The following is a 57,671-nucleotide window of genomic DNA, read 5'->3' as shown; positions in this document are numbered from 1 at the left end:
GGCAGAAATCCGGCAACTGAGTCAGCAGGAACATATTTCCACCCACCTGCTGCTGGTACTTAAACAGATCAGTCTGTTACTGGAAACCTTGCCTGAATTATTGTCTCTAAGACAGCAATTACTGGCAGTTGAAATCAAATAACCAAGCGGAGCACTAGGATATAAGTATTTAAAATAATTCATTTTATTCTATAAATTTCATTTTGCTTAAATCGGCAGATTGGGTACACTCAAGCCTGATTGAATAGAACATAGAAGAGTGAGTGCGCGTGAATATTAAAACTTTACGTCTGGTTGGATTGCTTGAAGGTATTTCATTTCTGCTGCTGTTATTTATTGCGATGCCGGTTAAGTACATGATGGATAACCCGATTCTGGTGAAATATATCGGTATGGGTCACGGCGTTCTTTTCGTGCTTTTTCTTGTGGTGTTATTTGCAGTCTGCGAAAAACAGAAATGGTCTCTGAGTATGTTTATACTGGGTTTGATCGCTTCGATTCTGCCGTTTGGGCCATTTATTTTTGATATGAAATTAAAGAAGTTGGAGCAGCCGGCTGAAGCTTAGCTTTTGGATTCTAATCATTATTAAATCAATCATGGACGTTCCCTCGCCTTTTAGGAGATGAGCAGCACTGCTGCGCAAGGGTGAGGTTATTTTATTAATATTTCCCTCTCTCACTCTCTCCCATAGGGAGAGAGAACATTTAATACTTGTATTTGAGGCACATAAAGTAAATAGCTTCATTCGATTAAATATTTAAGAGAAAGGAATTCTTTTAAAACTCCCCTCGCCCTTTTCTTTCCAGCATCACCTGTTTCAGCTGCATACGCGGCAAGCCAAACCACAGCGCAATTAAAATAAACGAGGCACCGCAATAAGCCCAAAGATCAAAAGCTTCATAAGCAATTCTGACTACTTCAATTACGGTAAAGAAACTCAGCATCATCAAGATAGATACCATTGCCGCAACCGTGCCTTTAGACACTTCAGATGACATCAGGGCAAAACGGTACAATACCGAGAAGCTGATCCCTTCACCCAGACTGATGCAAGTGGTACCGATAATCAGGCAATGCAGAAAATAATCCGAAATCAGCATTCCCACTAAAAGCAAAATGGTTCCAAACAACATCAATGGCACACCCAGCATCACTGTTTTACCGAGCGGCATCTTGTCGATAATTTTTAGCAGAATGATATTGCCCAGAATCAGGCCACCCAATACCGGAAACTGAGCCAGGCCATATTGCATGCTGCTCAAGCCTAGTTCTTCAACCAGAATCACGGGAGATAAGGCAATCCATAACATCAATGGCAAGCTCACCAGTGGCAATGCCATGGTCATAATCACAAAACGCTTATTTTTCAGGACCTGTTTAAAGTCATCGATAATATAGCCGAGTGGCTGTTTGGGAATACTGATATTCGGATTCGGCATCTTCGCTTTCAGTCCAAACCAGCTCAGAAATGCCAGACAGGCAATGCCGATAAAACCCCAGTGCCATGAGACATGGTCAATCATAAAGGCACCGACCACTGGCCCTAAAAGGGGTGCCAGCAAGGAGACATTGGCCATAAGTGCCATGACTTTAATGGCATCGCGTTCTTCAAAACTTTCCTGAATCGCGGCATAACCCACAGCAGCAATAAAGGACAAGCCAAAACCTTGTAAAAAGCGCAGGAACAGAAAACTTTGAATATTCGGTGTGAGTAAAATTGCCAGACAGCAGATTACAAAAAATGCCACGCCACCGAGCAGGACTTTTTTACGGCCTAAACGGTCTGATAAGGGTCCTAAAATTGCGGCAACAAATGCCCCACCTAACAGGAAAAAGGACATAGAAGATGGTGCCCAAGAGCTGCTCACACCAAAATCACGGGTAATGGCCAACATGGCCGGCTGGATCAGGTCATTACAGATATAGACGGAGAATTCAAACAGCACCAGTGCCAGAGGAAACATCAGTGTGGCACGGGTCAGTTTGTGGGTTTGGGCGTTTTGCATGGAAGAGTTAATACTCAATTACTCTTTTTAGAACTTTAAAAGAGCTTGAATTAGAAAATTCAGCGAAGTGTAGCAGAGTCTGTTTTTAAAATCTGTGTGCCTTTTTATTAAAAACTTTAAGATATTAAGAAAAATTTTCAATAAAAAAAATCACTCTGAATATTTTTTGACTGTGTCTCTTCACTTAAATTTATTCTATAAATAGGGTTAATAGGATTTCCTAAAAAATCAAAATGAGGAATATCTAATCGCCCTAAAACCTCTAAGTCCTTCCCTATTTGAAGTTCATATCTTAGTTCCATTAAAATTCTGCCAAGAACATTCACCCCAACTAGCGTTCCATCTGGTTGTCTTTTAGCACCCCAAAAAGAATCTCTTCTTGACTCTTCAACAATGATTTTATTATTTGAATCTAATAATAAAGCTTTAAATTTATCATAATTAGAAAGTAATTTAGCTCTTACACTCCATTTCATAAGTTTAATTTTGATAATGTCAAAATCCTCTCTGATAAGGCTTTTATAAGGCTTACTAACCATTTTCGCTGTCATCGGACTTTTTTCAGAAATAATCTTCCTTTGTATTTCTGGATGACCAGTAAACTTAAGAGCTTGATACAATGCTTCCGATGATCTTATAATTGTATTATTAACAATAATAGGAAAACCGGCAGCCATATTAGAATATCCCCCCCACTCTTCATGTGTTTTTTTAAATACAGCTAAATCTTCATTATTAGGGTTATAAATTCTTTCAGCTAATTTATCCATTTTTAATAAACTCTTCTTGGCATTAATGGATACCATTGTCGGCTCATAAAATGATGCGGATCATTACTTCCCCACCAAAAAATTAAAGGCGTATTATTTGGGCAGTTTCTATAATTAAATATTAATCCACCAAAGCCATAATCAAATTTAGAATTTCCTAATGGTCTTGTAGTCTTATGAACATTAGTACATCTATCAATAATTTTGAACCCATATTTAAGACAGATTTTTTCTAGAAAAATTCTATCATTATGATTATCAAAAATTTTACTCTCTATAAAACCAGTTCTATATTTAAAACCTGGGATCTTTCTAGTCATAAGCTCAGGTAAATCTAAAGTCTGTTCCATTGGCCACAGAACATCAGATCTATTATTATAAATTAATCTATTTTCAAGTCTTAAATTCTCAATAGATAGCCACTTTAACTCAATATTTAAATTATTTTCTTTATTATGTTTTTCGATTTTTTTACCAAGTGCATTTGCTTGGTAATATTGACCGGAAGTATGCCATCCAATAACTAAAACAATAATAGTTATATTTCTTTTAATTAAAGGAATATAATTAGATAAATCATTAAAGACTCGTCCTCCACTAAACATGAAGTCATCTAGATACAAATAATTTTGTGTATCGTATTCTAAACCTTTTTCTTCCACCAGCTTATTATAAAAACCGACCATAGTTTTTTGACTTTCTCCATTTCGCTGAATTGTTAATGGAGTAGCTATTAAGTTTCCTCTTCTTATTAATTCATTTTCAAATTGTTTCTCAATAAATTGCTGTTCATAATTTTTTTCAATGTAAGCTTTTTGTAGAAGATTAGCTGTAATTCTGCCTAAATTTTCTTGTTCATCAGGATCAAATTGTTTCAACCAAGTATATACGTGAACTACCATTCTCTTTTTATCAGTATTTCCGTTTTTATCCATTAGGGGCTCACTGAAGCCCTCATAGGTCAACAATTTATTTGAAATATAATCTATGAATTGATCCATAATTTCTCTTAGCAAAAAAGCGCATCCTGAAGATACGCTTTTAACGAAGTTTTGTTTAAAGATCAAACATTATTATGGACAGACTGCCTTCTGGAAAGTTTTGGTATTTGAACCGCGTACACACTGATAGAGCTTTTCAGTATTGTGCATTTTCCAGTTTTTCTCTTCTTTCCTAAAATGATAAATGGTCTGAATCGATCTGACCGAATCATCCATCAAACCTGTTTCAGTCACTTTTACCTGTCCAACCGTCGGTGACTCAACACGATTAAAGAACTGACGTATCTCGACTGTTGCCAGTTCTTCACGCAGGTCAGGCCTCATTTTAAGCACCTGATCCAAAGGTGTATCCGAAGAAGACTGCACTTTTGCAATCACTTTCTGGGTGGTTGTACAACCTGATGTCATCACACCCAGACCTAAAATTGTAACCGCCAATAACCGTAACATATTGTTTAACCCAGATTATCTTTATTATGCAGAAATTATCATGCCGGGCTTTTCAGCTTAACGCTATTTAGACTCTGTAAGCCCAGTTACAGAGCAATAAAAAAAGCGCACCTTTCGATGCGCTTTTGTAAATCTATTCCGATTAAAGATCAAATAGTTTGCCTGGGTTCATGATGCCATTTGGATCGAACACTTTTTTCAAGGCTTTCATGTATTCGATTTCTTCAGCTGAACGGGTGTATTCAAGATAAGGTTTCTTGGTCATACCTACACCATGTTCCGCAGAGATTGAACCATCGTATTTTTTCACCGTATCAAATACGTACTTGTTCACGACTTGGCATTTCGCAAAGAATTCATCTTTGGTCAGGTCAGCCGGTTTCAGGATATTCAAGTGCAGGTTACCGTCACCGATATGACCGAACCAGCAGATTTCGAAGTCTGGGTAGTTTTCATTCACGATCGCATCGATTTCTTTAATGAATGCCGGTACGTGAGTGATTAGTACAGAGATGTCATTTTTATATGGAATGAATGGAGCGATTGACTCAGAGATGTCTTCACGTAGACGCCATAAGCTGTGTACTTGCTCAAGACTTTGGCTCATCACGCCATCCAGCACCCAGCCCTGTTCCATACAGTGCTCGAAGATTTCCATCGCCTTGTCCATAATCGGCTCAAACGGCGCTTCAAACTCAAGCAATACATAGAATGGACATTCAGTTTCAAATGGACGCTGTACGTGACCATTGGCCAGTACTTTTTGCATTGCCAGCTCACCGAAGAACTCGAATGCAGTCAGGTCGATTTTCGCCTGGAAGGCATGCAATACTGGCATTATCGCATCAAAATCAGGTACGCCCAGTACCAGCACTTGCAGGTCGTGTGGCTGACGCTCAAGTTTGATTTCTGCTTCAGTGACTAACCCTAAGGTACCTTCACCACCGATAAACAGATGTTGTAACGCATAACCTGTTGCGTTCTTAATCATGCCTTTGTTTAGACGCAGTACATCACCTTTACCAGTCACCACAGTCAGGCCAAGCACCCAGTTACGGGTCATGCCGTATTTGATCACTTTAATCCCGCCAGCATTGGTGCCGATGTTCCCGCCGATCTGGCTTGAACCAGAAGAGGCAAAATCAACCGGGTAATACATGCCCTGCTCTTCAGCATAGTTTTGCAACTGTTCAGTCACCACACCTGCCTGTACGCGCACCATACGGTCTGCCGGGAAGAATTCCAGAATCTGGTTCATCTTGTCCATGCTTACCACAATCTCGCCATTCGCAGCGACAGCACCTGCAGAAAGACCAGTACGACCACCTGATGGAGTCACTGCAACATTGAACTGATTGGCAAGCTTCACAATTGCTTGAACCTGTTCAGTCGAAGATGGGAAAACGATGACCGATGGGTTTGGATCAAAGTGTTTGGTATGATCACGACCCCAATTCTGGAGGCTGTCCGCATCAGTTTTAATACGGTTTTCACCCACAATTGCAGTCAATTGGGTCAATAACTCTGGGGTTAAAGCGACTGGAGCATTCATCGTTTGCAGACCTAGCATGAATTAAACAAGAGAGACCTCGCCGGTTTATTTGTATATTTTTCAGGCATTAAAACCTGTATACAAAGCAGGCGAAACATGATGATTAAAGCACCAAAACTGGCAGCTTAAACAGCATGGCGCAATATTATAAGCTATTTTTAGGGCTTTCCCTTAAAAAATGACAATTTTGACAATATACCTTTGAAAATGATAGTTTAATTCAACCAGTTCTATCATTTTCACTACTATCACTTGCAAAAATAGCTGATATTGTAGTCATCAAGGAAATGTATAACCGCCCCATTCCTGTGCTATTATACGGCGACTAAATTTGGCCTTTGTAGCGGAGCCGTAATGAGCCAACATCTATCTCTACCTAAAGATAAAATCCGTTTTCTATTGTTAGAAGGCGTTCACCAGAACGCAATCGACACATTGAATGCAGCTGGATATACCAATATCGACTATCGCAAAACAGCGCTTGAGGGTGAAGTACTGAAAGAAGCGATTAAAGATGCACACTTCATTGGTATCCGTTCCCGTACTCAGCTCACTGAAGAAGTGTTTGAAGCTGCGAACAAACTGATCGCGGTAGGTTGTTTCTGTATCGGTACTAACCAGGTGAACCTGGATGCAGCAATGCGTCGCGGTATTCCGGTATTCAACGCACCGTATTCAAATACACGTTCGGTTGCTGAACTTGTACTTGCTGAAGCGATTCTTCTGCTTCGCCGTGTACCTGAAAAATCTACAGATACACATGCAGGCGGCTGGAACAAATCTGCTGTAGGTTCGTTCGAAACTCGTGGTAAGACTTTAGGTATCGTTGGTTACGGTTCAATTGGTTCACAACTTTCTGTCCTTGCTGAAAGCCTGGGTATGAAAGTGATCTATTTCGACACAGTGACTAAATTACCACTGGGTAATGCACGTCAGGTCGGCACAATGGGCGAACTTCTTGCAAATGCTGATGTTGTTTCTATTCACGTTCCTGATGTTCCGTCTACACGTAATTTCATGACCAAAGAACAATTCGCGCAAATGAAAGAAGGCTCAATCTTCATCAATGCGGCACGTGGTACATGTGTGGTGATCGAAGATCTGGCTGAAGCATTGAAATCTGGCCATCTTGCGGGTGCTGCGGTTGATGTATTCCCTAAAGAGCCTAAAGCGAACGGTGAAGAATTCGTTTCTCCATTACGTAACATTCCAAATGTGATCCTGACTCCACACGTGGGCGGTTCTACTATGGAAGCTCAGGCGAACATCGGTCTGGAAGTTGCTGAGAAATTTGTAGCTTATTCAGATAAAGGTATGACGCTTTCTGCAGTGAACTTCCCAGAAATCGCGCTTCCATTAACTGAAGGCAAACACCGTCTGCTTCACATCCACAAAAACATTCCGGGTGTGCTGTCTAAGATCAACAACCTGTTTGCTGAACACGGCATCAACATCTCTGGTCAGACTTTAATGACCAAAGGCGATGTGGGTTACCTGGTGATGGATGTAGACGCAACTGCATCTCAAGAAGCACTCGATACTTTACACAATCTTGAAGGTACAATCCGCGTTCGCGTATTGTTCTAATTCAGGTTTTTAAAAAGCCACAGTCTTCGGGCTGTGGTTTTTTTATTGCTTAAAGGTTTTTATTTTTAAGCCTTACTCAGCTGATGTTGCTCTTCCGCTCTTCGAGAAATCGAAACAAATTTAGTCATGCCAAATCTTAAAATTGCACCTATGGTGCAAGCGCCGCTGATTCTGCTGATCGCGATGATCAGCATGCAGAGCAGCGGCTCCTTTGCCAAATATCTGTTTGGCCAGTTCCCGATCCTGACCGTTTCTGCGATGCGCCTGCTATTGGGTGCATTGATTCTGGCGCTCATTTTTAAAGTCTGGCAGATCAATTTCCGCCAGGTCAGATGGCCAGCCATTATCAGCTATGGCTTGGCATTAGCTGGCATGAATATGCTGTTTTATCTGGCAATTGATCGATTGCCGATTGGAATCGCAGTCTCTTTTGAATTTATTGGCCCTTTAAGTGTTGCCCTGTTTTATGCCCGGCAGAAATTTGATTTTATCTGGGTAGGATTGGCCATTCTGGGACTGGTTCTGTTGTTTCCCTTTGATCAGGCTGCACAACCGCTTGATCCGATTGGCATCCTGTTTGCCTTAGGTGCAGGTTCCTGCTGGGCACTGTATATCGTGGCCGGACAAAAACCTTCGGGTGTATCAGGGAATCATACCGTGTGTCTGGGCATGTTCGTCGGCATGCTGGTGCTGATGCCGATTGCCCTATTTGCGGGAATGCCTGCTCATGTGTTTGAGCCAAGCAGCCTCATGTATTTTGTTATTTTGGCTGCACTTGCCAGTGCCTTACCCTTTACTTTGGAAATGATTGCACTGCGTAATTTAACCGCATTGAGTTTTGGCACTCTAATGAGCCTGGAACCTGCGGTTGCAGCACTCTCCGGTTTTGTATTCTTAGGCGAGACTTTATTGTGGACACAATGGCTGGCGCTGGCCACCATTATCAGTGCGTCGATTGGCTGTACGGTGATGACACAAAGAAGAAAGTATTAAATAAAAAAGGCGCTCAAGCGCCTTTTTTAAGATGATTAATTTAATTTTAGCGTGGCGTTGCATCCTTAATAGCTGTATTTAATGCTGTAGCTGCTGTCACATTATAGCCATCACATGCCGAAGCAAGATGGTCATACAGGTAATCTGTCCATTTGAGCATTAGAGGAGTTGCACCCTCTTCCCTTAAATTGTCCAAGGCAGCTTTTCTTGCTTGAGCAATATAATCGGCATGATCAATATGCTCTCCATGTTCCGAGAAAGTACTGGAATAAATTTCACCCTGATATTCGATCGCCCCAAAGTATTTATAATATTGCTGAGCATCGTCTTTATATTCGGCTTTTTTAAATTTCAGGTTAGCCATCGTGCCATCTAAAATGGTTTTCGCCATCTCTTGAACAGACTCGCCTGTCTGCCATTCAGCCAGTGTACGATAGCCAGTTTTGATATCCGGATCAAATTCAATAAATTCTTCCTCAGGATGTTCCGCCAGAATACGGAAACATTTAGATCCGTTCGGGAAAGTACGTGCCTTCTGCAAACCGACAAAATTGGTAGCAAACTGATTGTAATATTTACGTTCAGCATCCGTGGTATCAGTATCAAAGAAAACTCTGGTCTCGGTATCGTCATACATCTTCACGACAGCAATATTGGTACGTTCAGTTAATGCTTTACCTGACAGGTCGTACCACTCCAGGTGTCGATGATTGCTGATGTTATTTTCCGGAATAGTGACGGGACGACTGGTAAATTGTTCAGAAGTATTTTCCAGTACTTTTTCCAGTTTATAACCTAATGCTGTACGGGCACGATCTGCAGGGAATACGCCTTTTTCTGTGACATAAATTGGGAAGGTCATATCTTCATCAAGATCATATTCAGTATCAACAGTCCGGTTATCATCTGCATACAAGATGCCGTCAGTGATTTTATTTTTATGACTGGCCAATAGAAGCTTTTCCGACTCCATATCTGAAGCATCAATATTCGGCAGGTTGAACTGATATGTATAGAATTCAGAAATCGTATCTGATGTTCCATCACCATTATCCGGGGTTCCAGGATTGGTTGGGGTTGGTTGACCTGCGACTGGCTCGTTATTATCAGAATCAGAGCCACCACATGCAGTCAGCATAAGGCTCAAGACAGCACAAGAGAGTAATCTTAATTTCATTATTATCTACCTTATTATTTTTTCATCGTTTTATTTTTCATTGTTATTTTAAAGTTGACCCAAATCATGAGGTCTAAGCCATTTTAATAAATATAAAATTAAGATCAAATTAAAAATTGATTAATTTGTAACCACAATCTCATCAACAATTAACGTTGAATTTAATTTTTTCGGTGGGGGATAAAATCAAAAATTTAAATCCACTGATCCAAAATCTGCTTCGTATTCACAAAATATTCTTCTGCCCTACTCATCAAAAATTAACCAGTTTGATATACTTCCGCTTTCTTCTGTATCTCGATTATACCCTTCTGGTATAAGTAGTTTCTCCCATGCCAAACGTCCAACTTCTTGCTGTATTGTACATGGTTCTCTCCATGACTTCATACCAGATCAGTGCATCCTTCGCCAAGCAACTTTTCCTGGTGCTTGACCCGATCACTGTCACTATTTTAAGACTCTGCTTTGCCGCCATTATTGTCTGTATCATGTTCCGTTCCTGGAAAGTTATCCGACGTTTACAATTCCTGAAATGGCGGGATCTGCTCTGCTATAGTGCTTCTCTAGGCGTGATGAATATCCTGTTCTACATGTCGTTGGGTATACTCCCGCAAGGAATTGCGGTCGGACTGGAATTTATTGGCCCGCTAGGCTTGGCCTTAATTTCGATTCAGAACCGTAAGGACTATGTCTGGGTGCTACTGGCAATTTTAGGTATTGTGCTGATGGTGCCATGGGGGGAAGCCAATAGCAGTAACTTTGACCTGTTTGGTGCAGCCTGCGCCCTAGGGGCTGGCCTCTGCTGGGCGCTGTATATCTATTTTGGGCAACGCGTAGTACAGCAAAATATCGGGATGCATGCACTGACGATTGCCATCAGTATTTCAGCCCTGTGTTTACTACCAATCGGCCTATATAACAACACCTCTGCTTTGATTGATACTCAATATTGGGGCAAGGCCATTACTATTGCAGTGCTGGCAACAGCCATTCCTTATGCGCTGGATTTAAAAGCGCTCCAGCACTTGAATAAAACCAGTTATGGTACGCTTTCCAGTCTGTCTCCAGCTCTGGCGGCACTGGTAGGTTTTATTTTGCTGGGTGAAAAAATTACGCTACTTCAAACCGTCGCACTGGTTTGTATTATGCTGGCTTCAGTTGGCGTGACCATGCGGGAAGCACGACAGCAATATAAAACCCGGAAAATAGAAAGCTGAATAAATAAAAAAAGATGGCACTCTGGCCATCTTTTTTTGTCATGAAAATTTGAATTTAAATAAATTTAAATATTAGCTTTTAACCAGCATGTCTTTTTTCATTTCTTTATAACGCTGATATTCAGTTTTGTACTGATCCGCTAGAGCCTGCTTTTGTTCATCTCCCAGAATTTTCCCGGCCTGCTGGAAGAAAGCATGCTCTTCTTCTTTCAAATGATGATGAACCTTATCTGACAGTCTCTTGGCAATTGCAATCCAGCTTGGGCTACTAAATTCAGTTTCAGTCAGTTCCTCAATCATTTCATCCATCTCATGATGTTCTGCCAAGGCGTGACGGGTAATGTTCAGGCCGGGATCTGTCATCATCAAGGGAATATAAAAGTAACGGTCTTCTGCGGTTTCATGCGCAAACAGTTCATTCTTCAGCTGCTTGAACAACTCACGACGTTCTGGCGAATCCCCCGAAGTTTGCAGTAATTTTTCTGCCAGATCACGCTGGATTTCATGACTTTCCCTTAATGCTTCAAAAATGGTGGTCATGTAATTTTTCTCCTGTTTTTGTCATGCCTTTGCTCCAGCATAGAGTGAAACCGGCAAATGGTCAGGAATATTTATAAGGCGAATTTGTATAAAAAACTTTAATATTGAGAATAGTTTACATCTATTTTTAGGCTAAAAACATCTGATAAGCCATACGGCAAATCAGCAAACTGACCAGGATCAGAAACAGAGTTCGGATAAAACCACTGCCATATTTAAAGGCCAGCTTAACACCCAACAGCGAACCGCAAATATTGGCAGCTGCCATCATGGCACCCACCAGAAATAGCACATGACCTGTAGGAATAAAGAAACTCAGTGCCGCGAGATTAGTAGTGAAATTGGCAATTTTCGATAAAGCTGAGGCATGCAAGAAATCCACGCTCAGATAACGGATAAAGAAAAAGATAAAGAAACTGCCCGTGCCTGGGCCAAAAATTCCGTCATAGAAACCGATAGCCAGGCTACCTAATGCTGCCAGTATCAGCATCTTTTTATTCAGCTTTTGCTCGACATGTACCCGTCCGAATTGCTTTTTCATGAAGGTATAAATCGCAATCACGATCAGCATGATCAGCACAAAAGGCTTGAGAATATCCACCGGAATCAAGGTGACACTGGCTGCTCCAATAAATGAGCTAATAAAGCTGCACAGCGCAATTACACCAAGTAAAACCCATGGCAGCTTGACCTGTCTAAGATAGGAAAAGGCTGCCGAGCCTGTACCGAAAATAGAGGCTAGCTTGTTAGTGCCAAATACTGTGGCAGGTTGCAGCTGCGGCAGACTGCTCATAATCGCCGGGATCTGGATCAGACCACCCCCACCGACGGCAGCGTCAATCGCTCCGGCCATAAAGGCAAAAAGCACCAGACTGAGGATAATCTCAATGTCCATTGTTATTCAACGCGCCTAGAGATTAAGAACACGTTTGGGTACCAGACGTTTTTTATCTGTGATTTCAGCCAGGCCTAAGCATTTCTCGCCATCAAAAACCAGCACCTGTGGCTCTGCCGAATGGTCGATATTACTTTCCATACCCCGGCTAAAATATTCTGCACGGCCTTCCGGTGCCTGAATCTGCGGGAAATGCTGTACCGGTGCATAAGCTGGCAGTAATAGTGCTTCACGTTCTGCCTCAGTCAAGCTTTCCAGATATTCAATGGTATAGCTTGGAATAAGGTCAAAATGACCGGTTTGAATCCGGTGCAGATAAGTCAGATGACCATAAGTACCGAGTGCTTTGGCAATATCTTCGCCGAGTACCCGAATATAAGTACCTTTGGAACAGGTCACATCCAGCGTAATGCTATTTTCAGTAAAAGATAAAAGCTCAATTGCATAAATGGTAATTGGACGTGCTTCACGTTCGATTTCAATGCCCTTACGCGCCAGCTCGTACAGCGGACGACCTTCTTTTTTCAGAGCCGAATACATCGGTGGCACTTGCTGGATCTCACCGACAAACTTGGCAATTGTCTCCTGAATCAACTCTTCATTCAGTTCAGGGACTGGTTTTTCCAGCAGAATCTCTCCTTCGACATCACCTGTCGTAGTGCTATGTCCCAGAAAAACTGTGGTCTGGTAACGTTTGGTTGAATCCAGCAGATAATGCGAAAACTTGGTCGCCTCACCCAGACAGATCGGTAAAAGACCGGATGCCAAGGGATCTAGTGCACCAGTATGTCCAGCTTTTTGCGCACGATATAACCAGCGTACTTTTTGCAATGCAGCATTTGAGCTGATGCCTAGAGGCTTATTTAATAGAAATACACCGCTGATATGACGACGCTGAATTTTAGGAGATGAAGCTTTCATGGCAAAAAGTCAGACATTTTATAAATTGGCGCAATGGTAAAACCCCTGCCAATTATTTACAACTTTTCTACAGCATATAAGGTGCAATATCTCCTATCCTGCCGAATGCAAAATTTAAAATAATCCGATAATTAAAATAAAGGTGCATAGGATATGCAGAAATATAAACTATGGATCGTGATTGCGCTCATCGTATTGTGCTTGATTACCCTGATTCTATGGCTTGCGCCCAGGGATGAAGCACAGGCACGTGTCTCGGGCCCGCAATCCACCAATGAAAGCAGCGCTCAACAGGCAGCAGCACTGGCCAATGGCCCCGTAAATAATATATTCCCGAGTCCAAGCCAGCAGGATACGGAAATTAATTGCCAGATGCAGATGGATGCCAGTAATCGCCTGATTGTCAATGAACAGACCCGTAACTGTTTTGAATATTTTATTACCCAATATGGGGAAAAAACCCTCGAACAAATCCAGCGAGATTTTAAAGCCTATATTCAACAAAATTATCAGGATCCTGCACTCTCACAAGTTCTGGATCTTTGGGATCGTTATATCCAGTATCGTCAAGGTTTGGGAGAACTGACTCCACCTGCAGGTCTGGATCAAGAAGATCCAGCTTACTACCGCAGTATCTATGCCAGCACCCAGAACCTGCGTAAACGCTTTTTCTCTGATTATGAAATTGAAGGACTGTTTGGCACTGAAGATACCTATCATGAATATACCTTAGACCGGATGGCAGTCATGGCGGATAAAAAGCTGAGCGAAGCAGAAAAAGCCCAGAAGCTAAAAGAACTGTTTGCGCAGTTACCGCAGGACTGGCAAGAAAATCTGGAGCAACTGAATAAACTGGAAGATCTGCGTAAACTCACCGCTGATATTAAAGCCCGGGGTGGTTCTGCGGAAGAAATCCGTCAGATGCGCCTGAATCTGGTCGGTCCTGAAGCAACCCAACGTCTGGAAAAACTTGATGATGAACGTGCGAATTGGAAATCCAGTGTGACGCGTTACTTGGGCGAGCGCGATAACATCCTAAAAAGTGGCCTGAGTGAAAATGCCAAACAGCAGGCAGTTGATCAGTTGCGTCAGAAACATTTCCAGCGCCCTGAAGAACGGCTTCGTGTAGGTACATTTGAACAGGTACATGATCAGGGTGGGACCCTACCCTTTGCCAATTAATTTTCAGCTAAAATTGCTCATTGACGCCGTAGCTACACAGTACTGCTACGGCGTCGAATATCTTCTCCTATTCCCTTTCTTTTTGTCCCATCTCTTATATAAAAACAGTAACGCTGACCCTCTATTTTGAGAGTTTAACAGAGCCATTTCTCTCTGAAAGCCTTGATTTTCTTGGGCTGATTACTTTTTTTAACATTGTTATTTGTTTCTAACTATTTCAACCTAAACATTCATCAATCTTATATTTCAAGGAGTTAACAATAAAATACATACGTATATAAATTGCAAATTTATGGACTCATAAATGCTCATCGGGCATGGCCCGAAATGACATGGAATTGGCTCATCAGCATGAAAAAATGCTTCTGCTTCAAAATAATAATTTTTGCGCGTGATTGAAGATTAGGTCTGCACGATCGAGACATCCAACTTCAATATTTATCGTGCATCAATACTCCCGAGCAATGATTGCTTTTTATAACAATAAAATGAACAAAGGAACGGTTATGCGTACTTTTATTAAAACAACACAGATGCTGGCGCTTTCCTTGGCAGCAGGCCTCGGTTTTGGCTTTTCAACACAAACCTAGGCGGCAGCAAGTGCAGTTCAGGTCACTGAAAAAGCCAAATCAGACTATGCCAAAACCAAATATCCTATTCTGATGGTGCATGGCTGGCTAGGCTGGCAACGCATAGGTACTGATACCATTGGCTTAGATTACTGGTATCAGATTCTGCCGGATATGGCTCGTAATGGCTCTACCGTGTTTGCCGCCCAATTGTCGCCTGCCAATACCACGACCCACCGTGGTGAACAGCTCATTCATCAGGTCGATGAAGTGCTGGCAATTACAGGGAAGGAAAAAATCAATCTCATCGGTCACTCCCATGGTGGCCCGACTGTACTCTATGTGGCAGCGACTCGACCGCAGCAGATTGCATCCATTACGGGGGTTGCAGGCACCTATCATGGCTCTAAAGTGGCCGATGATATTCAGAACAATACTCTTACCCGCACTGCTTTTAATGTTCTCGGTGATTATATTATTGGGCCACTGATCGCACTGGGACAGTTCAAACCTGAACTGGAAATTGATTTCGATGCATCCATGAAATCCCTGACCCAAACTGGCTCCAGCTCTTTTAATGCCAGCGTGGCCAAACAGATGGTGCAGGATGGTGTCTTAGCCTCCACAGAAAACTGTAATAAGAACCTGAAATCAAAAGACCGTAACGGTATCTATTATTATTCTTGGACCGGTGTGGCTCAAGCGACCAATGCACTGGATATCGATACCATCCTGATGCAGCTTGGCCCTTTATCTTACGGCAATAAAGACAACGATGGCATGGTTGCCCGTTGTAGTGCATTCATTGGTAAGGTGATTAATGACCAGTACAAGCTGAACCATACCGATCTGGCCAATATGATGTTTGGTCTTAAAGGCCTGTTTGCTCCGGATCCGGTGGCGATGTACCGTCAACATGCCAATCGTTTAAAACTTCAGAATCTATAATTTTCATCGCCCTTCTATCTGCGGATATAAGGGCTTTTTCGTTATTTTCACTTAAAAAAATAGGGAGATAAAACACTCAAAACGCTTAATGGGTCAGCTTTTCAGCTGGCTATTCCCCACATTATGGCGAGGATCGCCTTAACACAACAACAAGAATGAGGAAATAATGATGAAATATGGAGTATTAACGACAGGTCTGCTCATGGCAGCGGCCTGCTTTACGGCTCATGCCTCTACCCAGGCCAGTCAGGTGACGGCGAAAGCCAGTTCACAATATGCCAAAACCAAATATCCGATTGTATTTTCACACGGCATGGCGGGTTTCATTCGGGTTGGCACTGACCAGTTTGGACTGGACTATTGGTATCAGATTTTACCTGATCTGGCCCGTAATGGTGCGAATGTTTGGGCAACGCGAGTCTCCCCTTTTAACTCATCTGAAATTCGCGGTGAACAACTTTTGGAGCAGGTCAAGGAAATTGCCGCAATTACCGGAGCAGATAAAGTTAATCTGATCGGACACTCACATGGTGGCCCAACAATTCGTTATGTGGCCGGTTCAGAACCTAAACTGGTGGCTTCATTAACCACAGTAGGTGCACCGCACAAAGGTTCACCGGTTGCAGACCTGATTCTAAAAGCTGAAGGGACTGCTATTGAAGCGCCACTGGTCGGCACAATAAATCTGGTTTCTAAAGCCATTACCTGGGCTCAAGGCCTGGACCCAAACTCTTATCCGCATGATTCACTTGCGGGTGGCAGCAGTTTAACGGCATTGGGCTCTGCGAACTTTAATCAGAGATATCCCATTGGTATGCCGACTACCACCTGTGGTGAAGGTGCATATCAACAAAAAGGTATCTACAACTATTCATTCACAGGTGTAGGCCAAGTTACCAACCCGCTCGATCCTGATTCAGCACTCAAAGTTACAGCCCTGCTCATTGATGGCGGCAAGGAAAATGATGGTCTGGTCTCCCGCTGTAGTGCCAAATTCGGTAAAACCATTCGGGATAACTACAACTGGAACCACCTGGACGAAGTGAACCAGTTACTCGGGTTAAAAAATGTCTTTGCTCCAGACCCAGTCGATGTTTATCGCCAGCATGCCAACCGCTTAAAACTGCAAGGTTTATAGAGCTACACAAGCCTCTATTCATCCAGAGGCTTTTTCCATCTTATTTTTCGCTAAATTTTTTCTTGAAATTTACTTGTTAATCATGATTAAACTGCATATACAATATTCATCAAATATAAAAAGAACTGTGAAATAAAATAAATGCAGATACCTTCTATAGAAATCAAAAACAGATTTAAAAGAACCTGCCCCTGTTGCAAACGAAAAGTGATTAATCCTTTTCAATTTAAAAAATATGAGCCTTATTATTGTCCCTCTTGTCATCGACATATTATCGCAAATGTATGGATCAGTATTTTACTGGCTATCACACAATGTTTTATTTGCATTCAACTTTTTAATGCAGGATTCCAGTCTTGGGGATATTTTGTATTATTCCTGATGTTTATTCATAAAATTTTCTTGGATATTTTGGATGCCATGATCTTGCCTTTGCAGGAACATTTCGAATAAATCCAGATAAAAGCAAACATAAAAAAATGCGCCCAAAGGCGCATTTTTTTGCTTAAAAGCAAGGCTAAAATTAACCTTGTTTACGAGCTGGCAATTTTTCACGAATACGTGCAGCTTTACCAGACAATTCGCGTAGGTAGTAAAGTTTAGCACGACGAACGTCACCACGACGTTTCACTTCGATTTTAGCAACGATTGGAGAGTGAGTTTGGAATACACGCTCAACGCCAACACCGCTAGAAATTTTACGTACTGTGAACGCAGAGTTCAGACCACGGTTTTTCTTAGCAATGACAACGCCTTCGAACGCTTGTAGACGTTCACGGTCGCCTTCTTTTACTTTTACTTGGACAACTACTGTGTCACCTGGTGCAAAAGCTGGGATGTCTTGTTTAAGCTGAGCATTTTCAACAGCTTGTACTAAAGGATGCTTACCGCTCATGGGGTATCTCCAATATGTGCGAGTCAGAAGAGGTCTGATTATCGCTGGGTATAGAGGCTAAATCGCATAGACCCGATTGACTTTCCCTTTATGCTTGACCGCTTCAATGCATAAAGAGCCTATTTTAAATATTTAAACAACATTGCTTAAATACAGATTTGGACAACAGGATTAGTTGTTGCCACTTTTTAAATCTTTTAGCCATTTCTTTTGCTGCTTGGTCAGTTCAACTTTTTCTACCAATTCAGGCCGGCGTTCCAAAGTGCGCTGATATCGCTGCAAAAACCGCCATTTTTCAATATTGGCATGATGTCCCGATTTCAAGATGTCCGGTACATCCATACCTTCAAAATGGTCTGGCTTGGTATATTGTGGGCAATCTAACAGACCATCCACAAATGAGTCTTGTACGTGTGATTGTTCATCTGACATTGCACCCGGAAGTCTCCGGATAATACTGTCCAATAAAACCATCGCAGGGAGCTCACCACCCGATAACACGTAATCTCCAATCGACCATTCCTGATCAACATATTTCTGGATCAAACGTTCATCGACACCTTCATAACGTCCGCACAATACAATCAGTCCGTCATATTTAACGAAGTCCTGTACCGCAGGTTCATTTAAGGTTTTTCCTTGTGGTGACATATACACCACAGGAACGTTAACTGCACCCGCTTGCGCTGCAAGCTCTTTGGCACGATGAATTGCTTTCGCTAATGGCTCAGCCATCATCACCATACCGGGACCACCACCAAATGGACGTTCATCCACCCGTTTATAGTTCCCTTCAGCAAATTCTCGTGGATTAATACAATGAATTTGCATCAAATCACGTTTTGCTGCGCGCCCGCTAATACCGTAGGCTGTAATCGCTTCAAACATTTCAGGAAAAAGCGTAATGACTGCAAAGAACACCGCAGACTCCTCATTTTCCTGCTGTGTTAACCCTTTTTAAGGATTAATAATCTACGCCCCAATTTACGTAGATACGACCAGCTTCGAGATCAACCCGCTGTACCACATCTTTATGCCATGGAATCATTCGCTCTTCGCCATCGACGCTGTCAGCAGTAGCGCGAACTACCATTACGTCATTGGCACCTGTTTCAAACATTTCATGGATTTGACCGAGATTCACTTCCTGTTCTTCTTCATCCAGACCTAACACAGTTAGACCTTTCAAATCAGACCAGTAATACTCGTCCACGCCTGGTTGAGGCAGTTGCGATTTAGAAATCCAGACATTAGCACCCACCAGGCCGTCTGCTGCGGTACGATCACTCACACCTTTTAGCGAAACAACCAAGCCCTTGCCATGTGGTTTCCAACGTTTTACATCGACAATTTGCCAACCTGCTTTGGTCTCAATGTACCAAGGAAGGTAGTCAAATATGTTGCTCATAGGTTCTGTATTGGAATAGACCCAGAGCCACCCATTTAATCCATATGCTGAACGTAACTGTCCAATCTGAATACGATCTTCGGGAACATTCTGTGTTGGTGTCATGGGCTACCTGCTACCTTAAAATTAAGCAGCAGCTGCAGCTTTCTTAGCTTGAGCAGCTAAAGAAGCAACACGTTCAGAAGGTTGAGCACCTTGAGAAACCCAGTGAGCAAAACGGTCAGCATCTAAACGAAGTTTTTCTGCTTTACCTTGAGCTGTAGGGTTGAAGAAACCGATACGTTCGATGAAACGACCGTCACGTGCATTACGGCTATCAGTCACAATGATTTGATAGAACGGACGTTTTTTAGCACCACCGCGTGCAAGACGAATAACAACCATGATAGAACCTTATAGTTTTTACGGATTATTCATGTACCGACCACCGGAACACTTCAAACCCCTTTCATAGAGGGCAATATTTTACGCGAAGTTTGCCCTGAATGAAAGATCAAAAGTTAGTTATCCACAATTTTGAATTTAGGTTATTCCCATTTGCTTGACGCTGATAAATCAGAAGACGAACAGCTTCTCCCTTTGCTCCAAAATTTATAACCCTGACTATTTAAACAAACAGACCCATTTCCATCCTGCTGTTTTAATGCAATAGGAGTAGCAATTAATAGCCATGATGAATTATCCGATGTAATATCTAAACTAATTTCGTATAAGGCTGTTCCTGAGGCAGGATAGTTTTCTTTTAGTGTACTATTACTTAACAAAGCGCCTTCATAACTACCTTTGGCCATTTTATAATTAGTTAAATTTCTTGAAATAGTCAACATTTCACTCTGAGCATCTATACGGCTAGTTTTTTTGAGATGGTCAGTATATGAAGGATAAACTATTGTCGCTAAAATCCCAATAATAGCGACAACCACCAATAGCTCTACCAGAGTAAACCCTTTATATTTCATAAATTCACCATGAGATAACTTTACTGCCTGTACAAGCTGTATAGGTTATCGAATCAATCGTTTTACAGCGCAGTCCTTTACTAGTCATTAAAAAATTATAATTTTTGGAATCATTTACTGCCACTGCTTGCATTGCCCACCCACTCCCTCGAACTGCAGAATTTGACAGCTCTTTTGAAGTATCATCTAAATCACGAAGTGTTATTTTATATTTAATTTTATCTCCAACTGATCCGACTGGAACATTAATTATTGATAGTGATGGTGCACTTGCATCATCACTATAAACAATTTTAGGATCAAAATATTTATATGTGAAATTTTTAGACTTATAACGTTCCAACTGTCCCGCAATTTTCTGCATTTCTTGCTCAGCCTGAGCTGCTGATGCTTTGCGTACATATTCACTGTAAGCGGGCATGGCAATAGCAGCCATAATTGCTAAAACCACTACCACCACCATCATTTCAATCAAAGTAAATCCTGAATGCTTCTTCCAAAATTCCAAAAGATACTCCTGTGGATCTACCATTTTAATTCGTCTTGGCTTCAACATATTTTTCGTACCAGCGAGTAGGATTCAAAATTTTACTGCATTCCCATTTACCTTTACCGCTTTGTAAGCCCACCACAGTTAGGGCCCCACAGTTAATACTTTTAGCATTACCCGTACTAGGAGTTCCTGCTTCGGTCGGACCCATCGATAAGCCTCGAATACCAGCTCCAAGTACATTCTGATTTTTAATACCGCTCATCTGAAAGCCTGTCAATTTTTCTTTTTCAGTATCAACAGTGCCAGTCGATTTTAAGCACGCACCATAAGGCAAACAGAATTGTTGAACATCTGTTTCTCCAATTACACGTGGTTGGCAAGGATTACTTCGATCTTCAATGCCTGTACCCTGCGGATCATAAACTGGAATAAGTAAACGTCCAGTAATAGCAAGGGGCTCTTCCTCAAAAGCTTTCAGCCCTCCAGGAGTTCGGGTAGTCGATATCGTTTTACCTTCTACAATTATACTTGCACTCTTGATTTCTATCCCATCTGGACCGCTAGATAAAGAACGATACCACCCTTGATAACCGCTAGAAGAGAATTTTTTGGCAATTTCTCCCGTTAAAGTTTGCGGGTTAGGTACCAATTTATCTAATTTAATTGTATTAGATGGTAAGAAATCCTTCAATACACCAGTACTGTCCTTTTGTCCAGTATATAAATACTTACTTGCAACATCGCGATCTATCAAGCCATAGACTTTATTTGTTGGACGGTCAGATAAAACATTTAATGGTTTCATCTTCTCCCGTCCATTGACAGGAGAAACATCTAGAGGCGTACTTCGGTCTCCCGATGCAATGCCTACAAGCAAGAATGTCTCTTTTCCCTCATCATGTACCGTTAGAGTCGGTGGCTGATAAAATCTAGGTTGATTTCCTGCCGTTAATGTTGTTCCATTAACATCTTTACCAGTACTTAGATCTGCAATTAATACAACCCTTTTTCCTAGTGCAGAACCGGATGTATTATTTAAATCGGCACGAAAAACTTGACCACCTAAATCCCCAAAATAAAGATTATCTACTAAGCCATCTCCATCTCGGTCTAGCGTTGCTATACGGCTAACGATACTGTGTTTCATAAATGAATTATTTGTATCACCATCTTTATTGCTTGCCCACCAAATTAGATCACCTGTATCGGCATTAACAATATATATGGCATTGCCTTGAGCTTCAGTTTTATTATCACATGCAGTATCTGGATAGTCGGTATTTGAATTTTTTTTATTTAACGCAAATGTAGGGTTTTCATAACACATATCATATCCCCCCCCGACAATCATGACGCGTGTAATTTTTTTATTATAACGAATATTAGCCAACACTGGCTTAGACCAAGTTTGCCCCATACGGCTAAAACCACCTAATCCACCAGTGATTTTAAATAAAATTTTAGGCGCCGTAGGAATAAGCATATCTAAACCATAATAATTTTTGCCTCCCATGCGCATGCCGCCATAAACATTCATCTTAGTTGCTGACACCAACGTAGAATTCTCATCTTCAGCCGTTACTTTGTATGCAGAATCAGCAACCCAAGCACCGCTTATACCTGCAGTCACCCCTGCCTTGTCTGATTGACCGCTAACAAGAGCTTTAGATGCTGTTTCATCTTGCAAAATATCATATGGGACAAAAACTGATTGTTCTCTACCACTCGAAGCATCGACAACCCGCAGTGCACCCTCCATACTGCCGTAAAGAACTGATTGATTTCTTGAAGATTTTAAATCGCCATTTGCATCCAATTCTCCTGAATATGTCATTTGAACTGGAAATGAATGAATACTTGCGCCCATAGCAATATTTCCTGCTTTATCAGGAGCAGTCAAAGTAGATGGTAGTTCCTTTAAATTCAAAGAAACTGTATATCCAAAGTAATTCAGCAGCTTTAATTTAATATCTGTTTTTAACTTAACCAGGACACTATTTTCTTTAAATTCTTTTAAAAGCTTGCTCGCATCTGTTGCAGAACGTGATACTAAAAAAAGATTTGTTTTTTTAGGCGGTGCAGTGAGGTTTCCATTTTCATCACTTGCAATATCAGTAAATACCGGACGATGGCCTGTAGTAGAAGATGTCGGCAGAATTAAATTGGATATAACACCGCCAACATCAATACCATCCCCATCTTTTTTAGCAGTTTTATTCCATATATCTTGTGTTGTCTTAGCAAATGTACCATCCGTGTTGAAGACCCAGGTTTCATCTGATTTTAATGCACCATTCTGAATTGAATATTTTTTTAAATTACCCATCCAGATCATATTTTGCGTGCCTGGTTTCGGTTCCATCGCCCTTAAATAACCATAGGGCTGAAATGTATGCGGACTTAATGCATCAACAGGAACTGAAATAGCACCAGTGGATAAAGGATCAATTGGATTTTTACCAATGTTATCAATGAATTGAATTACACTATTTGTAATTTCATCTGAATCATTCGCAATAAAAAATCCACCATTACCATAACCTGGCGCTTGTATCCCATAAGTTTCTTTTGTAGGCGAGCAATCATCTTCATGATTACGATCCGCTTGTGTTAAAGAGCTTAACTTACATGCATTCGCAACATATGTATTTGATAAATTATTCATATCACTGCCAAAGCCCACAAATGCAGTTTGGATTGAAACACCAGTTGGGTTTTTGGTTTTATCAAATAATTTCTTAGCAAATTCCCCCATACAGGTCCAAGCACCGGGGTTACTCCCTTCATAAGCTTCAGCCAACCCTCCTGAGCAGCTAAAACCGCTTCCAAAAGTGCCTAAAGCTTCAGACATCACAGATTTAGCTCTAGTTTCACTTGTTGAATTCGCAGCACCATCTGATAACAGGTAAATACCTTGTCCATCACAGCTTTGTCTTTCTTTTTCAGCAGGCAGTGGGGAAGAGTAATAAGTTAAATCAGTATCTTTAGTAGAATCAGCTGAGTCGCCAAATCCACTATCATCATTATTAATTATATACTTCCCTGTTTTTTTATAACATTTTCCATTGTACCCATCTAACCTGCAACTTGAAACTGGAAGTCCTGAAGTTAATCTACTAGGTATCTGCTCATTAACCCAATCACTCCACGTTAAGCAAAATGTACCTGTTGCGTTTACAGATGTACAGCTCCTATAATAATTTGAACCATAAGTAAAATAAACATCAGCATTATTTACTAAAACTACTTTAGAAGTATTCGTGCCCATCAAATAAGCCGCTGCTTCTGCATAAGCTTGTGCTGTTGGAGTACCATTTTTAGCTTCCAAATTAGCAATAGCGTTTTTAAGTTTTGTACGCTGATCCGCAACTAACTTGGCTGCAGGAACTAAAATTTGCCCACTCTTGCCATCGCCCTTCGTTGAATAGTTACCTAGGCCAACGCGTACTTCTTGCAGGGAGGCATTATCACTATTTAAAAAAGCAAACATGCCATCTTTCAACCGCGTCAAACGATCATAGGATGAAATTTTTCCAGAAGAGTTTTTACAATATCTCCTTGTATAAGGTACTGTCGTAGTTACACTTTCCTCACCAGTACCATGAAGTATTTCATTCCCCCTCCGATCATAGCCTTTAATACATGCAACATCATCAAAAAATGCCATTGACCCTGATGTATCCAGCATCATAACAATCGTTTTTTTCCCCGCTGTAGGCGCTGCATAAATTTGCAAATCCGAAGCCTGCGCTACAGAAGAAGTGATCATGAAATTGGAAAAGAAAGCACCTACTACCACTAAACTTATATTCAACTTACTAGGTTTGCCTTTATACTTATTAGTGGCAATATCTATTTTTGATTTCATCTTTATATTCCTCACTATTATGTCGGCTCTTTAACCATTTTTAAGAATGTCTGAAGATTAAATTCCTGCATCTGGCTATTTACGGGCACACCTAAATTTGCCAAACATTGAGCAACAGTCGTTTTACCTTTTATATCAGCATCAGTATCATCATTTAGATATGTCTTCATACATGCTTGAGCCACAGTCAAATCTTTAGCAAAAGATGGCATTACAGCTGTTGTCGTGACTCGAATACGTTTTTGTTCAGCAATACCATCAGGTATCGTTTGCCCCCCACTGACATTTGTCGCACGAGCAAGCAGCGCTAAAGGAGGAAGCTCTTCACTGATATCTACAGGAATTTTAATAGCTATTTGTGTCACGACACCTTGGCGAGCGCTACCAAAATCTTCTGACAAATCGCAATAATTATCCGTATTACCTTCTAGTAAGTCAGCCGTGCCGTCTGTTTTCAAACGCTGTACAGCCATAGACATAACGGAACCGAATCGGACAGATGACTGAGGTCTATAGCAAAATACATACTCCCGGCCAGGTTCCGTCTCATTATCTTTTAAAGCTTTGCCAATAATGCTGGACAAGTTTGTTTGCTTGATAATATCTTCAATAAATATTTGATTAATAGGAGTATCAGCTGTTTGACTAGAAAGCTGCCCAACTTGGGCGTTTGCTGCAATATTTGAAGTCGTCATAGCTGTCTGTATAGATAGAACACCCACTACCGTAATCATTAATAAGACAAGCATCACCACAATAATTGTAGCGCCCTGTTGTCTATTTATACTAATTCCCACTTTCATAGACCTTCTCCCCCAAACCATTACGCAATGCAATCGTGGTCGCATATAAACGGCGCATATATTTAGTTTTTGTATCAGTAGCTTTTATCTCGGTGTCTAAAAACTTAAATGATTCTTTCGAAGGATCAATATTATTACTGCTGGTAGAATCCTTTGACCGCACAAGCACCATGACGCGAATAGAAATAATACGGGGAATATTTGGCACTACTGCTGTTTTAACAGAGTCTTTATATTGCTGAATAGTGTAATATGCAAATTTATCCCCAACTTTAGCCCCTAAATAAAATCTCAATTGATCAACCCGCGGCATAATAACTTCACCGTTATTAGAGTCATTCAAACCCGTTATTGAAACCGAAGTGCTTCCAGGAGTATTTGCATCACATGCCAGTGATAAATTAGAACCATCAGCTCTTAAAAAATAACGCTGTATAACGTACTCATTCGCTTTTACTTTTTTACCTTCACAATTCAGCATGTCATTTGGCGCAAAAAACTGGATAGTTAACTGATCACTATTGCCTGTTGCACTAGCCTCCCCATTTGAACTCGTTAACAATCCTGCATCTACATCTTTCAGCCCTAGATTCGCATTTGTTTCACCGCTAGTTAATACAATTCCTCCCATTGGAGTTGTATTATTCAAAATAGGATTATTTATATTGCCATAATTTGCTAGCCTGATATCTCTAGCCATATATTCCAATCCAAAAACACCGCTATCCTGCAGTTCAGCGCTTGCTTCCTGCATTCTTGATGTAATAATCCCCCCTATAAACAATTGCAAAGCAGCAGCACTTACAATAAGCCCAATAACAAGAGATACCATTAATTCAATTAGTGTAAAACCGCGCTGCTTTAAAAATGTAGGTTGAATTAAACTCATAATATTAGTAAGCCTCCATCATTAAGCATTTAGCAGAATTCACATAAATACCCTTATTATTCATACAAACACTGTAATCATCTGCTTTCAGCTTACTAAATGTCTCATCCCAAGCCGCAAATAGACATTGTCTCTTAACCGATTTCACACCCGGACAATCAGTCATTGTAATTGCCATATTCATTGTGGAGGCCGCCTGTGCAGCCATATAAGCATCATATTTTGCTAAATCGGCTGGAGTACAAGTTTTATTAAAGCAAGATGGTGATGCCGAGGGTTTTTTTACTGCAAAGTAACTCTTAATTGCAGCAGGATAATTTGCCTGACCATCTGGATTGGCACGGATACTTTCAGTTAAGCCTCTTAAAATAAGTGTTGCCTGTGACTTGGTTAATGCTTCTGATGTAAAATCAACAGCTTTAAGCTGTAAAGCTGTATAACCCAATACCCCAATAGCAAGAATAACTAAAGCAACAAGCACTTCCATAAGCCCTACACCTAATTGATTATATCTATTGGTCATACACAAGCTCCCGAACTGTTTACACTGATATCACCCAACAAAGTGATCACAATTTCTACAGATTTTTTTTCTGAACATACTGTTATTTTTCTAGCTTTAGGAACACCACTCGCGATACTATCCAAAGAAGCGCCTGTTTGGCCAAAAATCAGCATTGTGTCTCCATTCACCTTTACACTATCTTTGACGTTTATAAGAATAACTCTGTTAGAATTTTTATAAGGCTCTACGCTTGTAGATGATACACCTGCAGCTATTAAACATTGATCTGCAGTCATAGCGGTTGAACCATTTATTTTTTCTGGGCACACAATAACTGGAGCACGTAATCCTGCTGCTCGACTTCGCCCCTCATTTAATGCTTGCATTATTTGTTTTTTTGTTTGATTCAACTTATAAGATTTCATTATCTCTGAAAACGATGGTGCTGCAATTGAAGCCACAATTGCTAATACCGCAATAGTGACCATCAGCTCAATTAACGTAAAACCTTTATTCTTTTGCACACTCTTCCCCAGCTCCAAAACTTTCCCCTATTAAAAATAATATCTATAAATTTTACAAAACCTACACAGAGCAGATAAAAGGCATAAAAAAACAGATAACTGTCATATTATAGCTATCTGTTTAATTTTTAATAAAAAATAAATTGTTAAATAGTTAACAATTTAAGCCTGTGTTACAGGAATACGTAACTCTTTCGGCAAACTAAAGGTGATATTCTCTTCTCGCCCATCCAGCTCTTTGGGTGCCTGTGCACCCCAATCCTGTAAACGCTGAATCACCTGCTTAATTAAAATTTCCGGGGCGGAAGCACCTGCGGTTACCCCAATTTTAGAAATATTGGTAAACCATTCCTGCTTGAGCTCATCTGCATTATCAACCAAATAGGCTGCTTTACCCATACGTTCCGCCAGTTCGCGCAAGCGATTTGAATTCGATGAATTCGGTGATCCTACAACCAACACAACATCGCAACGTGCTGCTAAATCACGTACTGCATCCTGACGGTTTTGTGTCGCATAGCAAATATCATCTTTGCGTGGACCTTGAATATTCGGAAATTTTTTGCGAAGCGCATCAATGACTTTCGCTGTATCGTCAATCGACAAAGTCGTTTGGGTCACAAAAGCGACTTTCTCAGGATTACGAACTGTTAAAGCAGCGACGTCATCTTCATCTTCGACCAGATAAATGTCACCGCCATTATTTTTATCATATTGCCCCATAGTGCCTTCAACTTCTGGGTGACCCTCATGACCAATCAGAATCGCTTCTACTCCCTCACGGGCATATTTGGTCACTTCAATATGTACTTTAGTGACCAATGGACAGGTCGCATCAAAAACTTTTAAACCTCGGCGTTCGGCTTCCTGCTGCACAGCCTTAGACACCCCATGTGCACTAAAAATCACGATATTGTCATCCGGAACTTCATCTAGCTCATCGACAAAGATCGCACCGCGCTGACGTAAATCATCTACGACAAATTTGTTATGCACCACTTCATGACGCACATAAATGGGTGGATTAAAGCATTCTAGGGCACGGTTCACGATCGCAATGGCACGATCCACACCGGCACAGAAACCACGCGGGTTAGCTAAAACAATTTCCATAGAAATCCTCAGTACTCACTCAATTTATGGCGCTACAATTGAAATAAATGTAAAACAATCGACGTACAACTATTTAGTTTAAAGCCGGTCTACTCTAAAATAGAGAAGATATTTTATCATATCAGGAAAAATATCATGTCGGGTCTCTTGTTTGTCGTTTCTGCAGCGTCTGGAACGGGCAAAACATCCCTCGTTAAAGCATTACTTGAACGCGTCAACAATCTTCATGTTTCTGTTTCTCATACGACACGCGGTCAACGACCTGGCGAACTCGATGGCGTACATTATCATTTCTCGACTAAAGAAGACTTTTTAAACCTGGTCGAAGAAGGTGGTTTTATTGAATATGCCGAAGTCTTTGGTAATTATTACGGTACAGCACAAGCGACTGTAAAAGAACAACTTGCTAAAGGTCATGATGTATTGCTTGAAATTGACTGGCAAGGTGCACAACAAGTCCGTCGACTTTTTCCTGAATCTAAACAGATTTTCATTCTTCCGCCAAGCCAGTTTGATTTACGTCAGCGTCTTTCCAACCGTGGTACAGACTCTGTTGAAGTGATTGAACACCGTCTTAGCTGTGCAGTCGAAGATATGCAGCAGTACGTCAACTTTGATTATGTCATTATCAATGATGACTTTAATAAGGCATTACATGATCTTGAATCTGTGATTATCGCCAATCGTCTGGTCCTTTTCCAGCAAGCGACCCGCCATGAAAAACTGATCCAGGCTCTAATTACTCCAAGCGAACAGTGATTAAAACTTGAGTCTCCAGACAAAGCATTTTATACTGTGCAGTCTGTTGAAATTTACTATTCAAAACGAGAATTCTTATGGCACGCGTAACCGTTGAAGATTGTTTAGACCATGTAGACAACCGCTTTGAGCTTGTACTAGTGGCAAGCAAACGCGCGCGTCAATTGGCACGTCAAGGCATTGAACCAACTGTGGAGTGGGACAATGACAAACCGACTGTAGTTGCTTTACGTGAAATCGCTGCAGGTCATGTATCAAAAGATATTTTGAAACAACGTGATCAAGATTATCAAACTTCAAGTTTAGACCTTGCTCTTTCTGCAAATAATCTAAATTTAGATGGTTTTTCTTTTCAATAAGAATAAACCATTCCAAAAAGCCTAGTTTTAAACTAGGCTTTTTTTGTTCTGTGACTTTTATATTTTGCGCAGAACGGTTATAACATAAGGGTTAGCTCTAAAGTCAGTATAAATTTTTCACTTGTTGATATGAAAAAACTGACCCACTTTATGTTATACATTTCATACGAGCTTTCTCTGTTTTATTTGTTAAAAAATCCAGTTTTAAAGGTGTTTTATGCCAGGCCCACAGGTCAGTGAAGCTAAGCAACAGTTAAAAATTATTATCGACGCGTACTTAAGTGAAAGCGATGTCGAACGTGTGCTTGCGGCCTGTGATTATGCCGATATCGCCCATGATGGCATTACCCGTAAAAGTGGTGAACCTTATATTCTGCACCCTATCGCGGTGAGCTGTATTCTGGCCCATATGCGTCTAGATACTGAAACCTTAATGGCAGCGCTGCTGCATGATGTCATTGAAGATACCGACTTCAATAAAGATGACATTACAGAAAAATTTGGTAGTACGGTTGCAGAGCTGGTTGATGGTGTCACCAAGCTCAGCCATTCCAGTGATAAAGAATATAATAAAGCGGCCTCTTTCCGAAAAATCCTGCAAGCTACTTTACAGGATCCACGTGTCATTATTGTGAAACTGGCAGATCGCTATCACAATATGACTACGCTGGAAGCATTACGCCCGGATAAACGCGCCCGTATTGCCCGTGAAACCTTTGAAATTTTCGTTCCAATGGCACGCTTGGTCGGCATGAACGAAATGGCAGATAATCTGGAACATCTCTGTTATCAGAATCTGGATCTGGATATGTATAATGATGTCCAGGCTGCCCTTTTAGAAACCAAGCCTAAACGCTGTGAATATCAGGCCAAGTGGGAACAGAAACTTAACGAATTACTACAGCAATATGCCATTGAAGGCCGGGTTAAAAAGAAAAACAATAATATCGAGCTATTACGCCATTTTGTAAAAAATGATATTGATCTGCAGGAACTTACGCATAGCCACGCATTTGAAATTATCTTACAGAGCATTGCCGACTGTGACCGTCTCGCAGATATCCTGACTGAGAGTTTTACAGTTCAAAATTATCAGGACAATATTCGTCGCCCTCTGCCAGGTGGCAACCAGTCTTTAACCATGCGCTTAAAAGGTGAAAAGACCACCCTATCGCTGACTATTCAAACTGAACTAATGCGCAAAGCTGCGCGCTTTGGTGTTGTACTGGGCGAAAATGCGCCTCAAGCCTGTCGCTCTGCTATTCAGGCATCCATGCAAAATCTGAACGTACTGGTTGATGGTGAATGCGCCAAAACTACGTTCAGCGAATTACTGGATTATCTGCATCAGGAAAAAATTTGGGTTTATACCCCTCACGGTCATCTGCATGAGTTGCCGCAAGGTGCGACTGCTGTTGATTTTGCCTATGCTGCCAGCCTGTTCTTGGGTAACCATGCTATTGGCGCCAAAATTAATGGCGAAACCAAGCCACTTTCTACGCCATTATTGAGTGGTCAGGTGGTTGAAGTCATCACCGATGTTCTTGCTACCCCAAACCCGGACTGGCTCAGTTTTATTAATACCCAAAAAGCCCGTCGTGCGATTCAGAATATCCTGCGTGATCAGGATATTGATGAACAGCGCCTTGTGGGTCAACAGGCCCTCAACCGCGCCTTAAAACTTTTCCAGTGTTCTATTCGTGATCTGACCGAAGCTGATTGGAAAAATGTACTGGAATGGCGTCATGTTCCCACTAAAGAGCAACTATTTGAACAGATTGCTGTAGGTGACTTATTACCACAACTGGTCGCCAATCATTTATTCGCACATGACCAGCATCAAAATGCGAATAGTTCAGGTCGCCTTATTCAAGGTACTGAGGGTGTAGATGTTAAATACGCACATTGCTGTAACCCGGTACTTGGTGATCCAATTCAAGGTCATCTGACTCGTCGTGGCCTAATTGTACATCGTGCCCGTTGCCATAATTTATTGCAGGAACAACATATGCATCCTGAAAATATTATGCCTCTACAATGGACGACTGAAGATCTGGATGATGTCAGCTTTACTGCCTATCTCTGTATTGATCAGGCCATGGACGATGAACAGATTTCCGATCTGATTTATCAATGTCGTAAAGGCCATACAGGTGTAGAGATGGTGCGTAATTATGATGGCAAAACTTATGTAAATATTGTGGTGCATAACCGTAAACAGATTGCCAAGATTATTCGTGATTTACGCATGCATTTTGGTTTTCCACGTATTACCCGCTTAGAACAACCGCTCAATATTGCTGAAACCTCTAAAGCCAGTTAATCATTTAAAACGATAATGCTTTTGTCAGTTGAATTGATCTAATATGATGTATGTTGATGTTGACATCCTCCAGCTAAAGCAAGCGGATTCCTACTGCTAGACGCTCATGCCCAAGCGCAAGTATGTTCTTAGCGGAATTTAAATCACGATGATTTATACTTCCACACTCACATTCCCATACTCTTATTCGCAAATCTGTTCTACCTTTGGGACTGCTAGAGGTGATTTCACCGCAGCACGAACAGATTTGGGTTGTGAATTTCTCACTGACTTCCTCAAACAATACCCCTGCGTTCTCGCATTTATACTTGAGCATTGTTTTCAGTGCTGAAAATCCTGTGTCCAAAACAGATTTCGCCATCTTGGTTTTTACAAGTTTGCTCGCACTTAAGTCACCTACAACAATCAGTGCATTTTCTTTCACAAGCAGAGTGCTTGCTTTATGCAAATGGTCTTTACGACAATTGGCAATTTTAGCGTGTAATGCACGTACACGTTTTTTATTTCTTGCTCTTTGAGCAATCCCTAATTTCTGCTCGTAATTACGGTAAAACTTAGGATTTGAAATTACAGTACCATCTGAGCAGGTGGCAACGTCTTTTAGACCAAGATCAATACCAATCGCTTTAGTTGCCGTTGGTTTGTCTTGTTTAGGTGAGTCCACAACAAGACACACATACCAGCGCCCACGACTATCCTCAACGAATGAGCCTGTTCTCACGCTGTATTTACTTATGCCGTAGCTATCCCATAGCTTAAATTTCTGCTTGCCGTATTGCACATATCCATCAGCATATTTAATCGCTACTTTTTTAAATGGTATCCAACCAAGCGAACGTCTTGCTGACTTCTTGTTACTCACACGCCATTTCAGCTTTGCTTTCTTGTGTTGTCTTCTTTTATCAACATATTCTTCTGTTATCCCTTGCACTGTTTGACTATGCAAACCACACAATTTTGAAGTTCCTTTTGTGTATTGAGTCATATCAAATGCTGAGAAAAAGTCACCTGTTCTTTTCAGGTGTTTGAAACTCAAATCATTCACATAATTCCAAACAAAGTTCACCTCAGATGCTAATTGGTCTAGCACCTTGCAATGTTTGTCTTTTATGCGTAATTTAAGTGTTTTCATGAGCTTATTTTAGATCATGTTAAATTAAAGGTGTTGATTTTAAAAAATTCAACGACATTTTATGTCGTATCGCTTATATCTCTGCCCTGAAGGACAGAGTTTTACGCTCCATTTGATAAAAGGAGAAATTAATGTTCCGCCAAGTAATCCATACTGAAAATGCCCCTGCTGCCATTGGCACCTATTCGCAAGCCATTCTTGTGGGCGATACCCTGTATCTATCTGGTCAAATAGGTTTAGATCCATACAGCATGGAACTGGTTGAAGGCATTGAAGCACAGATTCGCCGTGTATTCGATAATTTAAAAGCCGTCTGCGAAGCGGCCGGTGGCTCTCTGGCAGACATCGCCAAACTGAATATTTATCTGACTGATTTATCGCACTTCCAGCTGGTGAACCAGATTATGGGTGAATATTTTGCCCAGCCTTATCCAGCACGTGCAGCACTCGGTGTTGCCAGCCTACCGAAAGATGCTCTGGTCGAGATGGATGGCGTAGTCATCATTCAGCAATAATTTTTAAAATTTATGTAACACCTAAGCTTCTATATTTCGTTTGCAATCATGAATCACTCAAGCAAAAACCCGAGCAATAATCGGATTTTTGCTTGAGTGATATTTTTTTATCTAAATCACCAATCACAATAAAAGCTATTTCAAATGATTTTTATTGACAAACGATAACAATTATCAATAATATCTCTTATCTTATTTATTCACTGTGGTTGTATCCTATGTACGTTTGTCTATGCCGTGGCATTACAGATCAAGACATTAAAGATGCTATTGCAAATGGCGCCGAAAGTTACCGTGATGTACGCGAAATGCTTGATCTAGGGACGTGTTGTGGTCGTTGTGCTCCTGAAGCCCGTATGATCATCAGTGATGAAATTTCCCAGATTGCTGCACGGCTAGCGGTTGCTGCCTAAAGCGGATAACGATAATTATAAAATCAATGGTCTCGTATCATTACTCCTCCCCCGCCTCTGACTCTGGCGGGTTTTTATTGCTTTATATTTCACCTGAAGCTTTTTGATTGCGATTTTCATTTGCAGTTCAATAAATTACTCGCCATTGCTCGCTCGATTGATTTAAGATAAGTTAATCAAAAACCCATAGCGATAAATGGGTTAACAGGCTATATGGAGTGATACAATGAAAGGCAATCGTGATGTAATTAATCAGCTGAACCAGGTGCTGTATCACCACCTTACAGCGATTAACCAGTATTTCCTGCATTCACGCATGTTTAATGACTGGGGCATTGAAAAACTGGGTTCGGCAGAATATAAAGAATCGATTGTGCAGATGAAGCATGCCGATAAAATTATTGAACGTATTTTATTTCTGGAAGGCTTACCAAACTTGCAACATCTTGGCAAATTGTATATTGGCCAGCATACGCAAGAAGTACTGCACTGTGATGTACGCAAAGTAAAAGAAAATATTGAAGTCATTCAGCAGACTGTGGCTTTAGCAGAAACACAGATGGATTATGTGACTCGTGACTTAGTGCGAGAAATTCTGGAAAAGGAAGAGGAATATCTGGACTGGACTACGACTCAGCTAGATCTTATCAAAAGTATTGGTATCGAAAACTATATTCAAAGCCAGCTCTAAACTTAGAATGAATTAATAAAAAAGCCAGCAATTGCTGGCTTTTTTATAGGGAATTTATCTTGGTATATCCTGAATCAATTCCTCATAACTAAGTTCAGTTTTCTGAATGACTTTTAAGCGTTGCAACTGATGCTTGGCTTCATCTTCATAACCATTAAAAGCTAGCAGTTTGGCATATTTAATCAGGTTATATTTAGTTGGATAACTTAATACCATCTGCTCACCTGCTTGAATCCGTTCAGGGGAGGCTTTGCTATAAGGATTAAGACGAATCCAGTCAATACGATGATTAAACTCTGTTAACAAATAGATTGGCTGTTGATTGGTGATTTTTTCAGGCTGTTGCTCATAACGAATACTTTGGCCAAGTTTGGGTACAGCGACATCATAATCCCGATAGATCGCAATCAATAACAGCAGCCCAAATCCAAAAATGAGTTTCATCGCTATAGAAGGCAAGGTCACGGTTTTGATATTTGGATTTTGTGCTAGAACCGTACCAATAATAAACCCAACCGGTAAAAGGAAATAGGCGTAATGCTGAGGAAACTCAAACATGGCATGGGTAAGAAAAGCTCCAATCATCAATATACCAATGACCGACTCAGGGGTCTTAACCCATCGCTGCATTTGATAACCCAAATAGCCGAAATAGGCTAAGAAAGGCAGACCAATAACTAGCCCATTCCACAGCAAGAAATCAATAATTAAGTTATGTGCACTGCGAATCCAGACCGGACCCTGCACTGTATCACTGATCGAGACAAAGGCAACACTGGTCTGATACCAGCCATAACCAAACCATGGCTGTGCCTGAATGGCCGCTAGCATTTGCTGCCAGATTGAGAGGCGTGACATATCTCCAGTAGCACGAGCAACTACATCACGGCTTTGCACTATATCCGCATCTATCACCTGAGCAGCTAACTGGCTAAGTAGTGGGAAAACAGCAATACACGCAATAAAGAAAACAAACCATATAATGCTGTAATACCATTTCAGGCGAATGATCCCTTTATATTGATAGAACGCCAGATACAACAAAATCGCGATCGCAGCCACCCAAGCAGTACGGGACTGACTTAAAGCAACTCCCATAACAATAGGTAAAGCACAAGCCATGAGCCATTGGGTCGGGATTTTTTTCTTCTCATACAGATAAAGACAGCTCATCAATGCCATGACCAAAAAAGTCGCCATATTATTTGGCTGAGCGAAATTAGCATAAGGCCGCTGATTACCACTGATATTAACCATGCCCGGTAGGATTGAATCCAGATTCATCCACTGACACAAAGCAATTAAACCTGTGATTGTTCCTGAAGCTAAAAAAATATAGCTTAAGTTGGTAAAAGTTTCTTCGCGATTAAACTGTCCTGTTGAAAGGTTGTAACCTAATACAGCCGCTAGCCAAAAACTGAAGACAAAAATACAGCCTAGCATTGCCGTACTAAAGAAAAATACCTGCCCTGCTAGCAACTGGATTAAGGAAATACAAGCCAACAACAATAAAGGCAAGCTAATCGACGGTATTTTAATTTTTTCTTTTAGAAATATCACAGCTAAAGTAAATAGGGAGAAAAATGCATAAAGCTCACCTGTATAGGTAACCCATGGTCGATAATGCACGGGCATGAGCCACGCGAGGGAGATGAGGATTGCTGCGATCAGGGCAAGCGTGAATTTCATAGAAATGTCAGGCGGTAAAGGTTTGGCACATGATAAACAAAAAGCAGCCACTTTTGTAATTTGATCAGAATATCTGAAAAATTCGAACTCACTTAATTTCGACCACAAATATAAACATCAAATAGAAAAAACTGACACTTTTTGTCACTTAGTTACATAAATTTACTTATATGTTATCTAAGATTTTTAATCTCTTAAACAATATATTGATTTAAAAAGAAATAATCGAGTAATATACTTTGGCACACTTTGTGCAAAGTATAAATTAGCTTACAAAGCTTATAATTAAATTAACAACATTTGTGGAGAATGTTATGAACGCTCAAAAAGGTTTTACCCTTATTGAATTAATGATTGTTGTAGCAATTATCGGTATTCTTGCTGCAATTGCGATTCCTGCTTATCAAAACTACACTAAACGTTCTGTTGACAACCAATGTTTGGCAAATACCAAAGCATTTACTAGTCAAAAAATTATGTTCTTGAACGACCCTGAAGGCAAAACTGCAGATCCTACTCCATCTACTTTTGAAACAGGTAATTGTAAGAATATTACTTATACGGCACCTGTAGTAAATGCTGATCCTACAAAATCTACACCAGGATCGGTAACAGCGAAAATTATTAAAGGTTTAACTGGTAAAGTTACTTGTGATTTAGATAATGCTAAATGTACTACTAGTGGGACTGCTAACGATTCATAATTCAAACGTTTTAAAAAACGCATCTTTATAGATGCGTTTTTTTGTTTTAACTCAAAATTTTCTAATAACAGCGAATTACACTTTTCCAAAAGCTTTTCACAATCTTCTTTAAACTGCTTATAGTCAGTTCTCACTACCTTGATCTTACTTTTAGCCTTTTCAACCTGTCGTGTAGAAGAAAGAATTTTGCCCTGCTTCTTGCGCAGCCAACCCAATAGCCTCAATCAATGCAGTATGACGGCTCTTCTTGATCGATCCCCGTTTACGTCCTGCTTCCAGTGCCACGGTATCATTATTAATTGCAGAACCTTTCGGTAGAACCATCGGTTTATTGGCTTTTAAACGCTCTAAAGTAGTTAGCGATTTTCGTAGAGCTACCCCAGAATAATCGGTTTATTCCCCAATTCATTTTCTAAATCATCTATTTTCCGATCGTAGTACTGATCTAGTACTTCACCAATCTGCTTCACACCTTCAATGACACCTTCTTTAAACCTCTGCTGAGCCAGATTTTGAATAATGTTTTGACAGATTTCATCCCAGACCTGCTGGGTCGTTGCATTCTTAATTCCCCGATCAATCACAATTTCAACCTTGTGCTCGCACAGGTTCAAATAAAGCAAGATCCCACTATTATATTCAGTATCCCAAACCCCAATTTCAGCAAATAACTGTCGGGCACGACAAAGTGTATCCTGATAATAAGCAGAACGAGAAGGTAGAGATCCTTCAATCACGACCTGAATTTCTCCCACATGCCCATGCTCTGCTTCTTCTACAGCTAATGCAATCGCATGCTGGTCCTGCTTGGAGAAAAATCGCTTGGTTGCAGGCATATAAAAGAAGTGCTTAAGCCAACGCTTAAAACTTGGTTGAGCATGTTCTTCCAGCTTAGGTTGCGTGACAATCTCTGTCGTACCTGTCGTTGTTACCATGAGCCTGATGCTCCTCCCCCACCAAAACCACCGCCGCCTCCACCGAAGCCGCCGCCTCCAAAACCGCCACGCCCATTACTACCGCCACGACCTCCACCTGCCATGAAAGCATGCAGGATCAGCTGGGCAAGTGAGGTCACGAGCAAAAAGAAGACTCCAGCACCAATTAATAGGCTAGCAACCAATCCCATACCGTTGACTAACCCGGCTGCTGTGCCCGCTACTGCGGCAGTGGCCGCACTTAGCTTCCTGCCAAAGATCATGGAACCAATGACACCAGCGACGATAATAAAAATAACCGAACCAAAAGTCGCTTGAGATGCTTGCTGCGCTTTATAAGCCTGCTCCTGACGCTCTTTAAGCTCAGCCGCTGCTTGAGCTGCAATTTCTGGATCCAGATTTAGAATACGCTCTATTTCTGCCAGCCCAGCATCTATCCCTTGTGCATACTGACCCTGCTTAAACAAAGGTGTAATTTTGTTATTAATAATCCGTCCAGCCACAATATCCGGCAGAACGCCTTCTAACCCATATCCAGTTAAAATCTGGATACGATGATCATTTACTGCAATGGTCATTAACAGACCATTATCATGTTCTTTTGATCCCAGTTGCCAGCGATCTGCCACACGCATGGAATAGTCAAAAATATCTTCCTGGCCCGTGGTAGGTACAATTACCACGCCGATCTGAGCCTTACCCGCCTGATAAAGATTGATGATTCGTTGACTAAGTTGCTGTTTTTCTTCTGACGTTAATAAATTTGCCTGATCAATCACCGGTTCATTCATGCTGGGCAAGTTACGCTGAACCTGACCTTCAGCCATATCATTGGCAATTTGTGGCTGCGGTGCTGTATCTGCAGATTCTACATTTTGATCCGTAGTATTCGTTTTAGGCTGCAAAATTTCACGTGCAACAATCACTTCTTCTGTATCAGTTGCTGTTGCTGTTTCACTCCAGGCAGGATTCATCAGGCTCATAATGAGGCTGAGAAATAGACCTATATAAAGTTTTACAGCGCTTATATGCATCATTGCAGCCACCTTATTAGTGATTACCCAAGATCAAGCTTAGTCAAATGAAACCTTAGGTGCCTGTTGCGCACTCTGCTCTGCACTAAAGTTTGGCTTGGTATCCATGCCAATGACTTTGGCCGTCATCACCTGCGGGAACTGACGTGCATAAGAGTTAAAATCTTGTACCGTCGTAATATAACGGTTACGCGCTACCGCAATACGGTTTTCAGTACCCTCAAGTTGTACCTGTAAATCGCGGAACTGCTCATTGGCTTTCAAATCAGGATAATTCTCGGTTACGGCCAATAAACGCGATAAGGCACTGGTCATTTGTGCTTGAGCTTCCTGATAGCGCTGGAACAGTTCAGGATCTTCCAGCACTTCACGGTCGACTTTTAGGCCTGCCACATTGGCACGTGCCTGAGTCACTTCAGTTAACACCTGCTCTTCATGTGCGGCATAGCCTTTGACAACATTCACTAAATTTGGCACCAAGTCAGCACGACGCTGATACTGGTTTTGTACTTCAGACCATGCCGCAGTCACCGCCTCATCCTTAACTTGTAAGGTGTTATAGCCACAACCTGTAAGCGTCAGGGTACTGGCTAACATCAGAGCAATGAAAGATTTTTTTAATACAGGAATCATCTTTTCTCCTCAATTCTTTATTGATATTTATTTAATAAATTTGATTTTAAACATATTTTTCTCATTTTTTGTTAATTTTTATAATTTTTTATTTATACCGTTTTTATTCCTTCTGTTCTGCTTCAGAGCTACGAATTAATATTGGATATATTGATAAGTTTAAATCCATATTTATTATAACTACTTAGAACTAAGCTGAATAAATTAGTAAAATGAAGAAAAATAAAAAACCCGCCGTAGCGGGTTTTTTGAAATGCATAACTAAACTAGATTAAACATCAAGATAATCCAGAATACCTTCTGCAGCCTGACGACCTTCCCAGATCGCAGTCACGACCAGGTCAGAACCGCGAACCATATCACCACCAGCAAAGATTTTTGGATTCGAAGTCTGGAATTTGTATTGCTGCTGTTCAGCTGCAAGTACGCGACCAGAACCATCCAAGTTGATTTCTACATCAGTGAACCAGTCTGCTGGGCTGGTACGGAAACCAAATGCCAGCAATACCGCATCTGCAGGCAGAATTTCTTCTGAACCTGGAATTGGTTCCGGACTACGGCGGCCACGGCTGTCTGGTTGACCCAGTTGAGTCGTTACCACTTTTACGCCAGTCACTTTGCCATTTTCACCCACGATTTCGATAGGTTGACGGTTGAACTGGAATTCCACACCTTCTTCACGCGCATTTTTTACTTCACGACGTGAACCCGGCATGTTCGCTTCATCACGACGATAAGCACAAACCACTGACTCAGCACCTTGACGGATTGAAGTACGGTTACAGTCCATCGCGGTATCACCACCACCGAGGACAATGACTTTTTTGCCTTCAACGCTGATGTATTCTGATGGGTCTTTTTCCCACCCCTGGCAACGGTTCACGTTAGCAATCAGGAAATCGAGTGCATCATACACTCCATCCAGATCTTCACCAGCAAAGCCACCTTTCATATAAGTGTATGTTCCCATACCCATAAAGACAGCATCATAGTCAGCGAGTAACTGGTCGATAGTAACATCGGTACCAATTTCAGTATTCAGACGGAATTCAACACCCATACCCGTGAAGATTTCACGACGGCGTTTCATCACGTCTTTTTCCATCTTGAATTCTGGGATACCGAAAGTCAGCAGACCACCAATTTCAGGACGTTTATCAAATACAACAGGTTTAACACCATTACGTACCAGAATATCAGCACAGCCTAGACCGGCAGGACCTGCTCCAATGATAGCAACCTTCTTATCAGTCCATTTCACATGAGACATGTCTGGACGCCAGCCTAAAGCGAAAGCGGTGTCATTAATATATTTCTCGGCATTACCAATGGTGACTGCACCAAAACCATCATTCAAGGTACAAGCACCTTCACACAGACGGTCTTGAGGACAAACACGACCACAGACTTCTGGCAAAGTATTGGTTTGGTGACACAGTTCTGCTGCCTGGAAAATACGGCCTTCTGCCAGTAACTTCAACCAGTTTGGAATGTAGTTATGAACCGGACATTTCCATTCACAGTACGGGTTACCACAACCTAGACAACGATGTGACTGATTTGCAGCCACTTCTGTTGTGAAAGGTTTATAAATTTCCACAAATTCTGCTTTGCGGACGTCAATCTCTTTTTTCTCTGGATCTTGGCGTGCGACATCCAGGAATTGAAAGTCATTATTTAGGCGCTCTGCCATCTCTCTCTCCGTGGGTAGACCCAAGGCTTAATTCGCATTACCTTAGGTCTGCCTATATCTGCAGTAGTGGAATTATTGTGGATCAGCTTGAGTTGTTTTCAACAAGGTCAATAAGTTAGCTGCTTTTGGTTTTACCAGCCAGAACTTACGACTATAAAAATCAAACTCATGGCGGATCTTGTACGCCCAAGCACTACCTGTTTCTGCAATATGTTCATCTAAAATGCGAAGCAAAAAGGTCTGATGTTCTTCCATCGCTTCAGTTGAGATACGGTTCAGTTCAATCAACTCATGGTTGTAATGATCTACAAAATCATTGTCCAGGTCCAATACATAAGCAAAACCACCGGTCATACCTGCACCGAAGTTATGACCTACTTTACCTAGGACAGTCACAATACCGCCAGTCATATATTCACAGCAGTGATCGCCTGCACCCTCAATCACAGCAAAGGCACCAGAGTTACGAACTGCAAAACGTTCACCCGCAGTACCCGCAGCAAACAATTTACCACCAGTCGCACCATACAGACAGGTATTACCAATGATCGCAGTATTTTGAGTCTGGAATGGCGAACCTTTCGGTGGGAAGATCGAGATACGACCACCTGCCATACCTTTACCCACGTAGTCGTTCGCATCACCTTCCAGTTTCAGATGCAGACCACCGGCATTCCAGACACCGAGTGACTGACCCGCTGTACCAGTCAGATTTACTTTAACTGGATGTGCTTCCATACTCAGGTTGCCATAACGTTTGGCAATTTCACCTGACAGACGTGCACCAATCGAACGGTCACAGTTACCTACTGTGAAGCTGTATTCACCACCTGTACCTGCTTCGATCGCTGGCAGAATTTCTTCTACCATTTTCTCAGCCAGAATACCTTTATCGAATGGTTCATTACCTTGTACTTCACAGTACTGTGCTTTACCTTCTGCTGCTGGATGTGACTCTAGCAGTTTGCTCAGGTCAAGGTGAGCATGTTTGTCAGTTTCACCTGGCAGGATTTCCAGCAAGTCGGTACGACCAATCAGGTCTTTCAGGCTAGATACGCCAAGTGCCGCCAACCATTCGCGAGTTTCTTCAGCAATGAAAGTGAAGAAATTGATCAGCATTTGAGGTTCGCCGATGTAGTGCTCTTGGCGCAGATGATCCTGCTGAGTTGCAACACCGGTCGCACAGTTATTCAAGTGACAGATACGCAGGTATTTACAACCTAAGGCAATCATTGGAGTCGAACCGAAGCCAAAGCTTTCTGCACCCAAGATCGCTGCTTTTACCACGTCAAGACCAGTTTTTAAACCACCATCAGTCTGAACGCGTACTTTGCCACGCAGGTCGTTTACACGAAGTGCTTGATGCGCTTCACTTAAACCTAATTCCCATGGAGAACCCGCATGGTGAATCGAAGACAATGGAGATGCTGCTGTACCACCGTCATAACCGGAAATAGTAATGAAATCGGCATAAGCTTTCGCAACACCTGCCGCAATCGTACCTACACCCGGTTCAGATACCAGTTTCACCGATACCATCGCTTGTGGATTAACTTGTTTCAAGTCAAAGATCAACTGAGATAAATCTTCGATTGAATAGATATCGTGATGTGGTGGTGGTGAAATCAGGGTCACACCTGGAACAGAATAACGTAAACGGGCAATCAAGCCATTCACTTTACCACCAGGTAACTGACCACCTTCACCTGGTTTCGCACCTTGAGCCACTTTAATCTGCAACACTTCTGCTGAAGTTAAGTACGCTGGGGTTACCCCAAAACGACCAGATGCAATCTGTTTAATTTTCGAGTTACGGATGGTGCCATAACGCGCTGGATCTTCACCGCCCTCACCAGAGTTAGAACGACCGCCAATGGTGTTCATGGCAATCGCAATCGCTTCATGTGCTTCAGGAGATAACGCACCCAAAGACATACCCGCGGAGTCAAAGCGAGGCAGAATCTCTTCTACAGACTCAACCTGATCCACTGGAATTGAGTTGTCAGTTTTCAGCTTGAATAAGTCACGAATCGTTGCAATCGGACGGTTATTTACCAGTTCTGCATATTCTTTAAAGTCAGCATAATTACCAGAACGTACTGCTTTATGCAGTGAGTTAATCACGTCCGGGTTAAACGCATGGTATTCCTTGCCGAAGACGAATTTCAGCATACCGCCCTGATCGATTGGCTTACGGTTTTTCCATGCCAAATCTGCCAGTTGTTTCTGGTCATTTTCAAGGTCAGCAAAAGTTGCACCCTGGATACGGCTCGGAACACCTACGAAGCATTTATTCACAACTTCATTGGATAAACCGACTGCTTCAAACAGCTGACCGCCACGGTAAGAAGCCACGGTTGAAATACCCATCTTAGACAGGACTTTCAGCAGGCCTTTTTCAATCCCCTTACGGAAATTGTTTTGTGCATATACTGGATCGCCCAGCAATTCACCTTTAGCCACCAGATCATTGATCACGTCATATGCTAAGTATGGATAAATTGCTGTCGCACCAAAGCCAAGCAGAACGGCAAATTGATGTGGATCACGGGCGAAACCGGTTTCAACAATCAGGTTCGCATCAGTACGCAGACCAGTATTGATCAGATGATGATGTACTGCACCAGTGACCATCACAGCATTGGCTGGCAAGAAACCTTCACGGATTTTCTTGTCTGAAAGTACCAATAAAGTTTTGCCGTCACGAATCGCTTGCGCTGATTCTTCGCAAATACGAGCAATCGCAGCTTCTAGGCCTTCAGTTTCAGCATAGTTCAGATCAATATCCGCAATCTCATAACCTGTACGGCCTAGCGTGCGGATCTGATGCATTTTTGAATTAGACAGGACCGGACTTGAAATAATCAGACGGTCTGCATGTTCTGGACCCTGTTCGAAAACATTTTGTTCACGACCTAAACAGGTTTCCAACGACATCACGATCGATTCACGTAATGGATCGATTGGCGGATTCGTTACCTGTGCGAACTGCTGACGGAAATAGTCTGATACATGACGTACCTGACGTGACAGAACCGCCATCGGGGTATCATCACCCATAGAACCCACAGCTTCCTGACCGCTTTCAGCGATTGGACGCAGTAACTGGTCACGTTCCTCGAAAGTCACCATGAACATTTTCTGTGCCGCTTTCAGGTTGTCACCTTTCAAGCCTCGCTCACATAGATATTCTTCCAGCTCAGGGCTACCTTGTAGACGTACAGCATTTTCACGTAACCATTCACGGTACGGACGCATACGTTTCAGGTGATTATTCACATCCTGAGTATCTAATACTTTACCGGTATAAGTATCGATCACCAGCATTTGGCCAGGACCCACACGTCCTTTAGAAATGACATCTTCAGGTTCATAACCCCATACACCGATTTCTGACGCCAGTGTGATGTAGCCATTTTTAGTGATGACCCAACGTGCCGGACGCAAGCCGTTACGATCCAGCATACAGATCGCATGACGACCGTCTTGGATAACTAAACCAGCAGGGCCATCCCATGCTTCCATATGTTTAGAGTTGAACTCATAGAATGCACGTAAATCAGCATCAAGCGTTTCAACGTTCTGCCAAGCAGGTGGAACCAGCATACGTAGCGCACGGAACAGATCCATACCACCACCCACGAGGATTTCCAGCATATTATCCAGACTAGATGAATCTGAACCAGTACGGTTTACGATTGGACTCAGCTCAGTCAGACCTGGCAGTAACGGGTTTTCAAATTTAGGCGTACGCGCCATTGCCCAGTTACGGTTAGCCGTAATGGTATTGATCTCACCATTGTGCGCCAGGTAACGGAATGGCTGAGCCAGTGGCCAGCGTGGCAATGTATTGGTAGAGAAACGTTGATGGAAGACCACGATATGTGATGCCAGACGCTCATCAGCCAGGTCAGTATAGAAGTCAGCAATCGCTGCTGGCATCATCAGACCTTTATAGCTGATTACAGTTGAGCATAAGGTCGTCACATAGAAATATGGATCACTGGTTAACTGCTGCTCAGCACGACGACGCGCAAGGAACAATTTGCGGTTGAATTCAACTTCAGTCACACCGATTGGGCAGTTAACAATCACCTGCTCAAAAGCTGGCAGAGACTGCATTGCAATCTCACCGAGCGCATCATTATTCGTCGGTACAACACGCCATGCGATAACGCGACAGCCTTCTTCTTCAATTTCTTTCGTCAGGACTTGTTTTGCATGTGCGGCTAATGCTGGATCCAGATTCAGGAATACTGTACCCACAGCAAAAATCTCACTTAAGGTAATGTCACTTAAGCGTTTGGCCTCTTCACGGAAGAATTCTTTAGGCATTGCCAGCAATAGACCACAACCATCACCGGTCTTGCCATCAGCAGCAATACCGCCACGGTGGGTCATACAACTTAGACTATGAATTGCGGTCTTGACCAGATCATGACTGGCATCACCCTGCATATGGGCGATCAAACCAAAACCACAGTTATCTTTAAACTCATCCGGTTGGTATAAACCTTGAGCGGGAGCTACATTATTAGGCGATGGCATGTGCATAGCGTACCCTTCTTTTCACTAAGCCCGATAGGCTATTAAACAATCTAAATTCTGCTGTGCGTGACTGTCTGATTTACTCCGCAAGCTAAGCAGCTTTATAGAGCAAAATATCATTGAGTATCTTTTCAACATAATCCTTTTTCAGACGGAATGCATGAAAAATAACATTCATTTTGCTGATGGATAAGATAAAAATAAGCAACAAAGATGACAATTACGCCTATTCATCGAATCATTTTCGCGCCAAAACAGGGAGATTAATTCAATTCATGCACCAATAAAGCAAATTTCATGCCAACTTAAGGAGCAAAAATCAAAACAACACAAATGACAAAGATTTAGCCTACAAAAGGAAAATTATGATTATTTATGGTGCGTATTTTTTGCACCAAAAGCGCACATTTATAATAAAGATAAAGTGTCCGTGCGCTATTTTAGACCGGCCTAGTTAAATGGATCACTAATCTCGTTTTCTTGAGGTCGAGAATTGCCATTTGATGAGCGCGGACTTCCTTCGACATGACTTTGAGATTTCTGTACATCCACTACATTACCTTCCTGATCACGTCGAACAATCGTGGTACTCGTGGTGCTTTCTTTAGGGGTGACCACAGGTGCTGAAGGTTGAGCTTTCAGTCTTATCTGTACGGATTCATCGACTTTCGGTAAAGGTACATTTTTCAACTGAATTTCATAAAGTTTTTGATTACTTGCCAGTTCTTCCGAACCCATACTGTTGACTAGACTGGCATATTGTTGCATGGCCACAACTTTAGGCTGGACGGATTTAGGCAGATTCAGATTGAGCACTGATAAAGCCTGTTGAGCTTCTGCTGCGGTTTTATACAGACCATATAACAATACATATTGTTCAGGCTGGTTCTCACCCGAAAGCCTTAAATAAACAAAAGGCTTACGATCCTGCTGCTTTTTCAGGAAGGTTTTTAGAATGGCTTCATTACCTACACGAAATAGCTCAATCGCATGCTGTTTCTTTACTTCACCAATATATTTGGTTCCGCGGAATTCAGGCTCATGACTAACATTGACAACAATCCGAGTATTGAGAGCAAGAGGCTTAACCTCATCAGAAAGTGCACCAAGATGGGTCATTGAGGCCACTTTTTCTGGTTGAATCTGTAATTCAACTTCCGTTTCCGGCTTCTTCTCTACTTCTATAACTTCATCTTTATCAGTAATAGCCCAAAAAACCAAGGCAGCAAATAGACAGCATACGCCACAGACCAGCCAGAAATAATGCTGAATCTTTTGCCAAGGGGTACGTAATGCTGTCATAAAAATTTAAACCTATGCCTGATGAGCTAAAATCGCCTGTTGCATCAACTCGACATCAAAGTCTCGAGTAATGACCGCTTTTCCAAGTTGCTGCAATAATACAAGACGAAGCTGCCCATTTAAAACTTTCTTGTCGTGAGCCATGTAAGCCAGGAAATCGTCAAGTGGGATTTTAGGACAAACAATAGGTAATTGCGCACGAGAAATGATTTTTTTTGTACGCTCAAGGTCTTCTAATGAAATCCAGCCCATGCGATGGGATAAATCTGCTGCCATCACCATACCGGTTGCTACCGCTTCTCCGTGCAGCCACTCACCATAACCCAGATAAGACTCAATCGCATGACCGAATGTATGACCGAGATTAAGTAAAGCACGCTCACCCTGCTCTTTTTCATCATTGGCTACAATATGAGCTTTATGTGCACAAGAACGATAAACCGCTTCGGCCAGCAATTGCTCATCACGGGCAATAAGACCTTCCATATTGGCTTCTAACCAGACCAGAAAATCTTCATCTCCGAGTAAGGCATATTTGATCACCTCAGCCAGGCCCGCAGATAGCTCACGATCTGGTAAAGTTGACAGCTGTGACATATCTGCCAACACCACTTGTGGCTGCTGGAAAGCACCAATCATGTTTTTACCCAGTGGATGATTAATGCCGGTTTTACCCCCAACACTGGAATCTACTTGAGACAGCAACGTCGTTGGCACCTGAATAAAATATACTCCACGCTGGAAACAGGCAGAAGCAAAGCCGGCCATATCTCCAATAACACCACCACCGAGTGCCAGAACCGTACTGTCTCGGTTAAAGCCTGCCTCAAGCAATGCATCAAAAATTAGGTTTAGATGCTCAATATTTTTGTATTTCTCGCCATCCGGTAAAATACAGGTCGCCACAGTTTTACCCAAATTTTCCAATGCAGCCTTATAGCGATCCAGATAGAGTGGTGCCACCGTATCATTACTGACAACCATCACCTGTTTGCCATGAATATAAGGCTCAAGCAACTCCTGAGGATTCAAGTTACTGCCAATAAAAATGGGGTAACGGCGTTCACCGAGTTCGACATATAAGGTTTTCATGAGGGGATAACCACTTTTTCAACTGAACTTATTTTTTTGGAAGGATGAGATTCAGAATACGCTGCGCCAGATCTCGTGCAGCTCCCTGATTGGTCTCAATGATGTAATGTGCGACTTCCCGGTACAACGGGTCCCGTACTGCAAGCAGATCTCTGAGTTTCTGTTCAGGATTTTCGACTTGTAACAAGGGACGGTTTTTGTCGCGATAGGTTCGCTGAAGCTGAATTTCAACTGGAGTGTAAAGATAAACAACGATGCCTCGCTGCTTTAAATAATCCCGATTAGGAGCCTGAGTAATTGCACCACCACCAGTCGCAAGTACCAGCTGTGGACGTGAGGTTAACTCATCAATTACAACAGTTTCACGATGACGAAAACCCTTTTCACCCTCTTTTTCGAAGATCCAGGGAATTGTAGCTCCTGTTTTCCGCTCAATTTCATGATCGCTGTCCAGAAATTCTCGTCCTAACAGTTCTGCTAAATGTCGTCCTACTGTTGTTTTACCGGCCCCCATCGGCCCTACCAAATAGATATTTGGCAGGGTTTCAAACTCTTTGCTTGGCAAGGAGTCACCTATTCATTTTGTTAAATTCAAAATATATTAATGATTTCTTGAAACACTGTCATTAACAATTCGAGGCGTAACAAAAATCAGTAACTCACGCTTGTTATCTGATTTTACATCTTTACGGAATAAACGACCTAAATAAGGTAGATCACCCAGGAAAGGCACCTTAGTCTGTTGGTTTGAAGTTTCCTGTTCAAAAATACCGCCCAGCACTACAGTTTCACCATCATTTACCAATGCACTCGTGTTAACAAAGTTTTTATTAATAGCAATATTTCCATCAGGTGTTACCTGACCGGCTGAATCACTATTTATATCTAGAGTCATTTGTATTTTACCATCGGGAGTAATACTTGGAGTAACTTCTAGGCTTAATAATGCATCTTTAAATTCTGTAGTTGCTTGCCCATCAGATCCTGTTGATCTATATGGAATTTGTTGACCAGAAGCCACTTTAGCTTTTTGCTTATCTCCTGTAAGTACTTTTGGCGTAGAAATCACTTCACCATAACCATCCGCTTGAAGTGCAGAGAGCTCCAGATCTAACATAAAGTCTGATAGGCTAATTAAGCCGAAAGCAATTCGGCCAGCTGGATTCGTTACTCCCAAATCTACATTCAAATTATCTGGTCTTTGAATCTCATAATTCCAGCGACCCGTTTGAGTATCTAATTCAGGCTCTCTAAGATTCCAAAGAGTTGTATCACTCCCACCTACTAATAAGTGATTATTATTAGTAACCCCTTGAGATATAACTCCCCATTTTACTCCCATTTCTTTGGTAAAATCAGTAGATGCTCGTACAATACGTGCTTCAACCATCACTTGTTTGACTTGAACATCAAGCAAGTCGACCATACTACGAATTTTATCAATAAACGGTTGAGTATCATTCACGATTAATGTATTGGTACGAGCATCAATAGATACAGAACCACGTGAACTTAATAAACTTTCTTTATCTTCATCATTAGAATTATTGGAAGAGTTATTCGAGGAGTTAGAAGAGTTCTGGGCTGATTTATTTTGTGTAATCAGTTTTTCAATATCTGCCGCCTTCGCATAACTAAGTTGCATATATTCTGTTTGGATTGGAGCTAGTTTAGTACTTTGCTTTAAAGCCTTAGCTTCCTCTTCTTCAGCCTTAATCAACTCTGTAACTGGCGCAATCCAGATGACATTACCATTACGACGCTTATCTAGATTTTTGGTTTTTAATACAATATCTAAAGCCTGATCCCAAGGCACTTCCTTAAGGCGTAAGGTAATATTACCCTGTACGCTATCTGCAGCAACCATATTGATATCGGTAAAATCGGCTAATAACTGTAGAACTCGACGGACTTCAATATCCTGAAAATCTAGAGAAATCTTCTTGCCTGTATAAGCGACTGATTTAGGACGTAAAGGCCCTTTAACTTCTGGACGCTTCAAACTAATGGTCAGCTTATTATCTGTCTGGAAAGCCATATATTCATAGCTTTCCGCAGACTGAATGGTAATTACGCCTGATCCATTCTGGTTGATTGCATCTACCGTTGAAACAGGCGTGGCAAAATCATTCACATTCAAACGTCGGGTCAAATGTGCCGGAATCTTGGAGCCCAGAGTCCGCACAATCACTTTGGTTCCCTGCTGCTGTACATCGACTGGTGTGTTCTGACTTGCCAGATCAATTACCACCAGTCCTTCACCTTGCGCACCCCGCTGGAAACCAATATTAGTAATCCCCTGAGCGACCTGCTGTTGTACAGGCTGAGCAATAGCGACTGGAGTGGCAGAATTAATTTTTAAAATAAAGGTATTGCCTTCCACACGCGTCGTAAATGCACCTGCATTAGCAAGATTCACTGTCAAACGAGAACGCTGTGCATCCGAGCTAACATCCACTGAACTAGCTTCAGCAGTTGCGACTGGAATACTAGACTGTTTTAGATTTTGTTGTGCCTCATTAAAATCCAGAATCAGGCGTGATGGAGATTCAAGCTGATAAGCTTGAGGCTGAGGTGGCAGACCGTTAAACATCACTCGGATTTCAGTTCCTTGTCCAGGAATCTGCATTGGCACCACATTGGTCATTGAAACTTGCGCACTCGCTGCTTGCATCACAGCAATCGCGACAGCCCCCATAGAAAACTGACGAAACACATGATTCATTGTATTAGCATCCCCAAAAATAAATTCTTTAATACTCTTATTCATTTTTATTCCTTAAAACTTATGGCGCTGGCCCAATCAAAACCAGACTTCGTGGACGTTCCACATATCCCTCACGGCCATCTGGAATAATCTCAATCAAGTCAATCTGTGTCGGCGTAATTCTCGTTACACGACCGTGATTAAGTCCCATATAGCTGCCACGTTGTATCCGTTCAATTTCCCCATCAGGCGTTTGAATTAGAGCCAGAATCTGCCCCGCCTGATTCCGCATACTGCCCTTCATACTTAAGGTTTCCAGTGGGTAACTCTCTAAGGGCTGTAATTGGCGTGACAAGTTTGGATAAACCCGCTTACCCGCCATAATTTTCAATTCAGCTGCTAAAGAGCTTGGCAGGAAAGGACTTTTCAGCTGATGAGCTGCGTAATTAAACATTTCTGTCGGAATAAAATCTGGTGCCGGCTCAATTGGTAATGGCGGTTGATTACGAATATTGGCCATTTCCTGATTGACTGCATCAATTCTTGATTCGCAACCCACCAATAAAAATCCGAGCGTTAAAGCTGAAGTAATTTTAATAATATTCATTACTGAGCTCCCTGCGTATCAGTTGTAGCCGGAGTAGATGAAGCATCTGCATTACCTACATACCGATAGGTTTTCGCTTTTACCACATAATCAATGACAGGAATTTCAGATTTCTTTTCTTTATTTTCAGTTCCTGTAATGGTGAAGTCATGCAGCGTAACAATACGCGAAAGCCCTGCAATACTGCTCACAAAAGAACCAAAGGCATGATAATCCCCAGTGGCTTCAATCGCGATTGGCTGTTCAATAAAGAATTCCTGCTTGATTTCAGGTTCAAGACGAATATTCTTGAATTTCAGTCCGGAGTTCACTCCACTCAGGTTAATGTCTTCAACCAGGCCTGGAATTTCAGTTTCTTTCGGCAATTGTTCCAATTGCTGATTAAAACGTGCTTCCATCTCCTGTAACTGAATCTGATACTGCTGTAAATTACGCAGCTTGGATTCCTTTTCCCGGAATTCATTTAACAGGTTTTGCTCTTGAGCACTGGCTTGTGAAATCGCTTCTATCTTGCCGCGAATAAACCCGAAATATCCCAGCATAAAAACCAGAATAACAATAAAGATCCAGCAGGTAATTTTGACTGATAATGGCCAGCTACCATAATTATTTGGATCTAGTGTATTGAATTGTTGAAAGAATTTTTCAACTGTCATTTTTTTTCTAGGAACAGCCACTACGTCTTGGCTTAATTCATCGAATTCGTCATTACTCATGATGATGCCTCCGCTGTAGTTGTGGCTGGCATTTGTCCTTCTTTAAGTGTTGGCTCAGCGATTTGATCCAGATCAACCGTGACCGTAAAGCTGCCATAAGATTCTTCTACTCGAGGAATCACTGAGGATGGCGCTTTATCTTTTGGTTCTTCAGCAACCAGGAAAGCATTCATAAATGCATTACGATACCAAGTAGAAGCTTCCAGATTACGTAGCAATTCAGCCACTGTATTTGGACTTTCTGCCTTACCTTCAATAGTGAATTTATCGCCAGTACGCTGAAATTTTGTAATGTACATATTGCTTGGTGTGACCCGTACAATTTCATCAATCAGGTGAACTGCGATCGGTCGTTGGGTCTGTAAACCCTGAATCAGCTTCATACGTTCAACAATTGCATTACGCTGGTCTTGTAAACCATCCAATGCTTTCAGCTGTACATCCAGATTCTGGTTAGTACTGACCACCAGCTGGTTGGCCTGTTCCTGATCCTGAAGTTTTTGATCGTAATAGAACCAGGTTGAACCTGCTGCTGCCAATCCTAGAAAAAGTGCCCCTGCGCAAATCGCTACAAATTCATTATTTCTTTTAATTCTTAGCTCATCGCGCCAAGGGAGTAAGTTAATCTTTGCCATTAATCAAAACTCCTCAATGCCAAACCACATGCAACCATGAGTGAGGACGCGTCATTTTCAATTTTTTTAATATCAATTTGAGGAGAAAAGCCCATTTGCAGGAATGGATTGGCAATCGTGACCCGGTAGCCGAGTTTTTGCTGTAATAGTTTTGCCAGACCTGGAATATTGGCATTCCCCCCTGCCAATAAAATATGGTCAATCTCGTTAAACTGAGATGAAGAGAAGAAGAACTGTAATGAACGCGCTGCCTGCTGCACGACTGCATCCAGGAAAGGTTCCAGCACTTCGATGTCATAATCATCCGGTAAGGCACGGGTTTTTTTAGCACGCCCTGCTTCCTCAAAAGACAATCCATAACGGTTCTGGATTTCCTGAGTCAGCTGTTTGCCACCAAAAACCTGCTCACGGGTATAAATGATCTTGTTATTTTGCATGACGGATAAGGTCGTCATACTATGACCAATATCCAGGATCCCGACAGTATTTACCCCCATCGGTAAGGTATCCGAAAACACCTTGAATGCATTTTCTAATGCAAAACTTTCGACATCTGCAATTTTTGGATTGAGGTTGGCAATTTGCAGTACTTCAGAACGCGCTTCAACATTTTCGATTCGGGTCGCTACTAACAGGACATTGACCCGGTTCGGATTGGTTAAACGGTCTGGCAGAACTTCAAAGTCCAGACTGGCTTCATCAAGTGGGAAAGGAATATATTGTTCGGCATCTTCACGAATCTGAATTTCACGTTCATCATCCGACATATCGGCATCCATTTCGATGATCTTGGTGATGACCATAGAAGTTGGAATCGCAAAGGCTGACTGACTGGACTGGGTATTGGCCAAATTAATCGCACGCCCCAACGCATCACCCACCGCTTCTGGATTTAAAATATTTTTTTCAACGACACTACTTTCTGGTAATGGGACTAAAGCATAACTTTCTACCCAGTACCGACCGTTCTTTACAGAGAGCTCTAAAACTTTAACAGAAGTCGAACTAATATCGACTCCTATTAACCCCTTATTTGGCTTACGATATAACCTGCGCACAATACAATTCCTATTATTTTTTTATCCCCAATAAAAACAAACTCACCAATCTGTGCCGGCCTATAATTTTATACAGATACAATAACTCATCTAACAATATGTATATCTAAAGGATATACTGACCGGTAATTAGTTTGCCATTAGCTCTTATTAAAACTTACTTGTTATGAAAAAGCTATCTTGTTCAGGCCTTGTTCATCCATTTTTTTTGATCATTATCATTATTTTGATCTCAATTCCGATGGGTTTCTATGGCATGTATCTCTATATTGCCCCATCTTTGCCTGAAATGTCTACGCTTAAAAAGGCACCTTTATTAAAGCCTTTACAAGTTTTTAGCTCAGATAATGAGCTCATTGCAGAGTATGGTGGCAAGCTTTCTGTTCCTGTGAATTATGAACAGATTCCGAAAGAATTTATTCACGCCTTCCTCGCTGCAGAAGATTCCAGTTTCTTCGAACACAGCGGGATCAGCTTTAAAGGCTTAGGACGTGCAGTCAGTGAAACTATTACCGGCTCTGATGTACAGACTGGTGGTTCGACCATTACCATGCAGGTCGCCAAAAACTACTATTTAAGTCCCGAACGTACTTTAAAGCGTAAGCTGACTGAAATTTTCCTGGCACGTAAAATAGAACAGAATTTAAGTAAAGAAGAAATTCTGACTTTATATGTCAATAAAATTTTCTTGGGGAAAAATGCTTACGGCATTGCGGCAGCAGCGAAAATCTATTACAACAAAAGTTTAGATGAGCTTTCGATTGCGCAAATGGCAATGATTGCTGGCCTACCTAAAGCACCTTCTCGTTATAATCCGGTGGCCAACCCTAAACGTGCATTAGAACGCCGTAACTGGATTTTAGGTCGCATGCTGCAATTGGGGTATCTGAATCAAAGCCAATATCAGGAAGCCATTGCTGAACCGATTAACCTGGATATGCCTGACCGCAGTACGCGTAACAAATTTCCCTACGTCGGTGAAATGGTTCGCTCCGAACTAGTAGAAAATTTTGGTGAACAGGCCATAGATTCAGGTTATAAAGTCTACACGACGATCCATAGTGAACGTCAGGCTTATGCTGAACAGGCGGTACAGGACGGTTTAGAAGCTTATGATCGTCGTCATGGCTGGCGAGGTGCCGAAGCTCATGATCAGCCCCTGCAAAATTTCCGTGTCTATGCCAACACTTACCCTGCTGAAGTGACCAAGGTCAATAATAATAGCTTTGAAGCATTGATGCAGGATGGTACAACCGTAACTGTGCCTTGGTCAGGCATGTCCTGGGCCCGTCCTTATCGTAGTGCAGATAGTGTAGGTGCTGCACCAAGCAGAGCTTCACAGATTGTTAAAGTTAAAGATATTGTTCGTTTAAGACCTAACGAGAATAAAAGTTCCTGGGCACTGGTACAAACGCCTCAGGTACAGGGCCAATTAATTGCCTTGAACCCGAATAATGGTGCGATTGAAGCCATTGTCGGTGGTTATAATTTTTATCAATCCAAATTTAACCGTGCGACTCAAGGCTGGCGTCAGCCGGGTTCAACTATTAAACCCTTCGTTTACGCTCTGGCTTTAGAACGTGGTATGACTCCACACACCATGGTCAATGATGCACCGATTACTATTGGTAAATGGAGTCCGCGTAATTCGGATGGCCGTTATTTAGGGATGATTCCTTTACGTCGTGCTTTATATCTGTCACGTAACACGGTTTCAGTACGCCTATTACAAACTGTTGGTATTGAGCGTACACGTCAGTTATTTATGGATTTTGGCTTGCAGGATAACCAGATTCCACGGAACTATACCATTGCTCTAGGTACACCTCAGGTTTTACCAATCCAAATGGCTACTGGTTATGCTACGTTCGCCAATGGCGGTTATCGGATTCAGCCACATTTTATTACGCGGATCGAAGATGCCTATGGCAAGACCATTTTTGAGGCTAAGCCTGAATATGCCTGCATCTCGTGTATTAATGCTCAGGAAGAAAGTCCTCAACCAACAGCCGCACTCACTCCTGATGATGAAGCAATTGAAATCAATAACAAGACCCTAGCGCAAAAACCAGAGACACCAAAAATCTCGGCTGAAGACAGTAATTACCGTCAGGCAGAACGTATTTTAAAATCTAGTTCTGCTTATGATATGGCCAATATCCTGCGTGATGTGATTCAGCATGGTACAGGACGTGCTGCTTTAAGAATTGGTCGTAGCGATATTGGGGGTAAAACCGGTACCACCAATGATGCCAAAGATGCCTGGTTTGCAGGTTTTAATGGCAAACTGGTCACCGTTGCCTGGGTCGGTTTCGACCAGCCAAAAACTTTAGGTCGCCGTGAATACGGTGGCGTGGCAGCCTTACCAATCTGGACCGACTTTATGGGTAATGCCTTAAAAGGTACACCAGAAGCTTGGGTTCGCCTGGATCGTAATGCTAAAGCACCTATTAACCGTAATAAAGTAGTGCAAGGTGAGCAGGAACAGCATGATCCGTCTTCTCCACCTTTAGCGACGCCTCTGTATCGCCCTGCCCCCGTTGTAGCACCTAAGCGACAAAGCAATGATTTTGAAGATTTGCCTGATCAGGAAATCCGCATACCGGATGATGAAAGAGTGGCGCCAAGAGACCAGCCACTACAACCAAATCGGGTGGTGGATCCTTTGGAAAACTTGATTGAAGAACTTGAATAATCTGAACCAATAAAAAATCCCTCAATAATGAGGGATTTTTTATTTCTAAATAACCGATTTACTTCTTCTGAAATACATAAATCTGGAATTGGGCCATTAAATTGAATTGATCCTGCTGCTCAAGTGCCAAACGGCGTTCAGGTTTGGCTTTATAAGCATAGGGAGTCATAGCAATCAGGTTTTTTAAATCCGCTTGAGGCAAAGTCATTGGCGCATCAATCACCTGTTCACTTACCAGATTAAATACATCCTGCAACTGTTCAACAAATTTCTGTGGCTCGTGTGCTTTCACTTCCTCAAATAAGGCTTCACGCATCGCGTACAAATGTTGTGGTGCAGGCGTCACTACCATCAAATAAGATTTTGGCTTTAATACCCGCAAGATTTCCTGTTTCGGAATCGGGCTAAATAAGCTGGTACAGAGATCAATGAATTGATCCAATACCGGCAAGGTTGCCCCTGTCCCTACCACCCAGGTAATTTCTTTATTCAGTTTAGCTGCAACCTGAACTGCATTTTTGGCAATATCTACGCCGACACATTGCATGACTTCAGCCTGCATGGCATTGGTGTAATAGCCTTCGCCACAACCAATATCGAGCAGATTTTCAATCCGCAGCTCACGGATTTTCTTAACCACAGCCTGTTGCAGAGGTGCATAGTGACCTGCACTCAGAAATGCACGGCGTGCCTGCACAGATTCAGGCGTATCACCTGGATTTTTACTATGTTTATGCTGCACCACATGCAAATTCACATAACCCTGCTTGGCTATATCATAGCTATGCTGATTGTCACAGCGCCATGTACGTTCATTTAAGCGTAACTGCTCACGACAAACAGGACACATCAGTAGGTTCATTTTTTAATTTCTCCAAAACAAAAAAGCCGGCATGCGCCTAATGCCAGTCAGTTAAGCAAATTTTAGTAAAATGTAGTAAAAAAGAGTGTATGTAAATACGCTCATTTTTTTATGTCTTTATCTGAACATTTAGAATCCACTCTTGAACATTCTCTCCCATCACTC

52 protein-coding genes and 2 pseudogenes (1 of these 54 running past the window's edge) are annotated in these 57,671 nt (G+C 41.8%); 16 read left to right on the top strand and 38 right to left on the bottom strand.

Annotated elements, in window-relative coordinates; genetic code table 11:
* Both yccS and FTV13_RS04635 read left to right on the top strand, forming a co-directional pair.
* A protein-coding gene (yccS, locus tag FTV13_RS04640; protein ID WP_240904204.1) for a YccS family putative transporter crosses the window boundary here: on the top strand, window positions 1-142 show its 3' end. Its footprint begins 1,961 nt before the window's first position; only the last 142 of its 2,103 coding nucleotides appear in the window; its start codon lies off the left edge, out of view; its stop codon occupies window positions 140-142.
* A gap of 127 nt (window positions 143-269) precedes the next feature.
* The gene (locus FTV13_RS04635; RefSeq protein WP_004787034.1) at window positions 270-566 is read left to right on the top strand and encodes a DUF3817 domain-containing protein; all 297 of its coding nucleotides are present in this window, start codon (window positions 270-272) and stop codon (window positions 564-566) included.
* A 211-nt stretch (window positions 567-777) separates the two neighbouring features.
* Here the strand turns inward: FTV13_RS04635 and FTV13_RS04630 are convergent, their stop codons facing one another.
* The 5 genes from FTV13_RS04630 to FTV13_RS04610 all read right to left on the bottom strand — a co-directional run bounded on the left by FTV13_RS04630 (window position 778) and on the right by FTV13_RS04610 (window position 5,780).
* Window positions 778-2,007, bottom strand: a complete 1,230-nt coding sequence (locus FTV13_RS04630; RefSeq protein ID WP_166137977.1) for an MFS transporter — start codon at window positions 2,005-2,007, stop codon at window positions 778-780.
* Window positions 2,008-2,144: 137 nt separating this feature from the next.
* The gene (locus FTV13_RS04625) at window positions 2,145-2,777 is read right to left on the bottom strand and encodes an NADAR family protein (protein ID WP_166138021.1); all 633 of its coding nucleotides are present in this window, start codon (window positions 2,775-2,777) and stop codon (window positions 2,145-2,147) included.
* 2 nt (window positions 2,778-2,779) lie between these two features.
* Window positions 2,780-3,712 (bottom strand): hypothetical protein, encoded by a 933-nt coding sequence (locus tag FTV13_RS04620; protein WP_180011169.1) that lies wholly within the window; start codon window positions 3,710-3,712, stop codon window positions 2,780-2,782.
* A gap of 138 nt (window positions 3,713-3,850) precedes the next feature.
* Window positions 3,851-4,228, bottom strand: coding sequence for a hypothetical protein (locus FTV13_RS04615; RefSeq protein ID WP_004787040.1), 378 nt, complete (start codon window positions 4,226-4,228; stop codon window positions 3,851-3,853).
* 142 nt (window positions 4,229-4,370) lie between these two features.
* The gene (locus FTV13_RS04610) at window positions 4,371-5,780 is read right to left on the bottom strand and encodes an FAD-binding oxidoreductase (protein ID WP_125279697.1); all 1,410 of its coding nucleotides are present in this window, start codon (window positions 5,778-5,780) and stop codon (window positions 4,371-4,373) included.
* 354 nt (window positions 5,781-6,134) lie between these two features.
* Between FTV13_RS04610 and serA the strand changes: the two genes are divergently transcribed.
* Together serA and FTV13_RS04600 are read left to right on the top strand one after the other, a co-directional pair.
* Window positions 6,135-7,367 (top strand): phosphoglycerate dehydrogenase, encoded by a 1,233-nt coding sequence (gene serA, locus FTV13_RS04605; RefSeq protein WP_166137983.1) that lies wholly within the window; start codon window positions 6,135-6,137, stop codon window positions 7,365-7,367.
* A 126-nt stretch (window positions 7,368-7,493) separates the two neighbouring features.
* Window positions 7,494-8,360: a DMT family transporter gene (locus FTV13_RS04600; protein ID WP_166137986.1), complete on the top strand. Its 867-nt coding sequence runs from the start codon at window positions 7,494-7,496 to the stop codon at window positions 8,358-8,360.
* A 46-nt stretch (window positions 8,361-8,406) separates the two neighbouring features.
* Here the strand turns inward: FTV13_RS04600 and FTV13_RS04595 are convergent, their stop codons facing one another.
* A complete protein-coding gene (locus FTV13_RS04595; protein ID WP_166137989.1) occupies window positions 8,407-9,537 on the bottom strand; it encodes a hypothetical protein in 1,131 nt (376 codons plus the stop codon).
* Between the two features lie 332 nt (window positions 9,538-9,869).
* Here FTV13_RS04595 and FTV13_RS04590 point away from each other — a divergent pair, with 332 nt between their 5' ends.
* Complete coding sequence (locus FTV13_RS04590; RefSeq protein WP_166137992.1) at window positions 9,870-10,754, top strand: DMT family transporter; 885 nt, start codon at window positions 9,870-9,872, stop codon at window positions 10,752-10,754.
* A gap of 72 nt (window positions 10,755-10,826) precedes the next feature.
* Here FTV13_RS04590 and FTV13_RS04585 read toward each other — a convergent pair whose 3' ends face one another.
* The 3 genes from FTV13_RS04585 to truB all read right to left on the bottom strand — a co-directional run bounded on the left by FTV13_RS04585 (window position 10,827) and on the right by truB (window position 13,110).
* Complete coding sequence (locus tag FTV13_RS04585; protein ID WP_005233643.1) at window positions 10,827-11,294, bottom strand: hemerythrin domain-containing protein; 468 nt, start codon at window positions 11,292-11,294, stop codon at window positions 10,827-10,829.
* 127 nt (window positions 11,295-11,421) lie between these two features.
* A complete protein-coding gene (locus FTV13_RS04580; RefSeq protein ID WP_180011167.1) occupies window positions 11,422-12,189 on the bottom strand; it encodes a TSUP family transporter in 768 nt (255 codons plus the stop codon).
* A 15-nt stretch (window positions 12,190-12,204) separates the two neighbouring features.
* Window positions 12,205-13,110 (bottom strand): tRNA pseudouridine(55) synthase TruB, encoded by a 906-nt coding sequence (truB, locus tag FTV13_RS04575; protein ID WP_180011165.1) that lies wholly within the window; start codon window positions 13,108-13,110, stop codon window positions 12,205-12,207.
* Between the two features lie 153 nt (window positions 13,111-13,263).
* On the opposite strand from truB, the gene FTV13_RS04570 reads away from it, so the two are divergent.
* The 3 genes and pseudogenes from FTV13_RS04570 (at window position 13,264) to FTV13_RS04560 (ending at window position 16,947) form a co-directional block, all read left to right on the top strand.
* Window positions 13,264-14,292, top strand: a complete 1,029-nt coding sequence (locus FTV13_RS04570) for a lipase secretion chaperone (RefSeq protein WP_180011163.1) — start codon at window positions 13,264-13,266, stop codon at window positions 14,290-14,292.
* Between the two features lie 506 nt (window positions 14,293-14,798).
* A pseudogene (locus FTV13_RS04565) lies at window positions 14,799-15,809 on the top strand (esterase/lipase family protein).
* 169 nt (window positions 15,810-15,978) lie between these two features.
* On the top strand, window positions 15,979-16,947 hold the full coding sequence (locus tag FTV13_RS04560; RefSeq protein WP_034704494.1) for a triacylglycerol lipase: 969 nt from the start codon (window positions 15,979-15,981) through the stop codon (window positions 16,945-16,947).
* 523 nt (window positions 16,948-17,470) lie between these two features.
* On the opposite strand, the gene rplS is transcribed toward FTV13_RS04560, so the two are convergent.
* The 12 genes from rplS to ispH form a co-directional block, all read right to left on the bottom strand.
* Window positions 17,471-17,842: a 50S ribosomal protein L19 gene (rplS, locus tag FTV13_RS04555; protein WP_004787066.1), complete on the bottom strand. Its 372-nt coding sequence runs from the start codon at window positions 17,840-17,842 to the stop codon at window positions 17,471-17,473.
* A 171-nt stretch (window positions 17,843-18,013) separates the two neighbouring features.
* Window positions 18,014-18,763: a tRNA (guanosine(37)-N1)-methyltransferase TrmD gene (gene trmD, locus FTV13_RS04550; protein ID WP_179992160.1), complete on the bottom strand. Its 750-nt coding sequence runs from the start codon at window positions 18,761-18,763 to the stop codon at window positions 18,014-18,016.
* A 43-nt stretch (window positions 18,764-18,806) separates the two neighbouring features.
* Window positions 18,807-19,355, bottom strand: coding sequence for a ribosome maturation factor RimM (rimM, locus tag FTV13_RS04545; protein WP_004787070.1), 549 nt, complete (start codon window positions 19,353-19,355; stop codon window positions 18,807-18,809).
* A gap of 21 nt (window positions 19,356-19,376) precedes the next feature.
* A complete protein-coding gene (gene rpsP / locus FTV13_RS04540; RefSeq protein WP_004826436.1) occupies window positions 19,377-19,634 on the bottom strand; it encodes a 30S ribosomal protein S16 in 258 nt (85 codons plus the stop codon).
* A 143-nt stretch (window positions 19,635-19,777) separates the two neighbouring features.
* A complete protein-coding gene (locus tag FTV13_RS04535) occupies window positions 19,778-20,209 on the bottom strand; it encodes a type IV pilin protein (RefSeq protein ID WP_180011161.1) in 432 nt (143 codons plus the stop codon).
* Between the two features lie 4 nt (window positions 20,210-20,213).
* Window positions 20,214-20,741: a type IV pilin protein gene (locus FTV13_RS04530; protein WP_180011159.1), complete on the bottom strand. Its 528-nt coding sequence runs from the start codon at window positions 20,739-20,741 to the stop codon at window positions 20,214-20,216.
* A gap of 1 nt (window position 20,742) precedes the next feature.
* Window positions 20,743-24,570 (bottom strand): PilC/PilY family type IV pilus protein, encoded by a 3,828-nt coding sequence (locus FTV13_RS04525; protein ID WP_180011157.1) that lies wholly within the window; start codon window positions 24,568-24,570, stop codon window positions 20,743-20,745.
* A 17-nt stretch (window positions 24,571-24,587) separates the two neighbouring features.
* Window positions 24,588-25,373: a hypothetical protein gene (locus tag FTV13_RS04520; protein ID WP_180011155.1), complete on the bottom strand. Its 786-nt coding sequence runs from the start codon at window positions 25,371-25,373 to the stop codon at window positions 24,588-24,590.
* On the bottom strand, window positions 25,357-26,262 hold the full coding sequence (locus tag FTV13_RS04515; RefSeq protein WP_180011154.1) for a PilW family protein: 906 nt from the start codon (window positions 26,260-26,262) through the stop codon (window positions 25,357-25,359). Before FTV13_RS04515 ends, FTV13_RS04520 begins: the two co-directional genes overlap by 17 nt.
* Before the next feature lie 4 nt (window positions 26,263-26,266).
* A complete protein-coding gene (gene pilV, locus FTV13_RS04510) occupies window positions 26,267-26,785 on the bottom strand; it encodes a type IV pilus modification protein PilV (protein ID WP_180011152.1) in 519 nt (172 codons plus the stop codon).
* Window positions 26,782-27,291 carry a Tfp pilus assembly protein FimT/FimU gene (locus FTV13_RS04505; RefSeq protein ID WP_373687235.1) on the bottom strand — a complete coding sequence of 170 codons (510 nt, stop codon included), beginning with the start codon at window positions 27,289-27,291 and terminating at the stop codon, window positions 26,782-26,784. Before FTV13_RS04505 ends, pilV begins: the two co-directional genes overlap by 4 nt.
* A gap of 162 nt (window positions 27,292-27,453) precedes the next feature.
* Window positions 27,454-28,404, bottom strand: a complete 951-nt coding sequence (gene ispH / locus FTV13_RS04500) for a 4-hydroxy-3-methylbut-2-enyl diphosphate reductase (protein ID WP_159122677.1) — start codon at window positions 28,402-28,404, stop codon at window positions 27,454-27,456.
* Between the two features lie 135 nt (window positions 28,405-28,539).
* On the opposite strand from ispH, the gene gmk reads away from it, so the two are divergent.
* From gmk to FTV13_RS04485, 3 genes are all read left to right on the top strand, one after another.
* Complete coding sequence (gene gmk, locus FTV13_RS04495; RefSeq protein ID WP_180011148.1) at window positions 28,540-29,163, top strand: guanylate kinase; 624 nt, start codon at window positions 28,540-28,542, stop codon at window positions 29,161-29,163.
* Window positions 29,164-29,240: 77 nt separating this feature from the next.
* Complete coding sequence (rpoZ, locus tag FTV13_RS04490; RefSeq protein ID WP_004650579.1) at window positions 29,241-29,522, top strand: DNA-directed RNA polymerase subunit omega; 282 nt, start codon at window positions 29,241-29,243, stop codon at window positions 29,520-29,522.
* A gap of 217 nt (window positions 29,523-29,739) precedes the next feature.
* On the top strand, window positions 29,740-31,845 hold the full coding sequence (locus FTV13_RS04485) for a bifunctional (p)ppGpp synthetase/guanosine-3',5'-bis(diphosphate) 3'-pyrophosphohydrolase (protein WP_004787093.1): 2,106 nt from the start codon (window positions 29,740-29,742) through the stop codon (window positions 31,843-31,845).
* Between the two features lie 73 nt (window positions 31,846-31,918).
* Here FTV13_RS04485 and FTV13_RS04480 read toward each other — a convergent pair whose 3' ends face one another.
* A complete protein-coding gene (locus FTV13_RS04480; RefSeq protein WP_004787095.1) occupies window positions 31,919-32,977 on the bottom strand; it encodes an RNA-guided endonuclease TnpB family protein in 1,059 nt (352 codons plus the stop codon).
* Window positions 32,978-33,108: 131 nt separating this feature from the next.
* Here FTV13_RS04480 and FTV13_RS04475 point away from each other — a divergent pair, with 131 nt between their 5' ends.
* The 3 genes from FTV13_RS04475 (at window position 33,109) to bfr (ending at window position 34,596) form a co-directional block, all read left to right on the top strand.
* Window positions 33,109-33,492 carry a RidA family protein gene (locus tag FTV13_RS04475; RefSeq protein ID WP_004787096.1) on the top strand — a complete coding sequence of 128 codons (384 nt, stop codon included), beginning with the start codon at window positions 33,109-33,111 and terminating at the stop codon, window positions 33,490-33,492.
* A 218-nt stretch (window positions 33,493-33,710) separates the two neighbouring features.
* Window positions 33,711-33,905 carry a bacterioferritin-associated ferredoxin gene (locus tag FTV13_RS04470; protein ID WP_004787097.1) on the top strand — a complete coding sequence of 65 codons (195 nt, stop codon included), beginning with the start codon at window positions 33,711-33,713 and terminating at the stop codon, window positions 33,903-33,905.
* 226 nt (window positions 33,906-34,131) lie between these two features.
* Window positions 34,132-34,596 (top strand): bacterioferritin, encoded by a 465-nt coding sequence (gene bfr / locus FTV13_RS04465; protein ID WP_180011146.1) that lies wholly within the window; start codon window positions 34,132-34,134, stop codon window positions 34,594-34,596.
* Between the two features lie 54 nt (window positions 34,597-34,650).
* Here the strand turns inward: bfr and FTV13_RS04460 are convergent, their stop codons facing one another.
* Window positions 34,651-36,285: a PglL family O-oligosaccharyltransferase gene (locus FTV13_RS04460; RefSeq protein ID WP_180011144.1), complete on the bottom strand. Its 1,635-nt coding sequence runs from the start codon at window positions 36,283-36,285 to the stop codon at window positions 34,651-34,653.
* Window positions 36,286-36,599: 314 nt separating this feature from the next.
* Between FTV13_RS04460 and FTV13_RS15835 the strand changes: the two genes are divergently transcribed.
* A complete protein-coding gene (locus FTV13_RS15835) occupies window positions 36,600-36,989 on the top strand; it encodes a prepilin-type N-terminal cleavage/methylation domain-containing protein (RefSeq protein ID WP_180011143.1) in 390 nt (129 codons plus the stop codon).
* 38 nt (window positions 36,990-37,027) lie between these two features.
* Here the strand turns inward: FTV13_RS15835 and FTV13_RS04450 are convergent.
* The 14 genes and pseudogenes from FTV13_RS04450 to FTV13_RS04385 form a co-directional block, all read right to left on the bottom strand.
* Window positions 37,028-37,313 (bottom strand): annotated as a pseudogene (locus tag FTV13_RS04450) (hypothetical protein); the annotation flags it as partial.
* A gap of 50 nt (window positions 37,314-37,363) precedes the next feature.
* A complete protein-coding gene (locus FTV13_RS04445) occupies window positions 37,364-37,924 on the bottom strand; it encodes a TPM domain-containing protein (RefSeq protein WP_180011141.1) in 561 nt (186 codons plus the stop codon).
* The gene (locus FTV13_RS04440) at window positions 37,918-38,961 is read right to left on the bottom strand and encodes a TPM domain-containing protein (protein WP_180011139.1); all 1,044 of its coding nucleotides are present in this window, start codon (window positions 38,959-38,961) and stop codon (window positions 37,918-37,920) included. The genes FTV13_RS04445 and FTV13_RS04440 overlap by 7 nt, the downstream gene beginning before the upstream one ends.
* 36 nt (window positions 38,962-38,997) lie before the next feature.
* Entirely contained in the window at window positions 38,998-39,591 is a 594-nt protein-coding gene (locus FTV13_RS04435) for a LemA family protein (RefSeq protein ID WP_004787108.1), read from the bottom strand.
* A gap of 271 nt (window positions 39,592-39,862) precedes the next feature.
* Entirely contained in the window at window positions 39,863-41,284 is a 1,422-nt protein-coding gene (locus tag FTV13_RS04430) for an FAD-dependent oxidoreductase (RefSeq protein WP_004787110.1), read from the bottom strand.
* A gap of 72 nt (window positions 41,285-41,356) precedes the next feature.
* Entirely contained in the window at window positions 41,357-45,832 is a 4,476-nt protein-coding gene (gene gltB / locus FTV13_RS04425) for a glutamate synthase large subunit (protein ID WP_180011138.1), read from the bottom strand.
* A gap of 450 nt (window positions 45,833-46,282) precedes the next feature.
* Window positions 46,283-47,134, bottom strand: a complete 852-nt coding sequence (locus FTV13_RS04420) for a hypothetical protein (protein WP_180011137.1) — start codon at window positions 47,132-47,134, stop codon at window positions 46,283-46,285.
* A gap of 12 nt (window positions 47,135-47,146) precedes the next feature.
* Window positions 47,147-48,226, bottom strand: a complete 1,080-nt coding sequence (gene aroB / locus FTV13_RS04415; protein WP_180011136.1) for a 3-dehydroquinate synthase — start codon at window positions 48,224-48,226, stop codon at window positions 47,147-47,149.
* 28 nt (window positions 48,227-48,254) lie between these two features.
* The gene (gene aroK, locus FTV13_RS04410; protein WP_005233593.1) at window positions 48,255-48,791 is read right to left on the bottom strand and encodes a shikimate kinase AroK; all 537 of its coding nucleotides are present in this window, start codon (window positions 48,789-48,791) and stop codon (window positions 48,255-48,257) included.
* Window positions 48,792-48,827: 36 nt separating this feature from the next.
* A complete protein-coding gene (gene pilQ / locus FTV13_RS04405) occupies window positions 48,828-50,951 on the bottom strand; it encodes a type IV pilus secretin PilQ (protein WP_373687236.1) in 2,124 nt (707 codons plus the stop codon).
* A 61-nt stretch (window positions 50,952-51,012) separates the two neighbouring features.
* Window positions 51,013-51,540: a pilus assembly protein PilP gene (locus FTV13_RS04400; protein ID WP_034169727.1), complete on the bottom strand. Its 528-nt coding sequence runs from the start codon at window positions 51,538-51,540 to the stop codon at window positions 51,013-51,015.
* The gene (locus FTV13_RS04395; protein ID WP_005233587.1) at window positions 51,540-52,256 is read right to left on the bottom strand and encodes a type 4a pilus biogenesis protein PilO; all 717 of its coding nucleotides are present in this window, start codon (window positions 52,254-52,256) and stop codon (window positions 51,540-51,542) included. Before FTV13_RS04395 ends, FTV13_RS04400 begins: the two co-directional genes overlap by 1 nt.
* Window positions 52,253-52,891, bottom strand: coding sequence for a PilN domain-containing protein (locus FTV13_RS04390; protein WP_180011134.1), 639 nt, complete (start codon window positions 52,889-52,891; stop codon window positions 52,253-52,255). The genes FTV13_RS04395 and FTV13_RS04390 overlap by 4 nt, the downstream gene beginning before the upstream one ends.
* A complete protein-coding gene (locus FTV13_RS04385; RefSeq protein WP_180002742.1) occupies window positions 52,891-53,949 on the bottom strand; it encodes a pilus assembly protein PilM in 1,059 nt (352 codons plus the stop codon). Before FTV13_RS04385 ends, FTV13_RS04390 begins: the two co-directional genes overlap by 1 nt.
* A 166-nt stretch (window positions 53,950-54,115) precedes the next feature.
* On the opposite strand from FTV13_RS04385, the gene ponA reads away from it, so the two are divergent.
* Window positions 54,116-56,644, top strand: coding sequence for a penicillin-binding protein PBP1a (gene ponA / locus FTV13_RS04380; RefSeq protein ID WP_180011133.1), 2,529 nt, complete (start codon window positions 54,116-54,118; stop codon window positions 56,642-56,644).
* A 58-nt stretch (window positions 56,645-56,702) separates the two neighbouring features.
* Here ponA and FTV13_RS04375 read toward each other — a convergent pair whose 3' ends face one another.
* Window positions 56,703-57,506: a putative RNA methyltransferase gene (locus FTV13_RS04375; RefSeq protein WP_180011132.1), complete on the bottom strand. Its 804-nt coding sequence runs from the start codon at window positions 57,504-57,506 to the stop codon at window positions 56,703-56,705.
* Window positions 57,507-57,671: the final 165 nt, after the last annotated feature.

This window comes from Acinetobacter sp. YH12235, from assembly GCF_013417705.1.
GTDB lineage: Bacteria > Pseudomonadota > Gammaproteobacteria > Pseudomonadales > Moraxellaceae > Acinetobacter.
The sequence above is the reverse complement of the archived record's forward strand: the minus strand, read 5'-3'. Positions and strand labels throughout refer to the sequence as shown.

Coding starts and splice junctions, on each gene's coding strand:
- FTV13_RS04460 (WP_180011144.1), bottom strand. CDS start 36,285: ATGAAATTCACGCTTGCCCTGATCGCAGCAATCCTCATCTCCCTCGCG.
- FTV13_RS04485 (WP_004787093.1), top strand. CDS start 29,740: ATGCCAGGCCCACAGGTCAGTGAAGCTAAGCAACAGTTAAAAATTATT.
- FTV13_RS04530 (WP_180011159.1), bottom strand. CDS start 20,741: ATGGTAGATCCACAGGAGTATCTTTTGGAATTTTGGAAGAAGCATTCA.
- gmk (WP_180011148.1), top strand. CDS start 28,540: ATGTCGGGTCTCTTGTTTGTCGTTTCTGCAGCGTCTGGAACGGGCAAA.
- FTV13_RS04570 (WP_180011163.1), top strand. CDS start 13,264: ATGCAGAAATATAAACTATGGATCGTGATTGCGCTCATCGTATTGTGC.
- FTV13_RS04590 (WP_166137992.1), top strand. CDS start 9,870: ATGCCAAACGTCCAACTTCTTGCTGTATTGTACATGGTTCTCTCCATG.
- FTV13_RS04580 (WP_180011167.1), bottom strand. CDS start 12,189: ATGGACATTGAGATTATCCTCAGTCTGGTGCTTTTTGCCTTTATGGCC.
- FTV13_RS04440 (WP_180011139.1), bottom strand. CDS start 38,961: ATGATGCATATAAGCGCTGTAAAACTTTATATAGGTCTATTTCTCAGC.
- FTV13_RS04480 (WP_004787095.1), bottom strand. CDS start 32,977: ATGAAAACACTTAAATTACGCATAAAAGACAAACATTGCAAGGTGCTA.
- FTV13_RS04390 (WP_180011134.1), bottom strand. CDS start 52,891: ATGGCAAAGATTAACTTACTCCCTTGGCGCGATGAGCTAAGAATTAAA.
- FTV13_RS04395 (WP_005233587.1), bottom strand. CDS start 52,256: ATGAGTAATGACGAATTCGATGAATTAAGCCAAGACGTAGTGGCTGTT.
- FTV13_RS04600 (WP_166137986.1), top strand. CDS start 7,494: ATGCCAAATCTTAAAATTGCACCTATGGTGCAAGCGCCGCTGATTCTG.
- FTV13_RS15835 (WP_180011143.1), top strand. CDS start 36,600: ATGAACGCTCAAAAAGGTTTTACCCTTATTGAATTAATGATTGTTGTA.
- FTV13_RS04585 (WP_005233643.1), bottom strand. CDS start 11,294: ATGACCACCATTTTTGAAGCATTAAGGGAAAGTCATGAAATCCAGCGT.
- FTV13_RS04595 (WP_166137989.1), bottom strand. CDS start 9,537: ATGAAATTAAGATTACTCTCTTGTGCTGTCTTGAGCCTTATGCTGACT.
- FTV13_RS04520 (WP_180011155.1), bottom strand. CDS start 25,373: ATGAAAGTGGGAATTAGTATAAATAGACAACAGGGCGCTACAATTATT.
- FTV13_RS04470 (WP_004787097.1), top strand. CDS start 33,711: ATGTACGTTTGTCTATGCCGTGGCATTACAGATCAAGACATTAAAGAT.
- FTV13_RS04630 (WP_166137977.1), bottom strand. CDS start 2,007: ATGCAAAACGCCCAAACCCACAAACTGACCCGTGCCACACTGATGTTT.
- FTV13_RS04625 (WP_166138021.1), bottom strand. CDS start 2,777: ATGGATAAATTAGCTGAAAGAATTTATAACCCTAATAATGAAGATTTA.
- pilV (WP_180011152.1), bottom strand. CDS start 26,785: ATGACCAATAGATATAATCAATTAGGTGTAGGGCTTATGGAAGTGCTT.
- FTV13_RS04375 (WP_180011132.1), bottom strand. CDS start 57,506: ATGAACCTACTGATGTGTCCTGTTTGTCGTGAGCAGTTACGCTTAAAT.
- FTV13_RS04535 (WP_180011161.1), bottom strand. CDS start 20,209: ATGAAATATAAAGGGTTTACTCTGGTAGAGCTATTGGTGGTTGTCGCT.
- FTV13_RS04475 (WP_004787096.1), top strand. CDS start 33,109: ATGTTCCGCCAAGTAATCCATACTGAAAATGCCCCTGCTGCCATTGGC.
- FTV13_RS04400 (WP_034169727.1), bottom strand. CDS start 51,540: ATGAATATTATTAAAATTACTTCAGCTTTAACGCTCGGATTTTTATTG.
- pilQ (WP_373687236.1), bottom strand. CDS start 50,951: ATGAATCATGTGTTTCGTCAGTTTTCTATGGGGGCTGTCGCGATTGCT.
- rpoZ (WP_004650579.1), top strand. CDS start 29,241: ATGGCACGCGTAACCGTTGAAGATTGTTTAGACCATGTAGACAACCGC.
- FTV13_RS04615 (WP_004787040.1), bottom strand. CDS start 4,228: ATGTTACGGTTATTGGCGGTTACAATTTTAGGTCTGGGTGTGATGACA.
- FTV13_RS04420 (WP_180011137.1), bottom strand. CDS start 47,134: ATGACAGCATTACGTACCCCTTGGCAAAAGATTCAGCATTATTTCTGG.
- aroB (WP_180011136.1), bottom strand. CDS start 48,226: ATGAAAACCTTATATGTCGAACTCGGTGAACGCCGTTACCCCATTTTT.
- FTV13_RS04610 (WP_125279697.1), bottom strand. CDS start 5,780: ATGAATGCTCCAGTCGCTTTAACCCCAGAGTTATTGACCCAATTGACT.
- rpsP (WP_004826436.1), bottom strand. CDS start 19,634: ATGGTTGTTATTCGTCTTGCACGCGGTGGTGCTAAAAAACGTCCGTTC.
- ponA (WP_180011133.1), top strand. CDS start 54,116: ATGAAAAAGCTATCTTGTTCAGGCCTTGTTCATCCATTTTTTTTGATC.
- rimM (WP_004787070.1), bottom strand. CDS start 19,355: ATGACACCAACACAGAATGTTCCCGAAGATCGTATTCAGATTGGACAG.
- FTV13_RS04525 (WP_180011157.1), bottom strand. CDS start 24,570: ATGAAATCAAAAATAGATATTGCCACTAATAAGTATAAAGGCAAACCT.
- rplS (WP_004787066.1), bottom strand. CDS start 17,842: ATGAGCGGTAAGCATCCTTTAGTACAAGCTGTTGAAAATGCTCAGCTT.
- truB (WP_180011165.1), bottom strand. CDS start 13,110: ATGAAAGCTTCATCTCCTAAAATTCAGCGTCGTCATATCAGCGGTGTA.
- gltB (WP_180011138.1), bottom strand. CDS start 45,832: ATGCCATCGCCTAATAATGTAGCTCCCGCTCAAGGTTTATACCAACCG.
- FTV13_RS04435 (WP_004787108.1), bottom strand. CDS start 39,591: ATGATTCCTGTATTAAAAAAATCTTTCATTGCTCTGATGTTAGCCAGT.
- FTV13_RS04445 (WP_180011141.1), bottom strand. CDS start 37,924: ATGGTAACAACGACAGGTACGACAGAGATTGTCACGCAACCTAAGCTG.
- FTV13_RS04620 (WP_180011169.1), bottom strand. CDS start 3,712: ATGGATAAAAACGGAAATACTGATAAAAAGAGAATGGTAGTTCACGTA.
- FTV13_RS04560 (WP_034704494.1), top strand. CDS start 15,979: ATGAAATATGGAGTATTAACGACAGGTCTGCTCATGGCAGCGGCCTGC.
- FTV13_RS04430 (WP_004787110.1), bottom strand. CDS start 41,284: ATGGCAGAGCGCCTAAATAATGACTTTCAATTCCTGGATGTCGCACGC.
- bfr (WP_180011146.1), top strand. CDS start 34,132: ATGAAAGGCAATCGTGATGTAATTAATCAGCTGAACCAGGTGCTGTAT.
- FTV13_RS04515 (WP_180011154.1), bottom strand. CDS start 26,262: ATGAGTTTAATTCAACCTACATTTTTAAAGCAGCGCGGTTTTACACTA.
- serA (WP_166137983.1), top strand. CDS start 6,135: ATGAGCCAACATCTATCTCTACCTAAAGATAAAATCCGTTTTCTATTG.
- ispH (WP_159122677.1), bottom strand. CDS start 28,404: ATGGAAATTGTTTTAGCTAACCCGCGTGGTTTCTGTGCCGGTGTGGAT.